Raw genomic sequence first — 41,649 nt, forward strand, 5'->3', positions numbered from 1 at the left:
TCCAGCTCCTTGCTGATTTGAGAAGCATACCTCACTTGTGCTTTCCAAAATAGAAGGTACTTATTTAACCGCTTACAAAAATTGCAATTTAAATTTCCATATATACCTAACACCTATATCAAATATTTTGGAAATGCACCTATTAACAAAGAGATAGAAATAGAAGGATTTATTACAAATAAAATTAATATTTGTGATGTCACCACAAAAATTAATACAGAAGATACTTCCAATAATACCCTTGAAAACACAGAAGAAAACTCGTTTTTTGAGGATGAAGATAACATAGAACTTAACACAGAAGTTAACACACCAAGTGGCTCTGTAAAGAATATTATTTTTAATAAAATTAATAATAATAACAACAATAACAACAAACACGGCATTTGCAGTAATTTCACACCTAACGCTGAAACCATTTCACGAGCCAAGATTCTCGGCTACAGCAACGTAGAAGACCCCACTGAAATCCAAAGCTTCATCGAGTACAACACAGCGTGCGGTGCACAATGGGCTGACTTCAATCCAATTTACTTACGCTGGTTGGCTAAAAGCCAGGAACGCCAACAACAAAAAAATCAAATGAAGAATACACGGAGTTTTAATCATGAAAACCAACACCGCAACAACACCAAGACCAATCCATCAAGTGTTCGCGAACGCGTCATTCAAGCCTACGCAAGCGAATTTAACTTCTGCGAAGAAACAAGACGATTCGACTCAAAAGCCGAACAAGAGCAGCGGATTTATTGCGACTTTGTGGCTGCAATTAACTGATATCTACGGTCCATGTTTTATCACGAAACATGGCGTTAAAGACTCAGGCGTGTGGTTTCAAGCGCTTCATGATGTGAATGAAGAGGAAATTGCGTTGGGATTACGAGCGTTGTTTGATGATGTGCGCTTTGAAACATGGCCACCGAATTGCATCGAATTCAGACACCTTTGTATTAAGCGACGAAAAAAAGAGCTTCCAAGTGTGCATAAGGCATTTAATGAAGCGCGGCGTAACCTGAATTTTTCAACCATTACCTGGAGCCATCCCGCCGTAAAATTTACGGTAAAGCACTTAGGGGTTGACGTAGTGAATGCAGCCAGAGCGGATATTGCTTTTGCACAATTTAGCACGCTGTATGCCAAAGTCTGTGAGCGAATTCTTGAAGGTTTTGAAGTGCCTTATGTGGCTGATGAGGAGCTGGTAATCCACCGAAAAACAACAGGAAAAGATATTCCACGATTATCTCAATTAATTAAGGTGAACTCATGAATAAGTCTCCATTGAGCGTGTACCAACCCTACGACTTATTAAGACAATTGCGAATTTGCGCCCACAACTTACTGATTGCCTATGATGCCACGTTAAACAATGACCTATGGATTGCGTTTGAAAAAGCCATTGGGGTGTGCGAAACCCTGATGCTCCAATCGCAAATGAATTCCTCTAAAACGATTCACTAACAACAAAGGAAAAACAATGAGCGCTGCTCTGATGTATTGTCACAAAAAATTTAGAAAAGCCTTGAACACCGCGCATGAGCGTAAAGATATTTATGAGGCGTTTCAGCAACTCGAACTCGAGATGAAGCAACTGGACCACTTGGTTCAAATCAATCTGTATTCAGCAGCGACTCAATTTATTGAAAGCTTAATTCAGGACCCAGAGGATTCAATTAATGCCGTAGAAGTGTTTGATTTAAGATGCCGAACCATCCTGGATTCACAATACAACACCTCCTACTACATCGTGCTTGGTCTTGCCGCGATTGCTATTGCTTGCGCCACACTGGCCTTTGGTGGTGCGCTGGGGATTGGTATTGGCATGTTATCGGGTCTATGGCAAACCCCGCTTCTTTATATGGCCTCCCTGATGGCTTATGAAGTACCTGCTTTAGGCGTTGCGGCCTTAAGCACGACATTAGGCATCGGGACAGGACTCATTTCTGCCTATTCATTTTTTAAAGAGCCAGGCGTGGTCACAGCCAAAAATCAATGCATTGATGTGGTTAACACCCATTATTTAGCAGAGCCCGTGCCTGAAGTAGAGCAAGAAGAGCCTGCTCGTGTAATGAATCACTAGAGAAGATGAATACAACTTTGAGCTGCAACTCACTCAAGGGAACTGAACACAGAAACATAGGGAACACGGATGAGATTAAATAAAAGAAAACAAGCGCTTACTATTGCATCCTTAATTTCAGGGTTGCTTTTTACGGGAGTAGGCTTCTGTACGAAAGTGGATGAAGACGCTCTTGCTGCTCGATGTGATGGCGTCTACACCACATTAGACCGGATGTATGAAGAGCAGAAATTTGCTCCTTGCGCCGATGATGTTGAATTTGCGCGATGGGTGATGGAAGACACAGGGGCTTTAATTCGTTCCTATCGCTATTCAGATGCTTTAGGTCATTTAAGAGCGGCCGACCGAGAATTAAGTGACATTCACCATAAATCAACTGAGTGCGCCTATTTCTCTTCCAAGGTAAAACCCTCTTTAGATGAAGTCCATACCTTAGTGCATGAACTTGAAGCGGTTCTAACGAACGAAACACACCATTAATAAAGGAGAATGCCATGTTACTTTTAACAAGAAGAATAGGTGAAGCGGTAATCATCGGGGATAACGAAATTAATGTAACCATTTTAGCAATCAAAGGAAATCAGGTGCGCTTAGGATTTAAGGCCTCGAAAGAAATAGCCATTCATCGAGACGAGATTTACAACCGCATTCAGCTTGAAAAACATCAAGCCAATGCAGTACAGGCCTTGTCAATTGATGAATCCATCATCAACCAATTAGAGGTGAAATTTAAAAAAAACGCACATCGCGAGCTTGCTCATTAATCATTGGAAATAAATCATAAGGAACGTAGTAATGAAACAGTACATAGTACACGGTTTTAAAGTAATGAACCTCAGCGCGTGTGTCGGGGCAGTTGCCTTATTGACCAGCTGTGCGGCCACGCAAACGGCTTTGGAGCACCGTAATTTAGAAGTAAACACCAAGTTGAGTAAAACCATTTTTCTCGACCCCGTATCACCTGCACAAAAAACCATCTTTGTTGCGGTTAAAAATACCTCCGATGAACCATTTGAATTGGGCAAACCGTTAACTCAAACCCTAACCGCGAATGGGTATCGTGTGGTAACCAATCCCAATCAGGCACATTACCTGATTCAGGCCAATATTCTCAAGGTGGGTAAAATGAGTCGGTCTGCCTCGCAAAATGCACTGGGTGGGGGTTATGGTTCCGCACTGGCAGGTGCTGGAACTGGAGCGGCCTTAGGCGCCTTTGGCAATTCTAAAACCATGCTTGCAGGAGGGATTGTAGGAGGTGTAGTGGGATTAGCCGCGGATTCTCTGGTTAAAGAGGTCAATTACACGGTCATTACTGACGTTCAAATTTCAGAACGAGTAGGTAAAGGGGTAACCGTGAAGGAGCGCTTTAATTCAGCACTGGAAAATGGCTCTGCTTCCAGCACCTATCAAACATCTTATAAACACAGTGATTATCAACGCTATCGAACACGAGTGGTGTCTAATGCCAATAAAATGAATCTATCGTTTGCGCAAGCGCGTCCGGCGTTAGAGCAGGGGTTAGTGAAGGCCTTAGCAGGAATTTTTTAATAACAACCAGTTAGATAAGGACGTACTCATGAAAAAAATAATGCGTTTCACAGGGCCTTTGGCATTAAGTGGATTGCTGATCTCTCAAATAAGCTTTGCAGGTTACCCTAATAAAAACATGCTCGCCGATCAGTGTCGTTTAGAAGAATATAAGCTGATGCGTCTCAGTGAAAGTAAACCTCGTAATAAATGCGCTGGGGATGTTGCAGTCGCTGCAGCTTATCTAGGGGCAGCAGAAACCCAAATTCGTCATGAGCACTTCGATGAAGCGTTAGTCTCACTGCACTACAGCGAAACGGAGCTCAAGGAGATTGCTTATACACGAACCTATTGCACGCAGTTTTCCACTCTCATAAAACCTGCGATTGCCCGAGTAATCAAAATCAGCAGTGAGTTGGATGTACTGGAGCGCATGAAGCTTAAGTCAGCGTCTTAAGTAAAAAACCTAAACAATTGATGTAAACAATTTGAGCAAATTAAGGCTCAAAGGATTTGTGCAGCCTGAATTCTGAAAAAGGCTGCAAAACAAAGCAATAAATGAACAAATTAACCAAATAAATGGCGTGATTTTGCGCCCTGGAAAAGGAGAATCTTAATGAGTCAGATGATGAAAAAAAAGGAACGTTTTATCAATACGGCCCTTTTATCAATCCTCAGCACCCTGCCGACAATGAGCCATGCCGCCAGCATTGAAGGCATTGTTAAAGCAGTTACATCCTATCTAACTGGTTCTCTTGCTAAAGCCGTAGCGATTTTGGCCATTGTAAGCATGGGGTATTTGTGCATATTTGCGCAAAAATTTCCCAAAGAATATTTCACCTGGACCCTGATTGGAATAGGGATAATTTTGGGTGGTTCTCAACTGTATCAACTCTGGGTGAAATAGGTTAAGCCATGAGCCAATCAATAAAAATAAATACTATTTTTGGGGCTTTAACGCGTCCAGCAATGACCGCAGGGGTGACCTTGGAGTACCACAGCTTAAACCTGATGATCTCGGTGATTACCTTCATCCTGCTCGATAACCTGTTGTATGGGTTGATTTTTATCCCAATCCACGTGTTTGGATGGTTGGTTTGTCGGTACGACAATCAATTTTTTTCCGTGATCGCCAAAGCGTTCTCAATGCCCAACATACCTAATAAATCCATCTGGGGAGTAAGAGCTTATGAATCCTATTGAAGCACTTAAGCGAGTACGCAACGAAGTCGGAATTTCTTCCATTTTCCCGATCACACATTTGAATACGCCCAGTGTTTTTGAAACCAAAGAAGGGTTATTAGGAAGTGTTATTTCGGTGGCAGGCATACCGTTTATTACCGAAGAGCCCCACACCCTAAATGCCTTATCGCATAGTGTGCATCAAGCTATTTTAGGGCTTGGTGAGCAATTTATGTGTTATGTGACCGTACATCGCAAAAAAGAAAAGGCAACACTTGATGGGACCTTTTCCTCTGCATTGGCTCAACGCATTAACGACAAGTATCATGCCCGATTTAAAAATAAGTCCTTGTATAAGAACCATATTTACCTGACCGTGCTTCTTAAAGGAGATACATCCAATTGGTTAGCTAAAGGCATGGGCTGGATGAAGCGTTTAACGGACATTGGTTCATCAGAGGCTAAAGCATTAAGTCGTGTGGAACATCTGAAAACCCTGACAAATGCCACCAATCAGCTCATAGCCTCGCTTAAAAAATTTACCCCGAAACTGTTAGGAGAGCAGGACGAACAGTTGGGGTATAGCGAATTGTTTGAGTTTTTGTCCTTAATCCCTAATGGAGGGCATGCGCTGCAATTTCAGCAACCCAATCATTGCCCTGCCATTGCACACAGCATTCCTCAAACGTTTATCGAAAACTCGCTCTATCCAGAGGGGAATCTAGGCCAATACCTGTGTTCCAAACAAGTGCTTTTTGGTGAGTACATCCAATTTCAGGGAGCAGCATCCGCTGACACGCGTTTTGCTGCCATGCTCTCGCTGAAGCAGTACGGCAGAAAAAGTTCGAGTGTTATTTTAGACCCACTTCTAAGTTTGGATTGTGAGTTTATTGCCACCCATACCTTTGCAGCGATTTCCTTAGAGGCTGCCCTTAGGGCCATTGATTTACAGCGCTCAAAACTCATCAGTTCCGCCGATAAAGGAGAGAGTCAAATTGAGGAGTTAAAACAACTCGAAGACGCGCTTGCTCGGGGGCTGGCGCAAATGGGACATCACCATAATAGCTTAATGCTGATTGCCCCAAGCATCAAACAGTTGGAGCGGGCTATTAACCAAATCGTCACCATCTATGCGCATGTGGATACCGTGGTGGTCAAAGAAAGTCCGAGTTTGGGAACCGAACCCGCATTTGCGGCCCAAATTCCTGGCAATCAGTCTTATATTGCGCGGGCAAGTCTCATTACCTCATTTAATTTCGTGGATTTTTGTTCGCTGCATAACTATCAAACTGGATTTCGAGATGGGAACAAGCTTGGGGAAGCGGTGACCTTACTTGAAACCCCATCCAAAACGCCCGTATGGTTTAACTATCATGGCAAAGGAAGCAAAACCAACCCTTCAAATGGTCATACCTTGGTCCTGGGAAGTAGTGATGCGGGAAAAACAACTTTTGTCTCATTTATGGACTCCCAAATGGGACGCTACAACGGTCGGTCCATTTTTTTAGACCGAGACCAAGCCTCTAAAATCTATATCCTCGCATCTGGAAATAGCTCCTATACGGTGATTGCGCCTGAAAATCAGGACAATATTCGCATGAATCCCTTGCAATTACCCGATACCCCAGAGAACCGAACTTTTGTAAAAACCTGGTTTGCCTCGCTGATTAAACAGTCCGGTGAAGTTGATTTACCCGCAGACATTGCAGGCCAAATCAATGAGTGCATCAACTACAACTTTGACCATCTGGATAAGCCGTACCGACGTTTAAGTCATCTAGTAAAAATTCTACCCCTGGATTTTCCACGCTGGCCTGAACTGCATCAATGGCTCAAAGGGGATGATTTACGTGCCGATGGGGAATACGCATGGCTTTTTGATAATGAAGACGACGTTCTGGAATTAGGATTTGAGCGGGTGGGTTTTGATATTACCTACCTTACGGATAACGTCAGCACACTCATTTCAACCCCCGTCTATCTTTATTTATTACACCGAATTCACCAATCACTCGATGGGAAATTAACAACCATCAACATTGATGAAGCCTTTGCAGTATTTGACTCACCCTTCTGGATAGAGGCCCTTAAAAAGGACATTCCCACCATTCGAAAAATGAATGGCCACTTTGTCTTTATGACGCAATCACCCCAAACAATTATTGACTCGGTGATTAGTCCAACCATTCTCAATAACATCATGACGATGATTATTTTTCCCAATTCCGAAGCCTGTCATACCACCTACACCCGACATTTAAAATTGAGTGAAACTCAATACCACATGGTTAAAACCAGTACTCCTGAATCCCGTGTTTTTCTGTACAAGCAAAAAAACGAGGTGATTTTGTGCAAACTTGATTTGAGTGCATTAGAAGAAGAAATTCGCATTCTTTCAGGGAATAAAGAGTCTGTTGCCTTAATGGATGCCCTTCGCGCCGAGGTAGGAGATGAGCCTGAGCAATGGCTTCCGGTGTTTCTTGAACGGAGTGCCGCATGAACCCAATTCTTACCAAAACGGCCTGTTCGTTCGCTTTGCTGTTCTCGCTCACTTCGGTATCGCATGCCGATCTGCTCGGGGTGGAGGATGCGGCATTACTCGCCAATGCGGTGAAGCAATTAGATGAATTAAGGCGCCAATATAATGTACTGCAAGATACCTACGACACCGCGAAATCTCAAGCAGATACGCTTAAAAATCTTAAAGAGTATAACAGCGGAAGCTATGGTTATGGCGCCTTTGACAACGGCTTAGATGCATTAAAAAGCTGGCAAAACCCTACCGATAATTGGAAAGAGGCTTTGGAAAAAATTTCCGGAGGAAATCCTGAGCGCTACGCGGAACTGGTTAAAAGCTATGAAGCAAGCCATCCCATGCTCAATGACGTGGACTATGCCAAAGGGGCTACCTCCAACCAACTCACTCAATACAAATACAGTAAGAAGGTGAATAAAGCCGTCAGCGTTGAAACCACGAAAACGTTTAATGAAATCAATACGCGCTTAAAAAACATCAACAAACTGGCCTTAAAGATTGATGAAACACCTAATACCAAGAGTGCGATGGATTTAAATTCACGGATCACCGCGGAGCTTGCTTACATCAACGTCATGAACCTCAAACTTCAAACTTTATTAACCCAACAACTGGCACAGAACAGTGCGAATGAGCTGGCTGAAGAGGGTGAGCTGGTTCGTTTTAATACGTCATCCCATTAAGTACAGGAGAAAGTAATGAAGATTAATCGTCACTTAATTTACTTGTTCAGCGCCGTAGCCCTCGCCACCGCACTGGCAAGTTGCGCACGACCCCATGACTTGGACACGCCTTGCCCGGATTACGGCAGACAGTGTTCCCAGGCATTAATCAATACCTAAACCCGGGCATAAGGAGAAAACCCATGAGTAAAACAATTTCACTAATTGGCTTCGTGTTACTGACGTGTTTTTTAGGAGCTTGCCATAAAAACCCGCTCAACACGAAGTCCGTGCAATCAAGCTCCCGATTTTTAATCAATGCCTCCGTGGCTGCCGAGAAGAGCTTGCACTTAGGTCTTAGCGAGGTCTCGGCGCAAAGAGCTTACCTCAATTGCATGGACGGTAAAAACACGGCGTTTGATTGCAAAGCATTCTATCAAGCCATGGTTGATTTTACCCAAAGTGGGGCGTTCCCTGAATTTAAAGCCATTACCGTTGCGGACTTAACCGATAAATCCGCGTTTGACCGGGTTCGTGAAGAGTATGAGCAACGCTTCTTTTTTAATAATTTGGAGAACTAATCATGGGCTTTTTGTACTACGACACCGTAGTCACAGGCTTGGTACGCCAAATAGATACGTTGATGGTTGAATTTGTACACAATGGGTATAAGGCTCTGACGCTTGCATTGAAAGGGCCACTGGCTGCAGTAGGCGCTTTATCGATTGTGCTCATTGGCTATGGCATTACCTATGGATTCATTAAGGCCCCAATGAAAGAGCTGTACAAATGGATTATTCGCATGGGATTTATTTACTTCTTTTTCATGAGTTGGGGGCATTTCTCAGAATATGTAGTGGGCTTATTTGATACGGGGGCAGGGCAGTTGGGCTCAGCCATTATGAAAGCCACCCATACACCGCTAGCAGGCAAATCGATTGCGCAAGGATTGCAAACCTCATTTACTGATGTCTTTCATGTGGGCTTATGGACCATCAAAAAAGCATCCCTAAAAAACTGGTGGCCTATTTTAACCGCGTTGTTTATTTGGTTATCCGGTACGTTGGTCACCGTGGTTGCACTGTATGAAATTATTGGGGCTAAAATTTTGCTCTCGATTTGTCTGGCAACAGCCCCCTTATTCATCATCTTTGTCCTCTTCGATAAAACACGGGCCTTTTTTGATCGCTGGCTTGGCCAGGTGATTGGCTATTCCCTGGTCATCATTTTTGTCTCCACGGTGATTGGTCTATCCAATAGCCTGATTCACGCCTCAATTGCGGGCTATCTTCCAGAACAAGCCGAGAGCATGAACAGTGTGGGGTGGGCGCCTATTTTCCTGGTGGCCTTATTGTGTACGGCCTTACTTGCTCAAGCTGCATCGATTGCCAAGCACATCGGAGGGGCTTGTCACACCGCAGGTGGTGGTGCCATGGCCGCGGCCGCCATTGGTGGAGCGGCTGGGGTATTGATGATGATGAAAAATTCGTATCAAAAAATGAAAGATTCTCCGCAGTCTAAAAGCAATTCAGGGGGCTCCAATGCCCAAGAGAATGGCCTTCAAGACACCACTCATTATGCAACGCGAGGTGAACTCTAATGACTCAAAAAACAAAACACACTCCTAAAGATTATTTCAGTCGGGCAAGAACTTGGGCGGATGATAATTTCAGTCAACTGCAGCAATCAAGAAACCGGTATCAGTTGGCTTTTGTGCTCTCCATGGGGCTGAACATGGCCGCCTGTCTTGCCGTGGCCGTACTTGCCAATTACCAAACCTTGGTGCCCATGCTGGTGCATCATTACGACAACGGCATCACAACGGTTGAGCCGCTGAGCAACACCAATGCACCCATGAATAAGGCTCAGGTTGAATCGGATATTGTGCGCTACGTAACCAATCGCGAATCCTATGACAGCAGCAGTTATCGGGCACAATTTGATTTAATCGGCTTGCTGTCCAACAGTACGGTGGGTGAAGAATACCTACAGGAACAAGACAAAAACAACAAAGAGGCCCCGATTAATCTTCTGGGTGCAAATGCTCATCGCCAGGTACACATCTACAGCATTAATTTTCTTGATGCCACGTTGTTTAACGAACAAGACATCTCCAAAAATCACCAAAATGTGGCTGAAGTGGTGTTTACCTTAACGGACACGGACAAAGAGCATGGAAAACCCGTGGCTCATCACTACAGTGCGCTGATTTCCTGGCACTACGTAACCCCAAGTACCTCGCCTTTAGAGCGCTGGCACAACTGGGATGGGTTTCAAGTGATCCGCTACAACAAAACCTTTAGGAATGTCTAATGAAGATTCAAAAGAATAAGGAGTACCCTATGAACCGAGTGCTATTAAACTCACTGGCCGCAGCGGCATTGCTGATAAGTACGCAGACTGAGGTAGCCGCACAAAATACCCCGAAAGCTTATTCTCAAGATGGGCGTATTTTCCGGGTCAATTATCAAGACAATAACGTGGTGCCGTTGCGCGGAAAAGCATTCACCGCAACTCAAGTGGTGTTTGGTAAAGAGGAGCACATCATCGACATCCAAGGTGGGGACAGTGCGGCCTGGATGGTCACCCGCCACCCAATGATTGGAAACAGTGTGTTTATCAAACCCACTATTTTAGGGTCGGATTCCAACATCACGATTGTGAGCAACAAGCACACGTACTATTTCCATGTCACCAGTAATAAAACGCTGGATGAAAAAATGACGTTACGTCCCTTTGCCATTAAGTTTATTTACCCGGAAGAAGAACTCCGTGAGGCGAAAGCCCGCGCAAATGCCGCGATGCGCTCTCAAAAAGAAGTCATTAATCCCCAGAAAAATCCTGAGAAATACAATTGGAATTACCGATTTAGCGGCAGTACGCAACTGACTCCCGTGCACGTTTTTGACGACGGCACCTTTACCTATTTTGAACTGGCAAAAAATCAGGCGGTTCCTGCCATTTTTGCCGTGGAAGACCGACAAGGAAAGGAATCAACCGTCAACATCAGACGCCAAGGAAACTACCTGATTGTCCAACGTATTGCCCCCCAATTTACGCTGAGAAATGGGGGCATTGTGACCTCAGTATTTAATACCAATGAAATTACTCGCATTCAACAAGGCCGGAGACCCGCATGAGTTCTAAAAACAACAATGAATTAAATGACGCCGAAAAGGCCGCACGCGAACGCTCACAAGTCACGCCCAACAGCGCATTAAAAAAGAAAAAAGACAAACTGATGTTTTTGGGTGTGGTGGTCCTATCCCTGGTGGTCTTGGTACTGATGTTTTTACCCGCCAAAGAAGAGGCACGTGCTGAAAACGAAAACCAATCAGGGGCTACTGTTCACGAAACCCTGGAGCAGAACCTTGAGCTCATTGCGAAAATGAGAACGGATGCGGAGAATGCACTGCGCGCGACCGTGAGCTCAGATCCCCATCGGGGACCCCATCATCCGCCGAGGTTGCGCAGTAAAAACCAATCAGCGCCCAAATTAAATCAGGAACTGATGGCGCGCATGAATGCGTCAAACTCATTTACCTCCGAGTCGTCCAGTTTCAATGCAGACAGTACCGCAGGACATGCTGACGAGAGCCATAGAACGCTTGCTGGAACCGGCGCGAATGCTCAATTTATGAATCAGCAAGAGGACATTGTTGCGGTGAAAGCAAAACACATTCAGCACCCTACGTACACAATTCCTGCCGGAGAAATAATTCCCGCGACCTTAGAGGTGGCCATTAATTCAGATTTGCCAGGGATGGGACGTGCCATCACCACCCGAGATATTTATTCTCTGTCTGGGGGAAATAAACTCATTCCCAGCGGTTCAACCATTGTCGGTCAATACAGTTCGGGAATCGTACAAGGGCAAAGCCGTTTGCTGATGATTTGGAATCGCATTGAGCGTTCCGATGGCGTGATTGTCACCCTTAATAGCCCTGGAACGGATGCGATAGGACGTGCGGGACTGGGAGCCGATGTGGTTGAGCGCCACTTCCTGGAACGATTTGGAGCCAGTGCGTTGCTGTCCATTCTTGGCGGGTATACCGCCATCGGAGGGGTTGGCAGTCAGGACCAGTACAATTCCAAATCTCAATACCGCATGGGCGTTGCCAGCAGCTTACAACAAACCGCAAGTCAAACCTTAGAAGACAACATTGGCATTAAGCCCACACTGTCCATCAACCAGGGTGCGCGTATTAATGTATTTGTTGCCCACGATTTAGATTTCAGTTCGGTAGGGGCCGTCTTGGATACGGCGCAATCAGCTCGTGTTGGAGGTGGATTATGGAAGTAGTGGCAAAGAGCAGCTATTTCACTCCAGGCTCGGAAGGTCTGTTATCTCCTCTGAAGCAGTTTTTTCAGGATAAGGCCGTGAGTGAGATTCTAATTAACAAACCCTATGAAGTATTTGTTGAGCGGCATGGGGTTATGGAGTGTCACACGATCCCAACACTCGATCCCATGCATCTGAGACGGTTATTTACGTTTATTGCGAATGAAAATGGGCAATGCCTGTCTGAAGAAATGCCCATGCTTTCAGGAAATTTATACGATGGTTCACGGGTGCAGCTGGTGATTCCACCGGCAGCACGTTTTCATACCCTATCCATACGTCGTCCCTCCATAAAAAAAATGACCCTGGAGGAGTATAAACAATCCCCATTTTATGACCGAGCACGGCCTTTTAATTTACATGCGGAAAATCAAGAGCACTTAAGTGAGGAGGATTTGGCTTTGGCATCCCTTCACCAAAAAGGAAGGTGGGGTGATTTCATTGCGTTGGCGGTACAGGCCAAGAAAAACATAGTCATCTCAGGCCAAACCTCATCAGGAAAAACGACTTACTTGAATGCCTGCATTGGCAATATTCCCTACCACGAGCGCATTATTACCCTGGAAGACACGTATGAAGTAGTCATTCCTCACCAAAATTTGGTGAGCTTACGTGCGCCCAAAAAAGGGGAGGGACACGTCAAAGGGCTAAGCATGCAGGACTTAGTGCAATGCTCCTTAAGACTGCGCCCTGACCGATTAATTATGGGTGAAATTCGAGGAGCGGAAGTTCTTGATTTTATCAGTGCCTGCTCCACTGGACATGAAGGATCCATCACCAGCATTCATGCCAATAACCCACGCATCGCCTTCATGAGAATGACGCAACTCTACAAGCGCAACAACGTACCCAGCATGCGCGATGAGGACATTCTTAGAGAACTACATGAGGTCATTGACGTCATCATCCAGGTAGCAAGAGATCCCAACGAACGGTTTGCCGATTCGATTTATTACAAACACGCCCACGTGAACCATTAAGGAACCACTGATGAACCATTATTTAACACGTATTTTATTAGGCGCCTCCCTCTGTGTGCCGCATACGCTACAAGCAAATCCAGCCTCAACGGATTATGTGAATCAACGCATTAGCGAGGCGGTAAACACCTTAACGAGTACGCTAAAGAGTGAAATTAATCGATTAGCCACTCAAATTACAAGCCAACACATCCCCACTCATGCACTCGGTGAGCGCTATCAAGGTGGTGTGATTTTCTTTGTCGATGACAGCGGTTTGCATGGGCTTATTGCCGCTCTTAGTGACGCAAACAAGGGCGAGGGCATTCAATGGCAAAATGGCGTGAGTGGTGAAAAAATTGTCAATGCACGCGCCAATGGCATTGGGGCTGGCGAAAGCAATACCCGCCTGATTATTAGCCAGCAAACAGTGGACGATCAAGATGGAAATTTTGCAGCCTTAGCTGCCTTGAATTATTCCGTACTGGCCGATGGAACCACGCCCTGTCCTTACTCGGTGACCCCCTCAATGATGTGTTATGGCGGGTGGTATTTACCTTCTCTTTATGAGTTGGACCTCATGCGACGCAACCTCACCTCAAAATACCAATTAGCCTCGCTGCCCTATTGGAGCTCTACCGAATCGAGTGTCACCGAAAGTTGGGCTGAAGAGGTGGTGGGAACTCCTTTGTTGATGGACAAGTCGACAGGGATTGCGCACGTCAGAGCCATACGTTCTTTTTAATTATTAACCAGAAACCCAATGAGGTTAGGAGCCAATGATGAGTCGAATTTTGTTACTGATTATGAGTATTTTTGCATCCTGTTCCACCTATGCAGAAGATGCAGGGGAATGGTGGTTGCTCTCACGTCTTCGCGGCATAGACAAAGAAATTGAGGGATTAAAAACCCAAATCGCCAATATTCCCCAAGGAAAACAAGGGGAGCGGGGAGTACCAGGTGCACCAGGGGTACGCGGTGAGCGAGGAGAAAAAGGAGAGCCAGGAATACAAGGAGTACAAGGTGTTCCAGGGGCGCGCGGCGAGAAAGGCGAACCTGGTGAGTACACTGCGGGCGATGGCATCTCCATTGAGGGGAATGTGATTAAAGTGCTTCATAAAACCCATCAAATAGGGGAGATGTATCGCGGGGGCATTATTTTTTGGCTGGATGAAACCGGAGAGCATGGACTTATTGCATCCAAGCAGGACATTAATCACGGCCAGGGCATGCAGTGGCGAAATGGTGCCAGCGGCAATAAGGTAACGAATGCGCGTGCGGATGGAATTGGGGCAGGAGAGGGCAATACCAACATTATTATTGCTCAGCAAACAATTGACCATCAATCAGGTAATTTTGCAGCGCTCATGGCGGTGAAATATCGTGTTCAAGCAGATGGAGAAACATCCTGCACCACACCCTCGGCGTTGAACGTCACCTGCTATGGCGGCTGGTATCTCCCATCCATTCAAGAATTAGCCTTACTGAGAACCAACTTAAGCCAACAAGGCTTTGCTCATTTTGCCCCCGATTTTTATTGGAGCTCGACTGAAGAGAGTGCGTCCACGGCTTGGATGCAAAATTTTTCTACGGGCGAGCAAGTGGCTTCAAAAAAAGACAGTACGCAAGGCCAGGTGCGTGCAGTGAGTCGCTTTTAATTCATTAATCAAGTAAGGAATGTACCATGAATTTTATTATAAAAAGCAGTGTGGTGACGCTATTGGGTGTACTGTCAATGACTCAAGTGCAAGCGAAAATAAATAATGCGCCAGAGCCTTATACGCCCTGGCATATCAACGCAAGCATGGGCTTGCAATCCACCTTAGATGCCGAGGCCCATCATGGGGAATCCGCCATGGGTCGTCTGTCTTTTGAATACACGCCCATTCAATACCTCGGTCTGGAGCTTGGAATACAATCTGGAAATGCCATGCGCTTTGCCGTTGACAAAGAAACGATTGACACGCTAGGTGGCGTGGGAATTGAGGGGCGCATCAAACCGATGATTGATGTGTTGTTGACCGTCAAATCACCCAACATCAGCAGCGCCGTTCCTTTATACGCCACGGCTAAAGCAGGCGTTGCTTATCGTCAATTGCAACTGGATAGAGAGTCCATTAACGATGTGTCACAAACCAAGCCTGAGTTTCAAGCTGGAATTGGCTATCGGGCCAATTCCCATTTAGAGATTACGCTGACCTACCAATACCTCTGTGGAGGCAATCCTAAAATCCGCGCGAATCCACTTACAGAAAGCGGGCATATTTCCAATATTCCCATTCAACGCGCACTCCTTTTAGGCCTAACCTACACCCTGGGGTAATGATGAGCATGAGCAGACACGGTAAGGGAATGATTCTTCTTTTGGCGGTGCTGGGGTGTATGGAGTTCATGAGTGCACTCGCATTGCATGCATTGGATTTAAAGCTTATCCCCTATCCTTGGCATTGGATGGTTTTATTAAAAAAAGGGTTTTACTCTGAGGTAGTCTTCGGTGCTCTGGTGGTTATGCCCTTACTGGGAGTGGGGCTTGGGTATGTGAGCAAAGGATTTTATCGTTATCTGAGTTTGATTGGCATCGGGGGTATTTTATTCGCCATGTTCAGCGGGCTTTTAGGGTTATTATTCTTTGAGCTGGGCTGGGGGTATGAGTTGGAACTTACACGACTTATTCCTGAGTTATGGGCGTTAAAAAATAATCCCAATGACTTAAAACACCTGCTTTGGGCACAAGGAGCATCGTTTTTACTGTTGATGTGCTTAGGGAGTGTTTGGGCCTTTGAACGCTGGCGTCCCGCGCGTAGAGCCCTGGGAAATGCTCATTTTGCCAGTGGCTTTGAGATTAAAAAGGAAGGTTTTTTAGATAAGAGGGATGAGAGCATCATTATTGGTAAAACCTTAGGTGCACCTTTGTATTCGAATGGCTTTGAACATGTTTTAGCCTTTGCCCCTACAGGAAGTGGTAAGACGAGCTCAATCGCCATGCCGAATCTATTTCATTACCCCTATTCGATGGTGTGTAATGATTTAAAGCTGTCCTTATTTAAAACCACATCAGGCTATCGCGAACAGGTCTTAGGTCATAAATGCTATTGTTGGTCACTAACCAATGCGGAGGGATTTACTCATCGGTATAACCCCATGTCGTTTATTTCAAGCGATAAACTGTTGCGCATTACCGACATTCAACGCACCGCCCACATCCTGATTCCTGATAATTCTAAAGAAGCCGGTATTTGGGCTAAAGAATCGCGAAAATTATTCAAAGCATTGGCTCTGTATTTACTGGATACGCCTGAGCGTCCTACGTCCTTAGGGGAAATGAACCGCCTGGTGAAACAAGAGCAATTTGATACCTGGCTCAATCAATTGCTTACGGAAACCGAGTGCTATGATCCTGAGTTTTATCGTAATGGCTTCTCCTACATTAATGCCCATGAGGAAACGCGCACCAGCATTTTGATTTCGTTTTCAGGTTATCTGGAGCTTTTTGATGATCCGATTGTAGATGCCGCCACCAGTGCCAGTGATTTTGATATTCGCACCTTACGCAGCGAAAAAACAACGATTTATATTGGCTATACCGATGAGGACATGGAGCGTCTTGCACCCATCCTCACCTTGTTTTGGCAGCAAGTGATTTCTGCAATGATTAAAGAGGTCCCCGATCCGATTAAAGAACCCTATCCTTTATTGTGTCTCATTGATGAATTCTCATCGCTAGGCCGTATTGAGCGCCTACGTCGCTCCTTAAAACTACTACGTGAATACCGCGTGCGTTGTGTGTTGATGTTTCAATACATCTCACAGACCTATGAGCGTTATTCCCATGATGAGGCCAAAGCGTTTACGAACATTAAGACTAAAATTGCCTATGGCTGTGATGACATTTCCGATGCGGAGTACATCAGCAAAATGCTGGGAACGCGCACTCAAAAAGTGATATCGCGCTCTATTTCGAATCAAGCCAATGGCGGGGTTAATGACAGCAAAAATATAAGCTATCAGGCCATTCCATTAATGCGACCCGATGAAGTGATGCGTCTGAAACAAAGCCAGTCGCTCATTATGCGTTCAGGCACATCCCCCATCAATGCATCACAATTCATTTGGTATAAAGAACCGTCCATGAACAATTTACCCCGTACCCCAACCGTTGTTCCCCAACAAATCATTCAACAAACCCCGTTTAAACGGACTGCATTCAAAACCCTACCTCAAGCCAGCACCACCATGAACGACGAATCGGAGTTTGAGGAATGCGACGAACTGGAATGGATTGATAATGAATAGGATAGAACCCATGCAGATAATGAACACGTTAAATGAAGTCCTGGAGTGGAAACCGCAGCCTAAGTCACGAATTTCTCAGCTTTTATCAACACTGCGTTTTTATTTTTGGTTGTATGTGCTTATCCGAAAAAAATCCCACCAAAAACGCGTGAAACAGGCAATGCGCGTATTTCAGACTCTTCAACGACCTGAGTTCAAACAGGCCCCCGGTAAGCTTTTTTCCTACATAAGAACCCTCGACCCTTTTGTCTTTGAGGAATTATTGCTGCTTGCGTTTAAATCTAGGGGACTTAAAGTAATCCACAATAAACGCTACACCGGAGATGGGGGAATCGATGGCATGGTAGTGCTGCCTTCAACGCATCGAATTGCAATCCTAGCAAAACGCTATCAACAGCACATTAAGGTACAGCATCTTCATGATTTTTCACGCGCCATCCAAGCATTCGGGTGTCATGGAGGCTATTTCATCCATTGCGGCAAAAGCGGGCCTGCAGCCTATCAACAGCTCCCCAAGGGAATTAGCTTAATTAGCGGGAACAATCTGCATCGTTTATTGACCAATTTTTAATGGTGTTTGAGCTCATTGGTGCCTCTACAATTCGTGGCAGATTCTTAATCCTACCAAGACATATACAGTCCACGTCGTGGGATCTTGGTTCAAGGCAACGTAGCAAAAAACGAGATTGATGATCTTGACAAGATAATCAGGATTCCTTAGGATCCACAAGACCTGGTTGATATATATCCATTATGGGCTTTTTAACCACAATATCTGTCTTCAGAAATAATAAAATACTGAATCGTTAATACCGAGCACTCCAATGGAATGAGTGTTTCCAAAATATTCTAAGGCTAACCAACTTAGTTTCTTAGAAATTTCAATTTAAATAGCATTACAGCCAAGAAAAAAGCCTAGGAGAGTAAAATGGGTTGGAAAGGTACGATGCGTTCAATAAACGCCAACATTAATCGACGTGAAAAACTTGCAGAGAAACAGCAGAGATATCAACAGAAGCAAGCCGCTCGGATAGCCGCTTATAATGTAGTAACACAGCAAGAAACTCTGTTGGAAATGCTTGTTTCTCTTCATGAATCTTGTAATGCCAATATGAACTGGGACGATATTAGGAACGAAACGACTCCTCTTGAACCATTAATAGTGACTAGCCGAGCGGATATAATTCAAAGAAAATTAGACTTTTTTAAACCCAGTTTTATTGATAAATGCCTTAAGCTAACTGCATGGAAAAAGAAGCGAATGGACAAGAAACTGTATCGCGCAAAAGAGGAGGATAGAAAGGAATACGAAGTTCTTTTCAATGACTACCAGAATAAGAAAAACACATGGAATAACCGTCAAGAATTAGCAAAACGGCTTGGAAATAGTGATAGAAAGGTTTACATTGATATTATAAAAGAGTACGGTGATTTCGTCGACATTCCACTTGGAGAAGATCTGCAATTCATGGTGAATGATAAGAATGAACTTGCATTTGATCTTAAGATTTTCTCAAAGGAAGAGATTATTCCTGATGAAGAATACAGTCTGCGGCAATCAGGGACTTTGTCTTCAAAGAAGATGGCAAAAATAAAGGGTTTTGATATTTATCAAGATCATGTTTGCAGCTGTCTCCTCAGGGTTTCGCGAGAGGTTTTTGGTCTTCTTCCGATCTCCACGCTACAGGCAAATGCACTATTAAATGCTCTTAATCCTCAGACAGGTCACCTAGAAGACCAAGTTATCATTTCCGCAGAGATCAGAAGAGAAACTCTGGAAACGCTCAATTTTATAGGAATTGATCCATCAGATTCGTTCAAAAACTTTATTCACAATATGATATTTACTAAGTCAAAAGGGTTTAATGCGGTTGAAAGACTATCCACCGTTTTCGAAGGATATAAGAACAAGAACCTTTCGATGATAATTCCTAAATTTGAAGCCTCTTTTCCGTCCGAAGATATCATGAATAAAGAGCAAAGAGCTGCTTATTTATGTATAGCAAAGTCTTTGAGTAAAGGAGATTTTGTAGATGTTCGGGGGAATATTAGTTATGTATTTGTCTATATTTATAAACTCATTAATCAATACGATAAATTGGGTTTTGACAGTCTCCATGAACATTTGACTTATCTAGCAGAACTCTATGCAGAAGAAGTAAAACTATCTGAATATTGCAGACTTTGGGCAAACGATTGCTTGTTAGGGTTGGATAGATTTGAAGAGTATTTAGATAAGACGGAACCAAAAACACCTTTTGGTACATCTACGCATCATTCAAACTTAAGACTAAATATTCAAAGTAAGCTTAAATTAAAACTGTCCTCCATAGATGTTTTATTAATGGTGGGAGGAAGAAAATCAAAGTTTATAGTAGAGAATCAGGCGCTATACAAAGACTGTTTATTAAATGTTTTAGACACATATGCAGAATCAAGAGGAGGATGGCTTGCTATTATAAAACAAAAATTGCCTGAACAAGAGAAATATCCACACTTTCTATTTAGTGGAGCACCAATCTGCGGAATGCCGAAGTTATCATTTGATATCATCGCATTTTACTCAGTTTTCGAGTTGACTGACGTTCTAAAAAATCTGGCAAAAGATGCAGAAAATAAAGCTAGAGATATTATCGGTGTTCCTAAAATAGGTGAAGGTTGGATCGCTGAAACACAGCTATTTAGAATACTTGAGGCTGAATTCCCTCAAACGAACGTATTGCAACACGGATCTCCCCAATGGTTAGGTAGGCAGCATTTTGATATTTGGTTCCCTGATTGGAAAATTGCAGTAGAATACCATGGGGTTCAGCACTTTCAACCGGTCGATTTCTTTGGAGGCGATGCTGCATTTGAGAAAAACGTAGAGCGAGATCAAAGAAAATTAAATCTAGCACGTCGGCATGGGGTAACACTTTTTGTGGTAACTGTCGAAGATGATATATCCACTCTTATAAAGAAGATAAGAAAAATATCAGCCAATAGGAAAATAATAGCACCTTTATAAAAAATTTAAAAAAGGGAGACTGTTCTTTAAATGTGTCACTTTATTTTTTATCGAAGCGCCCAATGTGCATGGACTGATTCCATTTTTCCCATACTTTGTGAAACTGCCTATAAATAACGGAAAAATCGATGATCTTTAGTCCTTGGCCCTATTTAGTGTGCCGCCCTACTCGAACAAATTAGTTTGTTGCCTGTTGAGAGTAAAAATTTACTTCAAGGGCGTTGGTCCAGTCGCAGCAGCCTAAGGCTGGTTTTAGCATCCCAGGATTTTCAGTGAATTCGACATTGTTGCATGGAAAAAACTGAGTGCTTAAGTGCAGACAAGCAGTTCCTTTCCTAACCTACCAATACATCATTTAATCCCTCGGGGATGTTTTTGTAGGTTTTGAGTTCGGTGCTTAATATCATGAGCCAGTTGAGGTAATTCCTTTTGTAAGGTGGCAATTAAGTGTTTATCTTTCGCCAGTTCCTTGGCTAAGGTATTGAGCTGCTTCTCCATTTGCTCTCGAGCAAACCCCGTTACTTTGAGACGTGCTTTCGAATCCTGTTCGTACTGCTTTAACATAGGATGCTCTTTAGTCAATTGATTTAATCGTTCTTGTGGTGTTTGAACTGCTTCAACCACCGCCGGTTTAAGGCTAACGAGTTTTTCGAAGCTCATTTTTAAACGCGACTTCTCAAGTGATTCATGATTAATTTGGGTCATTCGAGCCTCTTGGTTTGTTAAATAAAGTTCTGCTCCTGCCTCAATAAAGCGAGCACAGGAATGAGCAATCCGAATTTGTTGATCGCGATCGCAACGTTCACTCACAACGGCTACTTTGGTCGGATGAATCTTTTGTTCGCTCAAATAATGCTGGAGCTGCCCATGCTCCTCGAACTTACTGAGCACCACGGTTGCCTGAGGATTTCTTTGCACCGCTAATTTAGCGTTCAATAAGCTCTCTGCAATAATAAGCATCTCGCCTGTGCCGCGTTGTGCCATATAAAATCCAGGAGCATCTTTCTTAGTTCCTTCGCTTAAAATCTTTTTGCCATCAGCGGATAGCGCATACACTGTTTCACCACACAATAAGCCGGCACTGTTGGTGCGTGGGGCAAGCAGGGCGGGAACTTTTTGCCCCTTGTAGGCGATGGAATCCACAAAGCGGACATCGCTTAAATCAAGGGATGTGTCCGTCGTTTTAAAGAAGTTCTCCCCAAGCGTGCCGGCACAAGGACTTGCTTTTTCATAGAGGAATTGCGTCTTTGCCAGTTGCTCCTTAAATTCCACCCTAAACGCCTCTTGACCGCGTACCACCACCAGGTCATTCCAATCTGTTTTTTGCTTTTCAGGCAATGCATTGGGGTACACGAGACGAACATCAATGCCTGCTGCGCGCAAGGTAGCGCATGCCTTTTCAGTCGTGATGCGGGATAACGCGTGTTCCCCATCATTATCTGCGGCAAGATAAACGCGTGTTGGGTTGTGGCTTTGAATCACCTCAACCATATTGGCAATATTACTGACGCTAAATGAAACCAGCACGGTGGCATCCCTATCAAAACGTGCAATCGTCGCACCCGTCTCAGGGCCTTCCGCGATGTACAAAATGCCGTTCGTACCGGTTTGAATAACGCCAGGAGCTCCTTTATTACTGCCCTTAGTGAGTTTGGCATCCTTTAAAAAAGTATTCTTTCCAGCGGTTTTTTCATCTAAATAAATACGTTGAACGCATTCAACCTCACCCTGCGCATTACGCCCAGCAATCAGTGCTGCGGGGAGTTTATTAACCCGCGTAACGGGTGCGCCTTGCTCATCAAAATCAACCCACGCAGCCCCTTTTGGCCAATAGCGAATCTCCATTCCGTTAATATCGTCGATTTTTCGGTGTTCCACAAAGTAACGTTCAGCAATACTGCCGGAAGCTTCATGCGCCCCGTTCCAAATACTTTGAGCGGATGCAAGCCCTTTATTGACTTTAGGCTCAGCGACGGGCTTCGGTTCTTGGCGCACTGGGAGGATTTTATCGTGTGCTATTTTCGCCTCAAAATCCGAAAGTCCAGCAAGGGATGCGCCATAAGCCAGTGCTTCGGGAAACGACAGATTAAGGTATTTTTGCATCGCACTGATTGGTCCACCACCCACCTCTTCAGTAAACGAATACCATTTGCCCGCATCACTGCCTTTGGTTGCGACCACAATGGCTCCATCAAAACGCAGGTGATTGGTCTTGTGATGTTTAGGCTGCCCGAGAATAGCCGTGTAGGTATCAATAGGATTATTCATTAACGCCTGGGTAATGCGCTCAATATCCCATAGAGCAGGACGTTGTTTTGCAACAACGGGTTTATCGGTATTCTGGGAGACTTCGTTTAGGTGGCGTGCCTGCTCAAACCGTTTCGCTTCTTTAGTTAGGGTTTCAAATGAAAGATTGTGAGCAAAAACCAGGTGGTAGCCTGCTTTATTCGTTAAAATTGTGGATGCCAGTGATTCTCTAATTTCTTGAGGTGCTGCTAAATAGCGCATAATCAACGTATGAGCCTCATGTTGACCCGCTTCACGCTGTAATTTACTCACCTCTAAATTAATCCCGGTGGTTTTTTTAGTGAGCCATTCTTGATTGGAACAAGCGGACAGCACGGCATGTGCTGCAGCATTACGTTGATTCATCAATTGTTTTGCTTGCCGTTCGAGCCCATGGGTATCAATGTTGAGCTGCTTGAGCGCTTTGACCTGGCCCCAAACAAGCCCCGCTTCTCTTTTTTTCTCTTGATAGTCCAACGCCAGGCGAATCAGTGATTTAATCTCCTGCTCTGGGGCCTCTTTGATTCGTTTAAGGTAACTGAAATGAGCGGCATACTCTTTAACTTCTTGGTATAGACCAAAAACGGCAAGACCTGCCTGGAATTCTTTGATGTGTTCATTAATGTGATGTGCCATACGTAATTTAAGCGTCTCGCGTGTTTCGGCACGATATCGGTTTAAGTAATCAACACTTAATGCTTGGCGATACAACTTATTCGTATCTACTTTTTCCATGGACAGTGCGGCCACATGGCGGGGCAGGGCGCTCATCAATTCATGGGCTAATAAGGAGCGTTTCCAGCTTAAGCCCTGTGCGTGTTTAAACCCTTTGTTTTTATGAGGTGAGTCCTTTTGGCTTCGGGCGATTGCTTTTTGCCATTGGCCATACGCACTGCTTGCGGCTACTTTATATTGGCGAACTTTGCGAATACTGGATTTTAATGCAGGGCTTCCTTGAGCGATTGTCTTACGCTGCTCATACAACCAATTTTCAATATTAATGCTCTTCCAGCCCTCAGATAAGAATTCATCAACATAAATACCAAAGCGCTTGGGCTCACTTTTAATTCGATGTGCGGCTGTTTGTTTGATGAGATTGCCTTGGGTTTTCGAACTGGCTTCATATTCAGCAAACGTTTTCACATACTGTCGGTCACGATATTTGTCTGCATGCTTTTGAACACGCTCCGGCTGCAGAGCAAAATGGGCGATAATCTTCTCAAAATGTGGGTTTGCTGCCAGCTCATAGGCTAGCTTATCGCGTAAAACACCATCACGGTATAATTCGCTTTTCTCAAGAGCGGTTGCCGTAGCAAGGGCTTTAATCTGAGCGCCAATGGATTGATCCAGTGCTTTATAGCGAGTAACGGCATTGATTAAGGGGCGATGCCCAAGTCCCATTGAATCGAGCGCTTGAGTTCGTCGATAAATGTCTGCAGACAATTCCATCTCCAGCAACCAGGCGGTGCGTGCTTCCTTATCCGGCAGTTGCTGACACACATGCCCGTAGTAGGCTTTCAGTTGATGAGCGAGCTCAAAGGCTTTTTCTGGGGCAACGGTTTGAGCTTTTTGCTGCTGGTCTAACAACGAGGCAACTAATTGATGGCCTTGATGGAACTTAAAGGCCTTCGCCACATGCTCACGAGTTACCCGATTGCGCTCTAAAGCCATGGCGTAACGCTCAGGATGTTCTTCAATCTTGGCGGCAATAGCCCCGTTGCGCTGTTGTATGGCATAAACTAAACCTTGTGTGACGGTCTTATCCAGGTCATTCTGCGTCTTCATCTCATTAAGCAGAGCCGCTAACTCCTGACGGTTATCGCAAAATTCAGCAACAATCACCGCATCTCTTCGTCGCGATTCCAGCTCGCTCAGCGATAACTCATACGAAGATGTGCCTTGCTCCAGTGCAGTCTGGTAATTAAATAAATAACTGATGGGGCTAAAGACACGGCGCTTCATAGTTTGAAGTGCCAGGGCTGCTTTGGTAGCGACGAACTCCACATCAAAGCCACGACGTTCGGCAAAGGTCACAGGAAAATCAGTCAATACATCATTAAGCCCATGTCGGCTCACTGTTTCTTTCAGATGGGCTAAATCGTTAAACTGCTCCCCAGAGGCATGAATGGTCAATGACTGTTTATGACGGGTTGCTGCAACCAGAAACTTATGTCGGTCCCAACCCTGGCCGTCCACCAAGACATGACACTCCGTGGCTGTATGCCCTTGCAGTTTATGTACTGTCGAGGCATAAGCGTAGGTAAATTTACGGTACTCAGTGCAATCAAGGTTAACTTGAGCGCCACCATCCAATTGCACCGTTAATTGATTCGTCTCTGCAGAAAAGGACAACACGGTGGCAAAACTGCCATTTTTCACCCCAAATTTACTGTTGTTTTCAGTGAACACCAGTCGGTCGTGTACTGCAATAGGTATGGCTCCGGTTTCCGTGGTGACTAAAGTACCTTGTTCAAGGAGTCCATGCGCTACCAAGGTCGCACGTGCCATTCTATTTAACTCATTTACCGTCTCGTTCTTAAAGGCGGCCATGATAAATTCACTAAGCGGCAGTTTATTTTGAGAACGGTAATTCGTATACCATCGGTCTATAAGTTCTTGCTTTGCTTGTTCATCGGTCTGATGTAAATGCACACATCCATGGCGTTCATATAAATCAAAACCCAATGCGGTTTGATTGGTTTCGAAATAGGTGGTGGCTTGACGTTGCCACTCCACCTTTTGGCGGATAATCGTATCAAGGTAGACCGCCCCGAGTAGTTCCACCATCGCACGCTGAGGTGCGCCGCGACCAACAGGTTGTGTTTGCTCGATGTCACCTACCCCTGCAAATTTAGCCCCACGCTCACGTACAATATTAAGTACCGCACTCATATCATCCAGCGAAGTCATTCCCATCTCATCCATAATTAAAATGGTGTTTTCATCCACAGTAAGGGTGTTGTTTTGCACGGCGCGTATAAAACCATAAATCGTTTTTGAGTTAATTCCTGTTTCAATTTCTAAGCCAGAAGCCGCTTTGCCTGCGGTTGCCACACCCACCAAGTTATATCCGGACTGCTCCCAAATTTCCTTCGCCGCTTTGAGCATGTATGTCTTACCCGTTCCTGCATAACCACAGACAACAGCCACATTTCCTGAGCGGGTCAAATGATACAGTGCGCGTTGTTGAGCGGCGTTTAAACCATACTTGGCCCCCACAGTGCGTACCAGTCTTTTCGATACCTTGAAGGTCGAACGCAGAGACAACGCATGGGTTGTTTTAAGTAAATTATTTTCTAAATCAAAAGCACTTCGCCCAACATAATGCTCACGTCCATCCTCACCTAAACCCAGTGAAATGATGTGCTCATGCGAAATAATGTGTGTGTAAATTCGTTGAAATTCATCTTCAGAACGAACCTGTTCTAACACTTTTCGTTTCAAGGCTCGTTCATTAAAAATGCCATCTTCTGTTTGAATGCTTTGCAGTAAACGTTCAATAATGGGATCGGAGTATTCACCAATCGGTTCTTCGTTCGCATGAAGCTGTTCTAAAATCACATGGCGGTTAATTTCATGAACCACAGCGTCTGAATCAAATACGGTGTGTTCTTGTAGAATCTTGCACGACAAGATGGCTGGGTTATTTTGGATGGCTTGGGTATTTACTTCTTTAATTAACTCATTTTCCTGCAGCTTACGCAGAGCAATGCTTTGATCGGGAAAATGGCCGAACTTTCCAACCTTTACTGTAGGAATTAAATCGATACCACGCGCTTCATAACTTCGATGATCGATGCGCTCATTAATTCCCAACGCATGCATTGTATCATTCGCACACACAGCCCAAGCTTCACGAATTCGATTCACCTCGTGAGCCAATTCTGATTTGGAGCGACGTATTTTTTTGCTAAAACCTTCATCGGTTAACGCACGCATCGGCATCAACACATGAAAGTGATGATTGTTCTCATCCCAGTGAATGGCGACATCACAAAATACACCATGAATCGCTAAGTGATTCGTGACAAACTCATCAACCAATTCAATCGCTTGTTCTTTAGTTAAGGCATTAGGAAGGGCGTAATCCTCATGAAAATATATTTGAGAATCAACCCGCTTTTCAGCAAACTCAATTTGATTCCAGGCATATGTTGAAAATTGTTCACCCGTTAAATCAGCGTGTTTCTTGCCTTCACTATCAATGACCGAACTGTTGCGTAGGCTTAAGGCCCAAGTAGGGGCATCTACGGGTAGGAAGGTATTTTTGTACACCACAGCGGGTTTATCACTGAAGTCTTTCGTCTCACCGGTTCGATCGCACGTTCGTTTCTCACCACGAATATAGGCGGCCCCAAACACCGCATTTTTTCCAGCGCTTCGTTTACCTATTTCGCGATGATAGTGATAAATAGCCATGGTATTTTAGTAACCTGAGGGACTGGTGGTTTCACTCAATGTCTTTAAGTACTAATGTACCATAGCGCGCTCACATTGCATAGCAATGTATAAGTGCGCATAGGATGAATGAATGGTTCGCTTCGCTCATCGTTTTTTTATTGACAGTGAGGCGTTCGGGATTTAATATAAATTAAAAATAAAAGGGATAGTTACATGATGAATACTAAGTCCGCATCAGCAAACACGAAAAAACAAGCATTACTCGATCAACTCAGTAAAATTCAAGCAAGGCTGGACAACCTTGATAAACAGCGTGCTGAAAAAATTACGAAATTGGCAAAGAAATATAAATTGCTCGAATTAGATGAACAAATTATTGAAGCTGAATTTTCGTTAATTGAAGAAAAGCATCGTAGGCTTATTGAGAATAATCTCAATCATGACTCTGTTAAAAAAAACTAATCCGTCAAAAAAATAGGGTAGTGAATCGATTATCAATCAACCAAACAAAAGAGCGAAAGTATTATTCGCGAAGTAAATTTTTTAACGGGATGTATGCCGAGTACAGTGGGTTAGTGCTCACCTCAAAAGGGTACATGGATTCTTCGGTGTTCACGGAAATACTCGAAGAAATAAAAACGCTGCTGGATGACGAAGTAAGTAAAGAACATGCTCTATTTACTGTGGGCAAAACATTTCTTGAATCAAAAACAAGAAATGAAAGTCACCTGGTCAATATAAAAAAGATGCTCGGCGATGATTGGAATGCAGTACGATTTAGGAATTTAGTGAGATTAGGTGCTGATATAGAAAACTCCGGGTTAGGTTCGTTATCAAGAGCAACCCTAGTCGGTGCCTTTCTCTATCAAAAGGAAAAATTACTGGGAGGTTAAAATGGATTATGCACTTCAAGTGACTGATAAAGACATCAACGAGCTGCAGCGCCAGATTGATGAAAAGAAAAAAATTCAAGAGTACGAACGGCTCAAACAAGAACTACACGACATCTCATTCAAAGCCCAACATACCTTAACCGAATTTGACGATGGGATGAAACAAGTCGACACCGAACAGACACTGAAAACAAAACGTTCAAAACCCACATTCTCCGAATTAATAATTAACCGCATCATTAAAATGTGTAATGTCAGGCCTATAGTCGGAAATCTTATTGCTCTTGGATTATCATTTATTGGACTGGTATTTTTAACTAAATTTCTTACCGACCCCGAATTAAAATCATTAGGTGCGGGCCTCTCCTATTTCATTGAGTTTGCTGCAGCGGTTCAAATCTTGAAATCAGCAAGCAGAAGTATTGTACTGCCCTTAGTGGCTACTGCGAGCGGCGCTGTGATTTCACACCAACTTGGAAATCATCTTTTATTTAATCATCCTGCAGCATTTTTTCAGGCTATGATGATCGTAGGATTAGTTGGAATTGCAATTTCTGTTTTTTCAATTGATTAAAAAATGGTAACCTCTCGATAACACTAAATATATAAAAACAAGGATGACCGTGATAAAAAAGCTTTGTAGCACACCTTTTGTAATTGCGATTACTATAATTCTTTTAATAACCTATAATCAAACTGGAGCGGCAATAGCCAATCCACATAATGCTCTTGCCCCAGCTACTGAATACTTGAAAAGCTTGGTTCACGGCGCAATTTTCCCTACGATTTTTTTATATTGGACTGCTTCATTTTTAATTAATTGGTTTTAAGTAGTTTTGACCTCATTGGATTAATGTCGCAAAAACAAATCACCGGATATTTAAATAGGAACAGATAACACATGAATGAAACTCTAACTAGAGATACCTCTTTAGCCGATACTATTAGGAATGTGATTGTTCGGCACATCGAAGAATCAGGTAAAAACAACGTTATTGATTTACACCAAATGGTTCTGGAGCAAATCGAACCCCCATTGTTAAAAGCTACAATGGCGTACTACAAATACAATCAAAGCCGAGCGGCAATTGCATTGGGAATGAGTCGCGGAACATTCAGGAAATTACTGATTAAATATTTTGATGAACAATACTGTGGTCGCAAACTATAAAATGGCACGTTAGGAACGATGGAATAGAACCCCTTTTGGATAAACGTTCAAGTCAATAATTTGGGGCCCTGCCCCAAGCCCCGGGATATTTAAAGACGTGATTAGTGTTTTGATAAAGATAAGGGCAGCCTAAGCCACCCTTTATCACGTCACGGTCATCGGCGTCCCCGCCTGTACCGTTTTTCCATCATAACAAATCGTACTATTGAATTGGTATTATAAAATTAGCTTTTTATTCGCATGTCTCTAATAAGCGATCAAAATCGGGGAAAAGCATTGCTTCAACTTCATTTCCTAATTCTACATGGCGTTTTAAAGTGCTCTGCAAAATATCCTTAAGAGACTTAGACTCTTCATAAAACCGGTGATGCAGGTATTTGTGTCCTCGCTCAGTGGTAAGTTCCTGTTGTATTTGTGTGCCATATAGTTCAGTTTCAACATTAAAGTAGATTGCGAAGTTTATACGCAAGGGAACGAGATCCGTATAATCATATCCGTAACTCGCTAGTTTATGAATTTCAATGTAATTATGTGTCACTGATTTTTCATTAAGAAGTAGTTTTTGTTTCCAATCAAGAAGCTGTAAGGTTGATAAATCAATTGTATGATTCTTTGCTGTCTGAATTTCCTCTCTGGGATCTATAGCGCATTCCAAATAATTATTTTCAACTACATTCATTTTTGCTCTCCCTCAAACGAGTTACCTAAGTAACGAGTGATTATCAAGCCCTTTTCGGGGCTTACATTCCCTGAGACCCCAAAACTACCTTACTTATACAGTTTATTGCCCGTAACGCCTCGTCAAATTGATGCTGAACTGCTTCATTTTTATGATCGGGGTGATAAAAAATTTCTGGTTTTAATTGATCTTTTTTAAGGCGACCAAAGGCTCCCTCTTTAACCCCATTCATTAGTTCATTTCTAACCATGCGAGGAATGGTTCCTCGAACAACGCGAATCCCTTTTTCACGTATAAGCGCTACATTAGGACTGTATTTGTTTGTGTTATTTTCCATACGCACCTTCTCCACTTACAATGATAGTTGTTTATATGCAACTATCATAACATAAAAGCAATTGAAGTAAATATTTTTTTGCAACTTTAACTGTTTTAATGTATTTTTTATTGTTAATTAACAATTTATAAAAGGTTTGTTAAATGAAATCTGATAAAACCTATTGGGCTAAGGTGGTTACTAAAACCTTGAAAGTAGAACTAGCTAAACGTGGAATGGACTATCCGGCTCTAGTAAATAAATTACAAGAAATAAACGTCACTATTAGCGTAGAAGATTTACGTGGGCGTATGTCTCGTGGAACTTTTAGCGCAATCTTGTTTATGCAGTGCTTAAGAGCTATTGGGGTCACGAATTTATCCCTTGAAGAGAGTATTTTCACTATTTGAGAAAACTCTTTGGAAAGAACGTGGCTTTATATTAAATCAACGTGCATGAGTACTTTTATCCTAAAAAAATTACTTTCAACTCAAATAACGTTTGCCATATAGGACAATTTGTCCTATAATATTTATGAAATCCGGGCAAATTGCTCTGGGTAATTAGGCAAGGAAGTAAAATGCATCATTTGACTGTAGATGAAAGAAATACAATAAAACAGGCAATAGAAATACTTGATTCAAAGCTAAAAGCAAAAGATGTGCGTTTTAACAGTGCGGCTTCAGTGAGGCAGTATTTAAGATTTCAGTTGGAAGCATGTGAAAGAGAGCACATGACTGCGTTGTATCTCGATACACAATACCGACTTATTGAATATAAGAAAGTATTTTCAGGTGTAGTAAATAGTTGCTCTATTAGTGCCAGGGAATTTGTTAAAGATGCCCTCAACCTGAATGCTACCGCGATTATTTTAGCGCATAACCACCCGTCAGGTGATGCTCAGCCTAGTCAAGAAGACATCAAAGCAACTTTGAAAATAAGAGAAGCATTAGATTTATTTGATATCAGATTAGTCGACCACTTTATAGTAGGTCACAATCAAATACTCTCCTTAATGGAGCTTAATTTAATCTAAAGGAATATTATGGAACACTTTAATTCATACAATACTCAGGGCAATGTCCGCCCTGAGTGCTTACAAAAAGCAGAATTATGGGAAGCTCCCACTGGTGAAGAAATAAAGACTGTTCTTGGAATTGTGGGATGGTCAGGCGTTGAATTCTCTCGCAAAATCGATACTACGGATCGGACAATTAGACGCTGGCTAAGTGGAGATCAGCCAATCCCCTATGCTGTATGGTGTGTATTGTGTGTTGAAGCAAACTTAGGCCAAATTTGGAAGTAACAAACAGCGATTACTTATGACTAAAAAAAATAACAACCATATTAGTAATGCACACGATCAGTTCTTTCGTACTGCCATGATGGACAAACGTGTTGCTCGTGATTTTTTAATGTCCTGGTTGCCAGGTGAGATTTGCCAAAGTGTTGATTTTGAAAAACTGGAAATACAGCCACGATCGCATATTAATGATGTGCGCAAAGAATCAGCCGTTGATGTCCTATTTAAAACCGAGATCGAAGGCCATGAAGCCTACATCTATTTGCTCTTAGAGCATCAATCTACTCCAGATCAATTAATGCCTTTTAGAATGCTCAAATACATCTGCAATATTATTGATCATCATTTAAAAACACATGACACAAAAAATGATAAAAAAATCCCTTTAATTTATCCCTTGGTTATCTATCATGGAAAACGAAAATACCCATTTTCTACAAATCTAGGTGATTTAATTGATGCCCCTCAAGCCTTAGTAGAGAGGTACTTTTTAAAACCATTTCAACTCATTGATTTAGGACAAATTGATGATGAAATACTAAAACAGCATACCTGGGCAGGTGTCATGGAGTTTGCTTTAAAACATATCTTTGCACGTGATATTATGCCGTGGTTGAAAAAAATTACTGAATCCTTACATCAGCTTGACCAAGCAGGTGGGCGCGATTTCATTGCAATTGTGTTACAATATTTGTTAGAACGCGGTGAATTAAGTGACAAGGACGCTTTTTTTAAGTTAATTGACACTCAAATATCACATGAAGTTGGAGAAAAAATTATGAGCCTAGCGGAACAACTAAAAGCAGAAGGTAAAAATGAAGGCATACTCGAAATTGCAAAGAGGATGCTTGATGAAGGATCTGATCTTGTTTTTGTCGCTAAAGTAACAGGATTATCTCTTGATAAAATCAAAGCGTTACAAAAACATTAAAATTAGACTCCAATAAATATCCGATTATTTAAATAGAATAATCGGATATGTCAGTTGAGTTCTTTATCTTACCATTCTAGGAGCTGTTAAATGGGTTTGGTGAATAAATTATCAAAATTTGGAAAAGTGCGCTGAGCAAACTCCTCAATATTTGCATGAGAACTCATTAATAAATAAGAAACTTTGTATTTATTAGAACCATCCGACCTTGGAGGAAATGTAGTTATTACTTTAATTAATAACAAATAGAAGGCTTCTAGGGATTTTTGTATAATTTTTAACTCTGGATGTATTAAATCCCCATTATCAATTTCTAAAGGCGAATGTTCTCGATGAGCTAAAAATCTATCCCTATAATCCTTTACTTCATTATGAAATTTTGTATATTCTTCATTATTTAATTCAATACAATTGAGAAAGTAGTGCTTAGGGTATTAACCACATTCCTGTGTAAATGTAACATAAGCAAATTCACAATGCCCCATAAGGGATATAGAGGATCGCTTGGTTGATTTATACAAAAAACATTCCCTAAAAAGTAATGATTGAAAAATGCAATATAATCACTATACGCCTTTATTTTAGCGTGGTGGAAATTCAAACATTCCCTAAAAGGCCTAGTGGGGGTCCTGTGGAAGAACTGACAAAAAGTGGGATTTCAAGATTTGGCCAAACAATCCGCGTAATTTTATTGCAAATAATTAAAAATGTGCGCATTACTTAAGTAACTTTCCAAAAATGTTGTTTTAAATGTTTTTCCAGTTCCTCAACCATTGCTGCAATATTAATATCACCATTACTTTTTTTAAAACTGTACTTTCCGGTAAAGGCAATATGCGCCCAAGCAATAGGTGATATTCTAATAAACTCATCAATAATGTCTTGGCTAACCCCTTCTTTAAGCATTTTTTCATAAATAGTATTCAAAATAATACCGTTGTACCCCTAGTGTGTACGTAGACCCTGTTTTCGGACAACATTAGTTCCCTTTTGCATAATATAGTTGTCATTTTTACTCAAAAAACAGTTTTTATGATTTAAATTAATGCATGAGAGAGCTTCCTGGAATTAGGAATAACAAATCTGAGCTAATTAAAAACCCAAAGAAAATAAATTAAAACCATGATGGACGAATAACACCCCATAAAGTTGACTGCAAACGGGGGCTACGTACACACTAGGCCTTTAAGCCCCTCTTCCGAAGGGGCCGCATGCTTAGTCAATTGCACTTAAAATGGATTCCCGCTCTTTATGTTCTAGAGCAAAATCACGTAGGAAATAATATTTATCAATTAGGATCTCAGAGTTGTCATGAAATACGATTTGATTGAGTGAAAAAAGGCTTGTGATAATACCTAGAGCATCAGATGTGACCGTGCCTTCGTAGTGATTGCTTTCTACAAAAAGAGAAAAACGCTCATCAGAATTAGGCTTGATATAAAAACCACCGTTACTAAGATTCAAAAAATCCCAAGAACCGCCATTATATTCCAGACAGAATTTTTTTGTAAAATAATAGACTGCGTTTTCAAAGCGCAAAAAATGGTTTCCTATATGGCCAGGTAAAAAGTCTATGCGTTTATTTTCTTTAACTTGGATTGCAACAATTTTATTGTTCATGATAAAGCTCCATTTGTTTTCAATTGTCCCTTTGGACACGATCATTATGCTAATAAATCGTTTTTTTGTCAACATTTATTATCTTATTTGTAGATAATTAAAGTTGAATTAAGTATTTTATTCATTTATGATCCAATGTATCTAAATGAAGAGAACAACAGATGAAAAGCCTAAGTTTTAATGTAAAACGAAATTTATCAAAAAGCCCTAAAATCTATGTTCTATCAGTGGATAAGAGCATTACTTATGGATCATTTTCTGCAGATAACACCGAGGAGTTTTCAGGATGGTCCGCATTAAGCTCGGTTCAAAAATCGGAGCTCTTGCAGTACATGCAAAACATGCGGTGCATTAATGATCAATTTGGATTGGTGGGTTTAAATGAACAAACCGACTTTCGAATGAGATTGCCCAACAGTTTAATTGAGTGTATTACCGAAATTAATATTATGTCCACGGACAATCACATTGAAATGGACATTTATCAACCTATATTGCAATCAATTATCCATCAACTAAAAGTTACCTGCCAAAAACTTCCCGAGCATGATAAAGAAAAAGCCCTTGATTTACTGAATAAAATTGGGATTTCTGATAAAAATAAAATGGATTACTCCCCACAAATTAAAAAGATCTTTTCTGAACTTATTGATATCTATATGAAAACAGAAAAGTTACAGAAAAATGCTCGGGAGCTTTTTAACAAAGACAAATTATTATCCGCAAACTCTATTGATTCTATTTCCCAAGGTTTGATTCAACCTACAAAATGGATAACTGCCTGCGCTATTGAAATCCTTCTAAAAGAAAAAAATGAAGACATTAGAAGAATTTTAACCGATGATGATTTCTTCATGCTATGGGCCAAGCCATTGCTAGATAATGATTTTTCCAAAGACAAATTATTAAATAAAGCGCAGAAATATCACCTTGGAAAATCATTCTTGGAGTTATTTTCTAACAACAACTCATGGAATTGAATTATTTTAAAAAATTCATAGAATACGTTAGCTAGACTAACCATGATTAATGAGATTAATCATACTTTAGTGTTCTTGTTGGGCACATGAAATACTGCGCTACCTTTTTCCCAAAGAAAACTATTTTTGAAATATTATGGATAAAAGATCTAACACCTTATTTTGGGCCTCCCTTTCAATTACGCCTAATTTTTTTACAATACGAGTTCGATCAATTGATCTTAGCTGATCTAGCGCTATCTGCCCCTTTTTATCTTTAAATTCCGTCAATATTCTTGTTGGAAAATTGTCTTTGATTGTACTTGTCATCGGTGCAATTATAACTGTTTTTAGCCTGCTTAAATTCATTGAGTCTGGTGATATAATCACTGCTGGACGTGTTTTTTTTATTTCAGAACCAATTGTAGGATCGAGATTTACTAAAAAAACATCAAACCTTTTTATTTTTACCATGTCCATTCATCCATATCGAAATCATTACTTAGATTTAAATGAGCCTCATCACTACTATCATCTACAACAGCATTAAATTGCTCTAACCATCCTTCCTGCTGATTTTTGATTGGGATTAATGTAAGCACTCCCTTTTCGTCGGCTCTAATTTCCAATTCTTCTCCAGGATGTAAATGAGCTTCTTTAATGATAACAGAGGGAATTCTAATTCCGATTGAGTTTCCCCATTTTGTTAAAGTAACAGTAGACATGATAACTCCAAATATGTATATACACAGTATAATTATACAATATATATACATTTATTCAAGCATTTTGGGACGAAAACGAATATCTTAGAATAATTTATTTTTATAAGAGTAAATAAAACGGGGAATTTACTTACTACCCTGCTCTACTATAGTTCTCATCAGAAAATTAAAGCTCAAACATGTTAAAAAATATGGTTAAATTATCAAATGCCGCTAATTCAACATTTTGACGAGATAATTAACTAGTTTAAGATATAGAACTTGCCTATATAGGAGATCTTTGACAGTATTAATCCAAATGGAAATGGTTGGGTTTTGAAAAAATTTAATAAAATGGTGTATCTATGGCGTAGAGCGCACAATATATGGAAGCCAACCCCTCTTTTTTTACCAAGCTCCCGTCCGGAGGTCAAATTGAGTGCCTACTCTCACTGTTTTAGTAACTACAATGAAACGATTTCAATATGCGTAAGGATTGAGCTTTGTTTTTCCTCACAGCGCAAGTTCCGGAACGCTAAGTCCTTTAGGGCTTTGGGGGGAATTTTAAACAAAATTCAGGGAATTGTGATTCATTGGGTCTAAGGGTTGATATAAAGTCTTTTAACATTTTTTGCTTTTCAGAAATATACTCAGATTTATAATGTTCATTCGTACATCCCTCATAATTGCGCACACTAATTTGATCCATAGTCAAAATAAAGATTTTATTATCATTTAAATATGTTTTATGTGAATAAGTCGCGTCCTTAAATTGTTTAACGCTGTTTATTATTTTAGAAGAATAGGGCTCTAATATTTCTTCAATGATCCTATCAAATATTATTTGCTTCATAGTTATCTCCCTAAAAAAGATTACTTTCCTTATTATAGTAAACATTATTTCAGACATTAATTATTAGGGCGTGATAACATTATCGACGGCACTTATATTATTTTGCAAATGGGCTTAGGGAGGGAATCGATATTGCTATTCGGAGTTTTACCGCATATCCAGCCCAAACTGGCAATGAACAAATTTTATTCTATCATCATTTAGCTGCTACCCCAAAAGAGGCTCAAGATATATCAATAGCGTACACTCTATTGATATTATTTGTTTTTAGCATGGGAGAGTAAACTGTGACTTTTCTAAGTCGATGTCAGTAGTGTAGTGCCCCCCCAAATAAACCGGTCCATCTAGTATTAAATTAACGACTAGGAATAGGACTAGTAAACCTATAACAAAGTATATCAATTTATACTTGAAATCTAGTATACTTGGTTATAGATAGATATATTTGGATATAAAATTATGAATCCCATTAAAAACCCATTTTCTCCTGGCGCAGGTTCGCCACCACCCGAGCTCGTGGGTCGGGAAGAAATTCTTTTTCAAAGCAATATATTACTACAAAGAATTTTAAAGAAGCGCTCGGAAAAAAGTTTTTTACTTACCGGACTTCGAGGTGTTGGTAAAACCGTATTGCTTAACGAAATTGAAAGACAGGCAGTAAGTGCAGGATATAAAACTATTTTAATAGAAGCACATGAAGGGAAGTCATTAGGCGCATTATTGATTCCTCATATAAGGCGACTATTTTATGATCTTGATAGGCTTGCTGGTGTTGGTGATAAAGTTCGTAGAGGCCTAGGCGTTCTAAAAAGTTTTATAAATACAATAAAAATTAAAGTTGGGGATGTAGAATTCGGTGTTGGTATAGACCCAGAGTTAGGGGCGGCAGATAGTGGTGATATAGAGGTTGACCTACCTAATTTATTTGTCGCACTTGCGGAGGCGGCTGAGGAGCGCAATGCTGCAGTTGCTATTCTCATAGACGAAATTCAATATTTTAGCATTGGTGAAATTAGCGCTTTGATAATGGCAATGCATAAAATGCAACAGAAAAGCTTACCCCTGGTTTTGATAGGTGCAGGCCTACCTATACTTCCCGCCCTAGCTGGGGATTCAAAATCGTATGCGGAGCGTCTTTTCCAATTTCCAAATATTGGGCCATTGTCTCAAGAAGACGCAAATAAAGCGCTTCAAGATCCCGTAAATGAAGTGGATGTGGAGTTTACAGTCGATGCCTTAAATGAAATATATGAATTGACCAAAGGATATCCCTATTTTTTACAGGAGTGGGGTTATCAATCATGGAATCATGCTAAAGATTCCCCTATAGACTTACAAGATGTAAAGGATGCTACTTCTTTGGTAATTAAAAGATTAGATGAGAATTTTTTTCGAGTTAGATTTGATAGGTTAACTCCTAGTGAACAAAACTATTTGAGGGGTATGGCTGAAATTGCACCTGGTGAAACAAAGAGAACTGGAGATATTGCAGATATATTAAAAAAAAATGTATCTAGCTTAGGTCCAGTAAGAGATAAGTTGATTAAAAAGGGCATGATTTATAGCCCAAGTCATGGAGAGATGGCGTTTACAGTCCCTTTGTTTGATGAATACATGAAAAGGGTAATTCCTAACTTTGTAAGTCCTAAATAAAGTTTCCATAATTCATGTTCAATGCATTATTAATTTACAAATAAAGCTGGGCTTGTTTGAAGATATATCTCAAAATGAAAGCTATAAAAATTTAAGATCTCATACCAATGAATTGGGTAAAACCATGAAAGAAGCTTTTGCTAATGTATTAGAAATTCAAAAAATTGTTAATGATGATAAGTAGAGGTAAGTTCGTAAAGTCTGGTAGAAGGGCGAGATTTTAAATTAGCCTCTAATATATATCACATAGTCACTTTAAGTCCTAATTTTCAGTAGGTATACTACATGCCCATGGTTTATTTTATGCGCACTGAAAATGTCTAAACAAGTACGTGGAAGTATACAAAACGCAACCGGAAGTGGAAGTCTTGATTATGAACATTTAATCCAAGCGAGGTTGGCTGAAGTTTTAAAATCAAATGATCATTTGAGGAGATTCAATAGGATTATTTTTAAATTAAATTTCTGTATTTGCTTAAGTGTCTTGAAACTGTTATTGGTTATTGGCGAAGTCACTTAGTTTTGGCGGCAATAATTATGACTTCTTAAGTCTGGATTAGATACTCTAGAACCAAGCTTCTATGGGAATGCCATGCAGGATATCAATGGTTAGCAACCCCAGATAAAATTAAATATGCTGGGAGCATGGTGCAAGCAATGCAACATAATAGCAAAACCATAAATAATTTAAATCTGTTTGCTGCGCTTTAAGAGTACGTTCTAATAAAAAACCGTGAAATTAAATTCATTCATTTTCAAAGAGTTGATTTCTTAGAGTATCTTTCAATTCCATTGAGAGAGTTGGTACCCCAAATACGATGCTTAATTCTATTTTTGATTGGTCTCTCAAAATTACTTCCCTTCACCATCATCATTTTTTTCACTTGTTTCATAGGCCCTCTTCCGAATTTAAATACTTAAATGGGCAAAAGAGTAATTCATGCATGTATATGGTACAATCAATCGAAAATATGTTCTGCATGGCGAGTATATGGCTATTTAGGGGTCGTCTGTGGGCACAAATTTCTGATGTGTAGAACGCAACCAGTCCTGATTGTCTTTCGGTAGCAACTGCACCTGATAAATAGAATAACGTCTCTTCTTTGGTATGTTGTCTGAACAAAACCAGAGGATTGACGAGGGTTCATCTTAACGAGTGAATGTCCACCGCTTGACGGCCATTATTTGGCCTAATAAAAAAGAAACAAAGGAATCAATATGAAAGAAAATACAGGGGCGGTGCATCAGTCCGGCTCTTCATCATCTAATAGTTCTCATCAATATATTCCGACTCAACAGGCTCAAATCGAAGACGATGGCATTGGATTGGAGGATTTCAGTAAGCTTAATCTTGATGAGTGCAATGAAAAAGAAGGGCGGCTTCACTGGGTAGAGAGCTTTGATTTATTTTATGGAAGTAAAAAAGCTCATAAAATTGTTAAGGTAGAAGGGGATAATCTCCACTTTCAATTACGAAAACTGGAAAACGAGGAGCGAGAATCGCGCGATTACGGTACAACTAATACCATACCCAACTATGTTGTAGCAAACATAGGCTTTGTAGTCACAGACCGTCCTCATCAAAAAGAAGGGCCTCATGCCCGCAAATTTCTCACCTTTCCTATTAAGTATGAAAGTCAATATATTTCTCATGTAACAACGGTTTATGATTTTGATGAAATAACAGGCAATGGACTTAAGTTTGAGCGAAGTTCAGTTTTCTTAACTTCTCTTCTTCGTCATTCGCCTACACATACCCATAATGATATCAATACCTATTACAAAAAAGGAACAAATACCTTTACTCAGAACTATCATCACAGTGAACGCGCTTTGTGGGGAGCTCTTGAGAGGCCAGAAATGATTCAATGGATAGTGAGCACTCTAGATAATGAGCTATTTTCATATTCTCAAAAAGAGAAGGGTTATAAAGTCTATTGCGTCACACTGGACTTGCACTCAACCCGTTATCTCTGTGCACATTGCGAACCTAGTAGCTTTGCTTTTCAGAAACGAACAGGTTCATTTTTAAAGACACTTGCAGATGCTTTAACAGAAAAACAGTATAAATTACCGGCCATGAATAATCTAACGTTATTTAGCCGAGTAAGTGCTGAAGATAAAGGAGGGAGGGCTAAAACACCCTATCATGCGAGTCTCTTAGAGACTCAGGATATCCGAGAAATTAAAAAAAAACGTGAAAATATTGTACTTCAGCGCGATGATAGGGAAACTAGAGCAAGCAAAAAAGTGATGAATCAATATGGACTTTTTGTCAGCTCAAAAAAAACGAACATTCCATTGTCGCAATATGTAACACGTCGCAACGATTGTCCTATCTTAAGAATAGAGATGTCTTCTCAAAATAATAGAATGAGAATGTCGGTCACTGAATTAGTGCAGCAAGCCCATAATTTATACACTCAATGTGAATGCCAACAGGCACTTTCTTTAGTCAAGGAAGCCTATGAGTTTGAACCTGAAAATCAATGGGTTTTATACTGGTATGATTTTTTACTTAAAGCAAGTAATAGCAGTGCCTTTGAAATCCTGCGAATTGCCAAATTATGGTACGAATGTGACCAAAAAAATCACACCAATAATGACCTCATTTATTTGAATTTTATCTCTGCTCGAGTTAAGGCTGGGGATCAGTTATCTCAGAAGTTATTTTCTGATGAGTCCTTGGAGAATATTAGGTTAGCGCTTGAAGCAGATAATACCTATTATCATTTCCATTATTGTTATGCTCATTGGTTTAAACAACATGGGTATCTATGTGAAGCAATTGAAGCGGCTAACAAAAGTTTATCTCTCCTCTGTTCGGAATATAGAGCCGAAAATAAGGACTATTACGACTGTATTGTTAGCAATATTCACATATGGACAGAAGAATTATCAGGTTCAAACAATGCCATCTGCCTCAGGAAATAAAATATAATATCGTGATTAGTTTATTCATATAGGTTCGGCATAATAAGTAACGAAAATAGTTTAAGGATATCAGCATGAAAAATCCAAATATTAAATGATGGGTGCCATATTTATCATTTTTTCAATCTTATTGATCTATACCGAACCAGATTTTTTAACCAACATCTCAGGGATGCTTATTATTCCCTGCTTACAATTAGAGTACACTATATTGATAGTAATAATTAATTATTAGTAATATTATCCCAATGATCACGCATAAATTCAGCGCAACGAAGTAATGTACTCAGATTCCGCACCAAATAATCGATTAATTCCGAATTAGCTAACAGTATAATTTTTTACCACCAGTAAGTTGACT

The 41,649-nt window shown here is 41.3% G+C and carries 44 protein-coding genes; 36 read left to right on the forward strand and 8 right to left on the reverse strand.

The genetic code is table 11. The annotated features are described in order from the left end of the window. Positions 1-81 precede the first annotated feature (81 nt). From ACQY7T_RS12805 to ACQY7T_RS12920, 24 genes are all read left to right on the forward strand, one after another. Positions 82-777, forward strand: a complete 696-nt coding sequence (locus ACQY7T_RS12805) for a hypothetical protein (RefSeq protein ID WP_428413906.1) — start codon at positions 82-84, stop codon at positions 775-777. A 49-nt stretch (positions 778-826) separates the two neighbouring features. Then, on the forward strand, positions 827-1,267 hold the full coding sequence (locus ACQY7T_RS12810) for a hypothetical protein (RefSeq protein WP_428413907.1): 441 nt from the start codon (positions 827-829) through the stop codon (positions 1,265-1,267). Beyond that, positions 1,264-1,458, forward strand: a complete 195-nt coding sequence (locus ACQY7T_RS12815) for a hypothetical protein (RefSeq protein ID WP_428413908.1) — start codon at positions 1,264-1,266, stop codon at positions 1,456-1,458. Before ACQY7T_RS12810 ends, ACQY7T_RS12815 begins: the two co-directional genes overlap by 4 nt. Before the next feature lie 16 nt (positions 1,459-1,474). Further along, complete coding sequence (locus ACQY7T_RS12820; protein WP_428413909.1) at positions 1,475-2,077, forward strand: hypothetical protein; 603 nt, start codon at positions 1,475-1,477, stop codon at positions 2,075-2,077. Between the two features lie 69 nt (positions 2,078-2,146). Then, positions 2,147-2,557: a hypothetical protein gene (locus ACQY7T_RS12825; RefSeq protein WP_428413910.1), complete on the forward strand. Its 411-nt coding sequence runs from the start codon at positions 2,147-2,149 to the stop codon at positions 2,555-2,557. Between the two features lie 14 nt (positions 2,558-2,571). Next, entirely contained in the window at positions 2,572-2,841 is a 270-nt protein-coding gene (gene csrA / locus ACQY7T_RS12830) for a carbon storage regulator CsrA (protein WP_428413911.1), read from the forward strand. Positions 2,842-2,872: 31 nt separating this feature from the next. Then, positions 2,873-3,625 (forward strand): complement resistance protein TraT, encoded by a 753-nt coding sequence (locus tag ACQY7T_RS12835; RefSeq protein ID WP_428413912.1) that lies wholly within the window; start codon positions 2,873-2,875, stop codon positions 3,623-3,625. A gap of 28 nt (positions 3,626-3,653) precedes the next feature. After that, positions 3,654-4,061: a hypothetical protein gene (locus tag ACQY7T_RS12840; protein WP_428413913.1), complete on the forward strand. Its 408-nt coding sequence runs from the start codon at positions 3,654-3,656 to the stop codon at positions 4,059-4,061. A gap of 168 nt (positions 4,062-4,229) precedes the next feature. Next, positions 4,230-4,511 (forward strand): TrbC/VirB2 family protein, encoded by a 282-nt coding sequence (locus ACQY7T_RS12845; protein WP_428413914.1) that lies wholly within the window; start codon positions 4,230-4,232, stop codon positions 4,509-4,511. Between the two features lie 8 nt (positions 4,512-4,519). Then, entirely contained in the window at positions 4,520-4,807 is a 288-nt protein-coding gene (locus ACQY7T_RS12850) for a type IV secretion system protein VirB3 (protein ID WP_428413915.1), read from the forward strand. After that, on the forward strand, positions 4,794-7,286 hold the full coding sequence (locus tag ACQY7T_RS12855; protein WP_428413916.1) for a VirB4 family type IV secretion/conjugal transfer ATPase: 2,493 nt from the start codon (positions 4,794-4,796) through the stop codon (positions 7,284-7,286). The genes ACQY7T_RS12850 and ACQY7T_RS12855 overlap by 14 nt, the downstream gene beginning before the upstream one ends. Continuing rightward, positions 7,283-8,005: a type IV secretion system protein gene (locus ACQY7T_RS12860; RefSeq protein WP_428413918.1), complete on the forward strand. Its 723-nt coding sequence runs from the start codon at positions 7,283-7,285 to the stop codon at positions 8,003-8,005. The genes ACQY7T_RS12855 and ACQY7T_RS12860 overlap by 4 nt, the downstream gene beginning before the upstream one ends. Before the next feature lie 182 nt (positions 8,006-8,187). Further along, positions 8,188-8,565, forward strand: a complete 378-nt coding sequence (locus ACQY7T_RS12865) for a protein LvrD (protein WP_400188897.1) — start codon at positions 8,188-8,190, stop codon at positions 8,563-8,565. A gap of 2 nt (positions 8,566-8,567) precedes the next feature. Further along, entirely contained in the window at positions 8,568-9,584 is a 1,017-nt protein-coding gene (locus tag ACQY7T_RS12870) for a type IV secretion system protein (RefSeq protein ID WP_428413921.1), read from the forward strand. After that, on the forward strand, positions 9,584-10,297 hold the full coding sequence (locus ACQY7T_RS12875) for a virB8 family protein (RefSeq protein ID WP_428413923.1): 714 nt from the start codon (positions 9,584-9,586) through the stop codon (positions 10,295-10,297). Before ACQY7T_RS12870 ends, ACQY7T_RS12875 begins: the two co-directional genes overlap by 1 nt. A gap of 29 nt (positions 10,298-10,326) precedes the next feature. Beyond that, the gene (virB9, locus tag ACQY7T_RS12880; RefSeq protein ID WP_428413924.1) at positions 10,327-11,124 is read left to right on the forward strand and encodes a P-type conjugative transfer protein VirB9; all 798 of its coding nucleotides are present in this window, start codon (positions 10,327-10,329) and stop codon (positions 11,122-11,124) included. Next, on the forward strand, positions 11,121-12,287 hold the full coding sequence (locus ACQY7T_RS12885; RefSeq protein WP_428413926.1) for a TrbI/VirB10 family protein: 1,167 nt from the start codon (positions 11,121-11,123) through the stop codon (positions 12,285-12,287). The genes virB9 and ACQY7T_RS12885 overlap by 4 nt, the downstream gene beginning before the upstream one ends. Next, complete coding sequence (virB11, locus tag ACQY7T_RS12890) at positions 12,278-13,306, forward strand: P-type DNA transfer ATPase VirB11 (RefSeq protein WP_428413927.1); 1,029 nt, start codon at positions 12,278-12,280, stop codon at positions 13,304-13,306. The genes ACQY7T_RS12885 and virB11 overlap by 10 nt, the downstream gene beginning before the upstream one ends. A gap of 10 nt (positions 13,307-13,316) precedes the next feature. Continuing rightward, entirely contained in the window at positions 13,317-14,030 is a 714-nt protein-coding gene (locus ACQY7T_RS12895) for a lvrE (RefSeq protein ID WP_428413928.1), read from the forward strand. Between the two features lie 34 nt (positions 14,031-14,064). Then, on the forward strand, positions 14,065-14,943 hold the full coding sequence (locus ACQY7T_RS12900) for a DUF1566 domain-containing protein (RefSeq protein WP_428413929.1): 879 nt from the start codon (positions 14,065-14,067) through the stop codon (positions 14,941-14,943). A 26-nt stretch (positions 14,944-14,969) separates the two neighbouring features. Continuing rightward, entirely contained in the window at positions 14,970-15,608 is a 639-nt protein-coding gene (locus tag ACQY7T_RS12905) for a hypothetical protein (protein WP_428413930.1), read from the forward strand. An 8-nt stretch (positions 15,609-15,616) separates the two neighbouring features. Then, complete coding sequence (locus tag ACQY7T_RS12910; RefSeq protein ID WP_428413931.1) at positions 15,617-17,578, forward strand: type IV secretory system conjugative DNA transfer family protein; 1,962 nt, start codon at positions 15,617-15,619, stop codon at positions 17,576-17,578. After that, positions 17,571-18,149, forward strand: coding sequence for a restriction endonuclease (locus tag ACQY7T_RS12915; protein WP_428413932.1), 579 nt, complete (start codon positions 17,571-17,573; stop codon positions 18,147-18,149). Before ACQY7T_RS12910 ends, ACQY7T_RS12915 begins: the two co-directional genes overlap by 8 nt. A gap of 357 nt (positions 18,150-18,506) precedes the next feature. After that, on the forward strand, positions 18,507-20,585 hold the full coding sequence (locus ACQY7T_RS12920; protein ID WP_428413933.1) for a hypothetical protein: 2,079 nt from the start codon (positions 18,507-18,509) through the stop codon (positions 20,583-20,585). Between the two features lie 351 nt (positions 20,586-20,936). On the opposite strand, the gene ACQY7T_RS12925 is transcribed toward ACQY7T_RS12920, so the two are convergent. Beyond that, the gene (locus ACQY7T_RS12925; RefSeq protein WP_428413934.1) at positions 20,937-27,290 is read right to left on the reverse strand and encodes an AAA family ATPase; all 6,354 of its coding nucleotides are present in this window, start codon (positions 27,288-27,290) and stop codon (positions 20,937-20,939) included. 195 nt (positions 27,291-27,485) lie between these two features. Between ACQY7T_RS12925 and ACQY7T_RS12930 the strand changes: the two genes are divergently transcribed. The 5 genes from ACQY7T_RS12930 to ACQY7T_RS12950 all read left to right on the forward strand — a co-directional run bounded on the left by ACQY7T_RS12930 (position 27,486) and on the right by ACQY7T_RS12950 (position 29,336). Beyond that, positions 27,486-27,734: a hypothetical protein gene (locus ACQY7T_RS12930; RefSeq protein WP_428413935.1), complete on the forward strand. Its 249-nt coding sequence runs from the start codon at positions 27,486-27,488 to the stop codon at positions 27,732-27,734. 146 nt (positions 27,735-27,880) lie between these two features. Further along, the gene (locus ACQY7T_RS12935) at positions 27,881-28,165 is read left to right on the forward strand and encodes a hypothetical protein (RefSeq protein ID WP_428413936.1); all 285 of its coding nucleotides are present in this window, start codon (positions 27,881-27,883) and stop codon (positions 28,163-28,165) included. Between the two features lies 1 nt (position 28,166). Further along, positions 28,167-28,739 (forward strand): hypothetical protein, encoded by a 573-nt coding sequence (locus ACQY7T_RS12940; RefSeq protein ID WP_428413937.1) that lies wholly within the window; start codon positions 28,167-28,169, stop codon positions 28,737-28,739. Positions 28,740-28,788: 49 nt separating this feature from the next. Then, positions 28,789-28,995 (forward strand): hypothetical protein, encoded by a 207-nt coding sequence (locus ACQY7T_RS12945; protein ID WP_428413938.1) that lies wholly within the window; start codon positions 28,789-28,791, stop codon positions 28,993-28,995. A 71-nt stretch (positions 28,996-29,066) separates the two neighbouring features. Beyond that, complete coding sequence (locus tag ACQY7T_RS12950) at positions 29,067-29,336, forward strand: helix-turn-helix domain-containing protein (RefSeq protein ID WP_428413939.1); 270 nt, start codon at positions 29,067-29,069, stop codon at positions 29,334-29,336. 232 nt (positions 29,337-29,568) lie between these two features. On the opposite strand, the gene ACQY7T_RS12955 is transcribed toward ACQY7T_RS12950, so the two are convergent. Continuing rightward, a complete protein-coding gene (locus ACQY7T_RS12955; RefSeq protein ID WP_428413940.1) occupies positions 29,569-30,015 on the reverse strand; it encodes a hypothetical protein in 447 nt (148 codons plus the stop codon). 61 nt (positions 30,016-30,076) lie between these two features. Beyond that, positions 30,077-30,352: a hypothetical protein gene (locus ACQY7T_RS12960; RefSeq protein WP_428413941.1), complete on the reverse strand. Its 276-nt coding sequence runs from the start codon at positions 30,350-30,352 to the stop codon at positions 30,077-30,079. A gap of 143 nt (positions 30,353-30,495) precedes the next feature. On the opposite strand from ACQY7T_RS12960, the gene ACQY7T_RS12965 reads away from it, so the two are divergent. The 4 genes from ACQY7T_RS12965 to ACQY7T_RS12980 all read left to right on the forward strand — a co-directional run bounded on the left by ACQY7T_RS12965 (position 30,496) and on the right by ACQY7T_RS12980 (position 32,565). Continuing rightward, the gene (locus ACQY7T_RS12965; RefSeq protein ID WP_428413942.1) at positions 30,496-30,741 is read left to right on the forward strand and encodes a DUF6471 domain-containing protein; all 246 of its coding nucleotides are present in this window, start codon (positions 30,496-30,498) and stop codon (positions 30,739-30,741) included. A gap of 170 nt (positions 30,742-30,911) precedes the next feature. Beyond that, positions 30,912-31,367 (forward strand): JAB domain-containing protein, encoded by a 456-nt coding sequence (locus tag ACQY7T_RS12970; protein WP_428413943.1) that lies wholly within the window; start codon positions 30,912-30,914, stop codon positions 31,365-31,367. A gap of 9 nt (positions 31,368-31,376) precedes the next feature. Then, positions 31,377-31,637: a transcriptional regulator gene (locus tag ACQY7T_RS12975; RefSeq protein ID WP_428413944.1), complete on the forward strand. Its 261-nt coding sequence runs from the start codon at positions 31,377-31,379 to the stop codon at positions 31,635-31,637. A gap of 16 nt (positions 31,638-31,653) precedes the next feature. Beyond that, positions 31,654-32,565: an Rpn family recombination-promoting nuclease/putative transposase gene (locus ACQY7T_RS12980; RefSeq protein WP_428413945.1), complete on the forward strand. Its 912-nt coding sequence runs from the start codon at positions 31,654-31,656 to the stop codon at positions 32,563-32,565. 720 nt (positions 32,566-33,285) lie between these two features. Here the strand turns inward: ACQY7T_RS12980 and ACQY7T_RS12985 are convergent. Next, entirely contained in the window at positions 33,286-33,492 is a 207-nt protein-coding gene (locus ACQY7T_RS12985; RefSeq protein WP_428413946.1) for a hypothetical protein, read from the reverse strand. Between the two features lie 288 nt (positions 33,493-33,780). Continuing rightward, positions 33,781-34,185 carry an antirestriction protein gene (locus tag ACQY7T_RS12990; protein WP_428413948.1) on the reverse strand — a complete coding sequence of 135 codons (405 nt, stop codon included), beginning with the start codon at positions 34,183-34,185 and terminating at the stop codon, positions 33,781-33,783. A gap of 161 nt (positions 34,186-34,346) precedes the next feature. On the opposite strand from ACQY7T_RS12990, the gene ACQY7T_RS12995 reads away from it, so the two are divergent. Further along, on the forward strand, positions 34,347-35,165 hold the full coding sequence (locus tag ACQY7T_RS12995) for a hypothetical protein (RefSeq protein ID WP_428413949.1): 819 nt from the start codon (positions 34,347-34,349) through the stop codon (positions 35,163-35,165). 120 nt (positions 35,166-35,285) lie between these two features. Here the strand turns inward: ACQY7T_RS12995 and ACQY7T_RS13000 are convergent, their stop codons facing one another. From ACQY7T_RS13000 to ACQY7T_RS13010, 3 genes are all read right to left on the reverse strand, one after another. Then, positions 35,286-35,618, reverse strand: coding sequence for a type II toxin-antitoxin system PemK/MazF family toxin (locus tag ACQY7T_RS13000; protein ID WP_428413950.1), 333 nt, complete (start codon positions 35,616-35,618; stop codon positions 35,286-35,288). Continuing rightward, positions 35,612-35,869 carry an AbrB/MazE/SpoVT family DNA-binding domain-containing protein gene (locus tag ACQY7T_RS13005; RefSeq protein WP_428413951.1) on the reverse strand — a complete coding sequence of 86 codons (258 nt, stop codon included), beginning with the start codon at positions 35,867-35,869 and terminating at the stop codon, positions 35,612-35,614. The genes ACQY7T_RS13000 and ACQY7T_RS13005 overlap by 7 nt, the downstream gene beginning before the upstream one ends. 523 nt (positions 35,870-36,392) lie before the next feature. Further along, complete coding sequence (locus tag ACQY7T_RS13010; protein ID WP_428413952.1) at positions 36,393-36,701, reverse strand: hypothetical protein; 309 nt, start codon at positions 36,699-36,701, stop codon at positions 36,393-36,395. A 459-nt stretch (positions 36,702-37,160) separates the two neighbouring features. Here ACQY7T_RS13010 and ACQY7T_RS13015 point away from each other — a divergent pair, with 459 nt between their 5' ends. Next, positions 37,161-38,354: an AAA family ATPase gene (locus ACQY7T_RS13015; RefSeq protein WP_428413953.1), complete on the forward strand. Its 1,194-nt coding sequence runs from the start codon at positions 37,161-37,163 to the stop codon at positions 38,352-38,354. Between the two features lie 1,218 nt (positions 38,355-39,572). Continuing rightward, on the forward strand, positions 39,573-41,288 hold the full coding sequence (locus tag ACQY7T_RS13020; protein WP_428413954.1) for a hypothetical protein: 1,716 nt from the start codon (positions 39,573-39,575) through the stop codon (positions 41,286-41,288). The last annotated feature ends 361 nt before the right edge of the window (positions 41,289-41,649 follow it).

Origin of the sequence: Legionella sp., assembly GCF_965140895.1 — a bacterium.
Taxonomy (GTDB): Bacteria; Pseudomonadota; Gammaproteobacteria; order Legionellales; family Legionellaceae; genus Legionella.

What these genes read in the sequence shown, in the direction of transcription:
- ACQY7T_RS12815 (WP_428413908.1), top strand. Translation starts at nt 1,264, where the DNA reads ATGAATAAGTCTCCATTGAGCGTGTACCAACCCTACGACTTATTAAGA.
- virB11 (WP_428413927.1), top strand. Translation starts at nt 12,278, where the DNA reads ATGGAAGTAGTGGCAAAGAGCAGCTATTTCACTCCAGGCTCGGAAGGT.
- ACQY7T_RS13000 (WP_428413950.1), bottom strand. Translation starts at nt 35,618, where the DNA reads ATGGTAAAAATAAAAAGGTTTGATGTTTTTTTAGTAAATCTCGATCCT.
- ACQY7T_RS12940 (WP_428413937.1), top strand. Translation starts at nt 28,167, where the DNA reads ATGGATTATGCACTTCAAGTGACTGATAAAGACATCAACGAGCTGCAG.
- ACQY7T_RS12980 (WP_428413945.1), top strand. Translation starts at nt 31,654, where the DNA reads ATGACTAAAAAAAATAACAACCATATTAGTAATGCACACGATCAGTTC.
- ACQY7T_RS12925 (WP_428413934.1), bottom strand. Translation starts at nt 27,290, where the DNA reads ATGGCTATTTATCACTATCATCGCGAAATAGGTAAACGAAGCGCTGGA.
- csrA (WP_428413911.1), top strand. Translation starts at nt 2,572, where the DNA reads ATGTTACTTTTAACAAGAAGAATAGGTGAAGCGGTAATCATCGGGGAT.
- ACQY7T_RS12995 (WP_428413949.1), top strand. Translation starts at nt 34,347, where the DNA reads ATGAAAAGCCTAAGTTTTAATGTAAAACGAAATTTATCAAAAAGCCCT.
- ACQY7T_RS13020 (WP_428413954.1), top strand. Translation starts at nt 39,573, where the DNA reads ATGAAAGAAAATACAGGGGCGGTGCATCAGTCCGGCTCTTCATCATCT.
- ACQY7T_RS12905 (WP_428413930.1), top strand. Translation starts at nt 14,970, where the DNA reads ATGAATTTTATTATAAAAAGCAGTGTGGTGACGCTATTGGGTGTACTG.
- ACQY7T_RS13005 (WP_428413951.1), bottom strand. Translation starts at nt 35,869, where the DNA reads ATGTCTACTGTTACTTTAACAAAATGGGGAAACTCAATCGGAATTAGA.
- ACQY7T_RS12835 (WP_428413912.1), top strand. Translation starts at nt 2,873, where the DNA reads ATGAAACAGTACATAGTACACGGTTTTAAAGTAATGAACCTCAGCGCG.
- ACQY7T_RS12915 (WP_428413932.1), top strand. Translation starts at nt 17,571, where the DNA reads ATGAATAGGATAGAACCCATGCAGATAATGAACACGTTAAATGAAGTC.
- ACQY7T_RS12875 (WP_428413923.1), top strand. Translation starts at nt 9,584, where the DNA reads ATGACTCAAAAAACAAAACACACTCCTAAAGATTATTTCAGTCGGGCA.
- ACQY7T_RS12860 (WP_428413918.1), top strand. Translation starts at nt 7,283, where the DNA reads ATGAACCCAATTCTTACCAAAACGGCCTGTTCGTTCGCTTTGCTGTTC.
- ACQY7T_RS12975 (WP_428413944.1), top strand. Translation starts at nt 31,377, where the DNA reads ATGGAACACTTTAATTCATACAATACTCAGGGCAATGTCCGCCCTGAG.
- ACQY7T_RS12950 (WP_428413939.1), top strand. Translation starts at nt 29,067, where the DNA reads ATGAATGAAACTCTAACTAGAGATACCTCTTTAGCCGATACTATTAGG.
- ACQY7T_RS12900 (WP_428413929.1), top strand. Translation starts at nt 14,065, where the DNA reads ATGATGAGTCGAATTTTGTTACTGATTATGAGTATTTTTGCATCCTGT.
- ACQY7T_RS12910 (WP_428413931.1), top strand. Translation starts at nt 15,617, where the DNA reads ATGAGCAGACACGGTAAGGGAATGATTCTTCTTTTGGCGGTGCTGGGG.
- ACQY7T_RS13015 (WP_428413953.1), top strand. Translation starts at nt 37,161, where the DNA reads ATGAATCCCATTAAAAACCCATTTTCTCCTGGCGCAGGTTCGCCACCA.
- ACQY7T_RS12970 (WP_428413943.1), top strand. Translation starts at nt 30,912, where the DNA reads ATGCATCATTTGACTGTAGATGAAAGAAATACAATAAAACAGGCAATA.
- ACQY7T_RS12955 (WP_428413940.1), bottom strand. Translation starts at nt 30,015, where the DNA reads ATGAATGTAGTTGAAAATAATTATTTGGAATGCGCTATAGATCCCAGA.
- ACQY7T_RS12990 (WP_428413948.1), bottom strand. Translation starts at nt 34,185, where the DNA reads ATGAACAATAAAATTGTTGCAATCCAAGTTAAAGAAAATAAACGCATA.
- ACQY7T_RS12965 (WP_428413942.1), top strand. Translation starts at nt 30,496, where the DNA reads ATGAAATCTGATAAAACCTATTGGGCTAAGGTGGTTACTAAAACCTTG.
- ACQY7T_RS13010 (WP_428413952.1), bottom strand. Translation starts at nt 36,701, where the DNA reads ATGAAGCAAATAATATTTGATAGGATCATTGAAGAAATATTAGAGCCC.
- ACQY7T_RS12920 (WP_428413933.1), top strand. Translation starts at nt 18,507, where the DNA reads ATGGGTTGGAAAGGTACGATGCGTTCAATAAACGCCAACATTAATCGA.
- ACQY7T_RS12870 (WP_428413921.1), top strand. Translation starts at nt 8,568, where the DNA reads ATGGGCTTTTTGTACTACGACACCGTAGTCACAGGCTTGGTACGCCAA.
- ACQY7T_RS12840 (WP_428413913.1), top strand. Translation starts at nt 3,654, where the DNA reads ATGAAAAAAATAATGCGTTTCACAGGGCCTTTGGCATTAAGTGGATTG.
- ACQY7T_RS12850 (WP_428413915.1), top strand. Translation starts at nt 4,520, where the DNA reads ATGAGCCAATCAATAAAAATAAATACTATTTTTGGGGCTTTAACGCGT.
- ACQY7T_RS12855 (WP_428413916.1), top strand. Translation starts at nt 4,794, where the DNA reads ATGAATCCTATTGAAGCACTTAAGCGAGTACGCAACGAAGTCGGAATT.
- ACQY7T_RS12885 (WP_428413926.1), top strand. Translation starts at nt 11,121, where the DNA reads ATGAGTTCTAAAAACAACAATGAATTAAATGACGCCGAAAAGGCCGCA.
- ACQY7T_RS12960 (WP_428413941.1), bottom strand. Translation starts at nt 30,352, where the DNA reads ATGGAAAATAACACAAACAAATACAGTCCTAATGTAGCGCTTATACGT.
- ACQY7T_RS12825 (WP_428413910.1), top strand. Translation starts at nt 2,147, where the DNA reads ATGAGATTAAATAAAAGAAAACAAGCGCTTACTATTGCATCCTTAATT.
- ACQY7T_RS12865 (WP_400188897.1), top strand. Translation starts at nt 8,188, where the DNA reads ATGAGTAAAACAATTTCACTAATTGGCTTCGTGTTACTGACGTGTTTT.
- ACQY7T_RS12930 (WP_428413935.1), top strand. Translation starts at nt 27,486, where the DNA reads ATGATGAATACTAAGTCCGCATCAGCAAACACGAAAAAACAAGCATTA.
- ACQY7T_RS12820 (WP_428413909.1), top strand. Translation starts at nt 1,475, where the DNA reads ATGAGCGCTGCTCTGATGTATTGTCACAAAAAATTTAGAAAAGCCTTG.
- virB9 (WP_428413924.1), top strand. Translation starts at nt 10,327, where the DNA reads ATGAACCGAGTGCTATTAAACTCACTGGCCGCAGCGGCATTGCTGATA.
- ACQY7T_RS12845 (WP_428413914.1), top strand. Translation starts at nt 4,230, where the DNA reads ATGATGAAAAAAAAGGAACGTTTTATCAATACGGCCCTTTTATCAATC.
- ACQY7T_RS12895 (WP_428413928.1), top strand. Translation starts at nt 13,317, where the DNA reads ATGAACCATTATTTAACACGTATTTTATTAGGCGCCTCCCTCTGTGTG.